The 57,671-nt window shown below is 50.7% G+C and carries 52 protein-coding genes and 2 riboswitches (2 of these 54 running past the window's edge); of the genes, 2 read left to right on the forward strand and 50 right to left on the reverse strand.

All coding sequences use genetic code 11. The annotated features are described in order from the left end of the window. The 37 genes from BBD42_RS08420 to yabN form a co-directional block, all read right to left on the reverse strand. Nucleotides 1–3,157, reverse strand: partial view of a glycosyltransferase family 39 protein gene (locus BBD42_RS08420; RefSeq protein WP_237163420.1) — the 5' portion only. It extends 698 nt beyond the left edge of the window; only the first 3,157 of its 3,855 coding nucleotides appear in the window; it begins with the start codon at nucleotides 3,155–3,157; its stop codon lies off the left edge, out of view. A gap of 268 nt (nucleotides 3,158–3,425) precedes the next feature. Continuing rightward, nucleotides 3,426–4,949, reverse strand: coding sequence for a lysine--tRNA ligase (gene lysS, locus BBD42_RS08425; RefSeq protein ID WP_099517792.1), 1,524 nt, complete (start codon nucleotides 4,947–4,949; stop codon nucleotides 3,426–3,428). Nucleotides 4,950–5,034: 85 nt separating this feature from the next. Next, on the reverse strand, nucleotides 5,035–5,511 hold the full coding sequence (gene greA, locus BBD42_RS08430; RefSeq protein WP_056034744.1) for a transcription elongation factor GreA: 477 nt from the start codon (nucleotides 5,509–5,511) through the stop codon (nucleotides 5,035–5,037). A gap of 784 nt (nucleotides 5,512–6,295) precedes the next feature. After that, on the reverse strand, nucleotides 6,296–7,294 hold the full coding sequence (dusB, locus tag BBD42_RS08440) for a tRNA dihydrouridine synthase DusB (protein WP_099517794.1): 999 nt from the start codon (nucleotides 7,292–7,294) through the stop codon (nucleotides 6,296–6,298). A gap of 130 nt (nucleotides 7,295–7,424) precedes the next feature. Continuing rightward, a complete protein-coding gene (locus BBD42_RS08445; RefSeq protein WP_056034753.1) occupies nucleotides 7,425–7,646 on the reverse strand; it encodes a helix-turn-helix domain-containing protein in 222 nt (73 codons plus the stop codon). Beyond that, on the reverse strand, nucleotides 7,598–8,149 hold the full coding sequence (gene folK, locus BBD42_RS08450) for a 2-amino-4-hydroxy-6-hydroxymethyldihydropteridine diphosphokinase (protein WP_099517795.1): 552 nt from the start codon (nucleotides 8,147–8,149) through the stop codon (nucleotides 7,598–7,600). The genes BBD42_RS08445 and folK overlap by 49 nt, the downstream gene beginning before the upstream one ends. Continuing rightward, nucleotides 8,127–8,513 (reverse strand): dihydroneopterin aldolase, encoded by a 387-nt coding sequence (gene folB / locus BBD42_RS08455; RefSeq protein ID WP_099517796.1) that lies wholly within the window; start codon nucleotides 8,511–8,513, stop codon nucleotides 8,127–8,129. Before folB ends, folK begins: the two co-directional genes overlap by 23 nt. A 31-nt stretch (nucleotides 8,514–8,544) precedes the next feature. Continuing rightward, the gene (folP, locus tag BBD42_RS08460; RefSeq protein ID WP_099517797.1) at nucleotides 8,545–9,417 is read right to left on the reverse strand and encodes a dihydropteroate synthase; all 873 of its coding nucleotides are present in this window, start codon (nucleotides 9,415–9,417) and stop codon (nucleotides 8,545–8,547) included. 61 nt (nucleotides 9,418–9,478) lie between these two features. Further along, entirely contained in the window at nucleotides 9,479–10,450 is a 972-nt protein-coding gene (locus tag BBD42_RS08465) for an aminotransferase class IV (RefSeq protein ID WP_099517798.1), read from the reverse strand. Beyond that, nucleotides 10,447–11,028, reverse strand: a complete 582-nt coding sequence (gene pabA, locus BBD42_RS08470; protein WP_046234446.1) for an aminodeoxychorismate/anthranilate synthase component II — start codon at nucleotides 11,026–11,028, stop codon at nucleotides 10,447–10,449. The genes BBD42_RS08465 and pabA overlap by 4 nt, the downstream gene beginning before the upstream one ends. Nucleotides 11,029–11,042: 14 nt before the next feature. Further along, nucleotides 11,043–12,680, reverse strand: a complete 1,638-nt coding sequence (locus BBD42_RS08475) for an anthranilate synthase component I family protein (protein WP_099517799.1) — start codon at nucleotides 12,678–12,680, stop codon at nucleotides 11,043–11,045. Between the two features lie 195 nt (nucleotides 12,681–12,875). Next, nucleotides 12,876–13,814, reverse strand: a complete 939-nt coding sequence (gene cysK, locus BBD42_RS08480) for a cysteine synthase A (protein WP_046234444.1) — start codon at nucleotides 13,812–13,814, stop codon at nucleotides 12,876–12,878. Nucleotides 13,815–14,121: 307 nt separating this feature from the next. Further along, a complete protein-coding gene (locus BBD42_RS08485; protein ID WP_099517800.1) occupies nucleotides 14,122–15,093 on the reverse strand; it encodes a peptidyl-prolyl cis-trans isomerase in 972 nt (323 codons plus the stop codon). An 18-nt stretch (nucleotides 15,094–15,111) separates the two neighbouring features. Further along, nucleotides 15,112–16,011 carry an Hsp33 family molecular chaperone HslO gene (gene hslO, locus BBD42_RS08490; protein ID WP_056034777.1) on the reverse strand — a complete coding sequence of 300 codons (900 nt, stop codon included), beginning with the start codon at nucleotides 16,009–16,011 and terminating at the stop codon, nucleotides 15,112–15,114. 3 nt (nucleotides 16,012–16,014) lie between these two features. Continuing rightward, complete coding sequence (locus BBD42_RS08495; protein ID WP_056034779.1) at nucleotides 16,015–16,785, reverse strand: type III pantothenate kinase; 771 nt, start codon at nucleotides 16,783–16,785, stop codon at nucleotides 16,015–16,017. Continuing rightward, entirely contained in the window at nucleotides 16,782–17,666 is an 885-nt protein-coding gene (nadC, locus tag BBD42_RS08500; protein ID WP_099517801.1) for a carboxylating nicotinate-nucleotide diphosphorylase, read from the reverse strand. The genes BBD42_RS08495 and nadC overlap by 4 nt, the downstream gene beginning before the upstream one ends. Next, nucleotides 17,659–19,275 (reverse strand): L-aspartate oxidase, encoded by a 1,617-nt coding sequence (gene nadB / locus BBD42_RS08505; protein ID WP_099517802.1) that lies wholly within the window; start codon nucleotides 19,273–19,275, stop codon nucleotides 17,659–17,661. Before nadB ends, nadC begins: the two co-directional genes overlap by 8 nt. A gap of 39 nt (nucleotides 19,276–19,314) precedes the next feature. Beyond that, on the reverse strand, nucleotides 19,315–20,253 hold the full coding sequence (nadA, locus tag BBD42_RS08510) for a quinolinate synthase NadA (RefSeq protein WP_099517803.1): 939 nt from the start codon (nucleotides 20,251–20,253) through the stop codon (nucleotides 19,315–19,317). Between the two features lie 417 nt (nucleotides 20,254–20,670). Continuing rightward, complete coding sequence (locus BBD42_RS08515) at nucleotides 20,671–21,633, reverse strand: ABC transporter permease (RefSeq protein ID WP_056034787.1); 963 nt, start codon at nucleotides 21,631–21,633, stop codon at nucleotides 20,671–20,673. Between the two features lies 1 nt (nucleotide 21,634). Beyond that, on the reverse strand, nucleotides 21,635–22,729 hold the full coding sequence (locus BBD42_RS08520) for an ABC transporter permease (RefSeq protein WP_099517804.1): 1,095 nt from the start codon (nucleotides 22,727–22,729) through the stop codon (nucleotides 21,635–21,637). Between the two features lie 5 nt (nucleotides 22,730–22,734). Further along, a complete protein-coding gene (locus BBD42_RS08525) occupies nucleotides 22,735–24,282 on the reverse strand; it encodes an ABC transporter ATP-binding protein (RefSeq protein ID WP_099517805.1) in 1,548 nt (515 codons plus the stop codon). A gap of 118 nt (nucleotides 24,283–24,400) precedes the next feature. After that, nucleotides 24,401–25,468 (reverse strand): BMP family lipoprotein, encoded by a 1,068-nt coding sequence (locus BBD42_RS08530; protein ID WP_099517806.1) that lies wholly within the window; start codon nucleotides 25,466–25,468, stop codon nucleotides 24,401–24,403. A gap of 516 nt (nucleotides 25,469–25,984) precedes the next feature. After that, nucleotides 25,985–27,985, reverse strand: coding sequence for an ATP-dependent zinc metalloprotease FtsH (ftsH, locus tag BBD42_RS08535; protein ID WP_099517807.1), 2,001 nt, complete (start codon nucleotides 27,983–27,985; stop codon nucleotides 25,985–25,987). 104 nt (nucleotides 27,986–28,089) lie between these two features. Beyond that, nucleotides 28,090–28,629 (reverse strand): hypoxanthine phosphoribosyltransferase, encoded by a 540-nt coding sequence (gene hpt, locus BBD42_RS08540; RefSeq protein ID WP_046234433.1) that lies wholly within the window; start codon nucleotides 28,627–28,629, stop codon nucleotides 28,090–28,092. Nucleotides 28,630–28,678: 49 nt separating this feature from the next. Further along, complete coding sequence (gene tilS / locus BBD42_RS08545) at nucleotides 28,679–30,163, reverse strand: tRNA lysidine(34) synthetase TilS (RefSeq protein WP_237163421.1); 1,485 nt, start codon at nucleotides 30,161–30,163, stop codon at nucleotides 28,679–28,681. A 25-nt stretch (nucleotides 30,164–30,188) separates the two neighbouring features. Beyond that, nucleotides 30,189–31,112, reverse strand: a complete 924-nt coding sequence (locus BBD42_RS08550) for a serine/threonine protein kinase (RefSeq protein WP_099517808.1) — start codon at nucleotides 31,110–31,112, stop codon at nucleotides 30,189–30,191. Further along, nucleotides 31,096–31,821: a vWA domain-containing protein gene (locus BBD42_RS08555; protein ID WP_046234430.1), complete on the reverse strand. Its 726-nt coding sequence runs from the start codon at nucleotides 31,819–31,821 to the stop codon at nucleotides 31,096–31,098. The genes BBD42_RS08550 and BBD42_RS08555 overlap by 17 nt, the downstream gene beginning before the upstream one ends. A 512-nt stretch (nucleotides 31,822–32,333) precedes the next feature. Then, nucleotides 32,334–34,826, reverse strand: a complete 2,493-nt coding sequence (gene spoIIE, locus BBD42_RS08560; protein ID WP_099517809.1) for a stage II sporulation protein E — start codon at nucleotides 34,824–34,826, stop codon at nucleotides 32,334–32,336. 364 nt (nucleotides 34,827–35,190) lie between these two features. Beyond that, the gene (locus BBD42_RS08565) at nucleotides 35,191–35,742 is read right to left on the reverse strand and encodes a S1 domain-containing RNA-binding protein (protein ID WP_099517810.1); all 552 of its coding nucleotides are present in this window, start codon (nucleotides 35,740–35,742) and stop codon (nucleotides 35,191–35,193) included. A 103-nt stretch (nucleotides 35,743–35,845) separates the two neighbouring features. Beyond that, on the reverse strand, nucleotides 35,846–36,157 hold the full coding sequence (locus BBD42_RS08570; RefSeq protein ID WP_056034815.1) for an FtsB family cell division protein: 312 nt from the start codon (nucleotides 36,155–36,157) through the stop codon (nucleotides 35,846–35,848). A 69-nt stretch (nucleotides 36,158–36,226) separates the two neighbouring features. Beyond that, nucleotides 36,227–36,817, reverse strand: coding sequence for a spore cortex biosynthesis protein YabQ (gene yabQ / locus BBD42_RS08575; protein ID WP_099517811.1), 591 nt, complete (start codon nucleotides 36,815–36,817; stop codon nucleotides 36,227–36,229). An 8-nt stretch (nucleotides 36,818–36,825) separates the two neighbouring features. Then, nucleotides 36,826–37,110 (reverse strand): sporulation protein YabP, encoded by a 285-nt coding sequence (gene yabP, locus BBD42_RS08580; RefSeq protein WP_099517812.1) that lies wholly within the window; start codon nucleotides 37,108–37,110, stop codon nucleotides 36,826–36,828. A gap of 210 nt (nucleotides 37,111–37,320) precedes the next feature. After that, complete coding sequence (locus tag BBD42_RS08585) at nucleotides 37,321–38,082, reverse strand: DUF817 domain-containing protein (RefSeq protein ID WP_099521524.1); 762 nt, start codon at nucleotides 38,080–38,082, stop codon at nucleotides 37,321–37,323. Further along, a complete protein-coding gene (locus BBD42_RS08590) occupies nucleotides 38,082–38,690 on the reverse strand; it encodes a histidine phosphatase family protein (RefSeq protein ID WP_099517813.1) in 609 nt (202 codons plus the stop codon). The genes BBD42_RS08585 and BBD42_RS08590 overlap by 1 nt, the downstream gene beginning before the upstream one ends. A gap of 106 nt (nucleotides 38,691–38,796) precedes the next feature. After that, nucleotides 38,797–39,078 (reverse strand): RNA-binding S4 domain-containing protein, encoded by a 282-nt coding sequence (locus tag BBD42_RS08595; RefSeq protein ID WP_046234424.1) that lies wholly within the window; start codon nucleotides 39,076–39,078, stop codon nucleotides 38,797–38,799. Between the two features lie 3 nt (nucleotides 39,079–39,081). Continuing rightward, nucleotides 39,082–39,354: an HU family DNA-binding protein gene (locus tag BBD42_RS08600; protein ID WP_046234423.1), complete on the reverse strand. Its 273-nt coding sequence runs from the start codon at nucleotides 39,352–39,354 to the stop codon at nucleotides 39,082–39,084. 192 nt (nucleotides 39,355–39,546) lie between these two features. Next, the gene (gene yabN / locus BBD42_RS08605; RefSeq protein ID WP_099517814.1) at nucleotides 39,547–41,028 is read right to left on the reverse strand and encodes a bifunctional methyltransferase/pyrophosphohydrolase YabN; all 1,482 of its coding nucleotides are present in this window, start codon (nucleotides 41,026–41,028) and stop codon (nucleotides 39,547–39,549) included. Nucleotides 41,029–41,212: 184 nt separating this feature from the next. On the opposite strand from yabN, the gene BBD42_RS08610 reads away from it, so the two are divergent. Then, nucleotides 41,213–41,956 carry a hypothetical protein gene (locus BBD42_RS08610; protein WP_099517815.1) on the forward strand — a complete coding sequence of 248 codons (744 nt, stop codon included), beginning with the start codon at nucleotides 41,213–41,215 and terminating at the stop codon, nucleotides 41,954–41,956. 4 nt (nucleotides 41,957–41,960) lie between these two features. Beyond that, complete coding sequence (locus BBD42_RS08615; RefSeq protein WP_099517816.1) at nucleotides 41,961–42,347, forward strand: hypothetical protein; 387 nt, start codon at nucleotides 41,961–41,963, stop codon at nucleotides 42,345–42,347. Between the two features lie 132 nt (nucleotides 42,348–42,479). On the opposite strand, the gene spoVT is transcribed toward BBD42_RS08615, so the two are convergent. The 13 genes from spoVT to BBD42_RS08680 all read right to left on the reverse strand — a co-directional run. Beyond that, the gene (gene spoVT, locus BBD42_RS08620; protein WP_046234419.1) at nucleotides 42,480–43,022 is read right to left on the reverse strand and encodes a stage V sporulation protein T; all 543 of its coding nucleotides are present in this window, start codon (nucleotides 43,020–43,022) and stop codon (nucleotides 42,480–42,482) included. A gap of 522 nt (nucleotides 43,023–43,544) precedes the next feature. Then, nucleotides 43,545–43,793, reverse strand: coding sequence for a hypothetical protein (locus tag BBD42_RS08625; protein ID WP_099517817.1), 249 nt, complete (start codon nucleotides 43,791–43,793; stop codon nucleotides 43,545–43,547). A 24-nt stretch (nucleotides 43,794–43,817) separates the two neighbouring features. Then, nucleotides 43,818–44,567 (reverse strand): ABC transporter ATP-binding protein, encoded by a 750-nt coding sequence (locus BBD42_RS08630; protein WP_216364953.1) that lies wholly within the window; start codon nucleotides 44,565–44,567, stop codon nucleotides 43,818–43,820. 270 nt (nucleotides 44,568–44,837) lie between these two features. Further along, nucleotides 44,838–46,664 carry an allophanate hydrolase gene (atzF, locus tag BBD42_RS08635; protein ID WP_099517818.1) on the reverse strand — a complete coding sequence of 609 codons (1,827 nt, stop codon included), beginning with the start codon at nucleotides 46,662–46,664 and terminating at the stop codon, nucleotides 44,838–44,840. Further along, entirely contained in the window at nucleotides 46,661–50,353 is a 3,693-nt protein-coding gene (gene uca, locus BBD42_RS08640; RefSeq protein ID WP_099517819.1) for an urea carboxylase, read from the reverse strand. Before uca ends, atzF begins: the two co-directional genes overlap by 4 nt. A 22-nt stretch (nucleotides 50,354–50,375) precedes the next feature. After that, nucleotides 50,376–51,026 (reverse strand): urea amidolyase associated protein UAAP2, encoded by a 651-nt coding sequence (locus BBD42_RS08645; RefSeq protein ID WP_099517820.1) that lies wholly within the window; start codon nucleotides 51,024–51,026, stop codon nucleotides 50,376–50,378. Between the two features lie 2 nt (nucleotides 51,027–51,028). Next, nucleotides 51,029–51,754, reverse strand: coding sequence for an urea amidolyase associated protein UAAP1 (locus tag BBD42_RS08650; protein ID WP_099517821.1), 726 nt, complete (start codon nucleotides 51,752–51,754; stop codon nucleotides 51,029–51,031). A 49-nt stretch (nucleotides 51,755–51,803) separates the two neighbouring features. Next, nucleotides 51,804–51,952, reverse strand: a riboswitch (guanidine-I (ykkC/yxkD leader). Between the two features lie 148 nt (nucleotides 51,953–52,100). After that, nucleotides 52,101–52,892: a hypothetical protein gene (locus BBD42_RS08655; protein ID WP_099517822.1), complete on the reverse strand. Its 792-nt coding sequence runs from the start codon at nucleotides 52,890–52,892 to the stop codon at nucleotides 52,101–52,103. A 241-nt stretch (nucleotides 52,893–53,133) separates the two neighbouring features. Beyond that, a complete protein-coding gene (locus BBD42_RS08660) occupies nucleotides 53,134–53,334 on the reverse strand; it encodes a type II toxin-antitoxin system antitoxin (protein WP_099517823.1) in 201 nt (66 codons plus the stop codon). A 13-nt stretch (nucleotides 53,335–53,347) separates the two neighbouring features. Next, on the reverse strand, nucleotides 53,348–54,220 hold the full coding sequence (locus tag BBD42_RS08665) for an SPFH domain-containing protein (RefSeq protein ID WP_056034850.1): 873 nt from the start codon (nucleotides 54,218–54,220) through the stop codon (nucleotides 53,348–53,350). 575 nt (nucleotides 54,221–54,795) lie between these two features. Then, nucleotides 54,796–55,602, reverse strand: a complete 807-nt coding sequence (locus BBD42_RS08670) for an ABC transporter permease (protein ID WP_348272596.1) — start codon at nucleotides 55,600–55,602, stop codon at nucleotides 54,796–54,798. Beyond that, nucleotides 55,602–56,618: an ABC transporter substrate-binding protein gene (locus tag BBD42_RS08675; RefSeq protein WP_099517824.1), complete on the reverse strand. Its 1,017-nt coding sequence runs from the start codon at nucleotides 56,616–56,618 to the stop codon at nucleotides 55,602–55,604. Before BBD42_RS08675 ends, BBD42_RS08670 begins: the two co-directional genes overlap by 1 nt. Before the next feature lie 182 nt (nucleotides 56,619–56,800). Continuing rightward, nucleotides 56,801–56,949, reverse strand: a riboswitch (guanidine-I (ykkC/yxkD leader). A 146-nt stretch (nucleotides 56,950–57,095) separates the two neighbouring features. Beyond that, nucleotides 57,096–57,671 carry the final stretch of an asparaginase gene (locus tag BBD42_RS08680; RefSeq protein WP_099517825.1) on the reverse strand. The gene runs 600 nt beyond the window's last position, so the window shows 576 of its 1,176 coding nt (coding positions 601–1,176); its start codon lies off the right edge, out of view; the stop codon is at nucleotides 57,096–57,098.

Here is a 57,671-nt window from a genome sequence, read left to right on the forward strand (position 1 = left end):
TCTCCCTCTGCTCAGCATTCCCTGTGCCAGATACAAGCGCACGCTTGGAAGCTGCATATTGCTTGTAGCGATCGAACAAAGAAAGTCCCAACATAACAGCAAGCCCTGCCCCGCCATAAAGAACGATCCATTTGGACGCGGCACCGATGCCGAATACGCCCCCTGCGAGCGATAGCGGAACGAGCGTCTTCCTTAGTGCTACTAAATAGAAGTTCATTCTATAGTAACGGTACATGAAGTAGAACATCAGCATAATGAAAAATACGGCGTACACATCGATCGTCGCAATGCGCGTCTGTGTGAAATGCATGAAATCGGCCGCCAGCAAAATCGCGCCAGCCGCTGCAAAAACTGTGCGATAGCGGAACAGCCTCAGCACGAATATATACATAAGCGGTATCATCGCAATGCCGAACAGCGTTCCAATGATCCGCCAGCCGAAGGGACTGAGCCCGAACAGCTTGATGCCGATGGCGATGAGTATTTTGCCCAGTGGCGGATGTGTATTTTCATATACGGGCAAATCCTCTAGGAACTCATACGCAGTACGTGCATGATAAATCTCATCGAAGTATGAGCCGTTCCAATACGTCGACTTGTAGGCTGCCGAGCTTTGCTCATCAAATAGATGCTCAACAGGGCCAAAACGCGGGTCCTCGGTCGCTGCCGCATTAGAGCCGATATAAACAATGTCTCCAATAGGCAGCGGCTGATCGCTTCCGCTCGGATAAAAGGCCATTTCCTGCAGCGAGAATCCAGTTGAAGCGACCGTAACCTTGGCATATCTCGCGCTCACATTAAGCGGCTGGACGACCCATTTTAGATCATCGCCGATTTTCAGCTCGACTTCTACCCCGCCGCTCCACGCATCCGGTGAATTTCCAAACTCCAGCTTGAGCTTGCCGGCTCCAACGCCTCCGAACATATTGACCCGCTCCAGCTGCTGCGTCTGTCCAAGATCAACATAAAAGCTCTGGCCATTCTGCTGCGGCTTCCAGCCTGTATTCAGGCTGTTAAACGAGCCCAAATTAAGCAGCGCCACAATCGCATAGACAACCGTAATGCCGCCCATCCACCACCAGTCCTTGCGGGTGAGCTTATTGCCGCTCTTATCTGAGGTGGAAGCTTGCAGTTCCTTGCCTTTAGGAGTGCTTTGCGGCTCCAGCTCCTTGAGTGCCTGCCGGTCTGCTTCCCGAAGTTCTTCCTGCGTCAGCGGTGGAACTGGTTTGGGATCATTTTTCACATAGAGAGAATAACCGACATAAAGCAAATAGGCGAACAAGCACAAATTCGTAATGGAGCACAAAATGACAATGCCGTCGGTCACCGTATGCTGACCTGCCTCGCTAAATGCAAGCACGTAGCCGACATTAATGAAATGCGTGACACTGAAACCCATCATGAGATGCAGCAGCCGCCGATCCTGCGACTCGATATAGGCGAATACATACAGCAAGATGACAGGGAACAGATAACGCTCATGCATTTTCGTCGCAAACAGGAAAACGATTGTGATAAGAACGATCGCAATAAAATAAGAGATGCCCAGATTGCGCTTTGGCTTGCCCTTGAAGGAGAACCATACTGCCGCCACCACAGCTAGCACTATGGCAATATTGCCCCATGTTTTATAAGACAACAGCAGCCAATTGCTGTCCAGTGACGCCCAGTTCCCTCCCGTAAGCGCATATAAGTTGAACGCATTCAGCGTTGCGTACGGATAGGAGGATAACGTTGCTTTGTAAAGCTCAATAACACCCATCAGACCGCCATTATTCAAGAAAAATGGAGCTGCAAGCACTAGAAAAGCGATCACGCCATAAGCGACGCTCGTCAAGGCGCGCTTCCAATCGCGTTTATGCCAATAAGCAAGCAGGACAACCGGGGCGAAAATTAAAGCCTGCGGTTTAATGAGCACAGCTAGCGCGAACCAGATACCGCCCCGTTCCAGACGCTCCCCCGCCATGCTGCTAATCGCCATAATGAGAAACAGGGTGAAGAAGGAATCCACCTGCCCCCAGCCTGCTGAATTGATCCAGATCGCCGGGTTAAACACATAGAGCATGGCAAGGCCTGCCGCTGCTGCCGGATTGAGCTTTGTTTTGGCAAAGCGGTAAATGAGCCAGCTGGACACTAGATCGGCCACGATGGCCGGGAGCTTGAAGAGCAGCGTTGCTCCGCTTGTATCCGGATTTATGCTGAACCATGACTTGATGGCAGCAAGAACATACAAAATGTAGACGTAGCCTGGCGGGTAGTCTGCAAAGACCCCTTCTTCATAAAACTGCTGTACGCCATTCTGATAGGCGCGATCCGCCCAGTACATAAAGGTTTTAATATCGTTGACGTAGCCCGGCACCTTAATCGCAACCCATAGCCTGAAAATAAGAGCTGCTGCCATAGCGGCAATCAGCCAGCTACGATAGGAAGTGCTGGATTTTTCCAGCGGCTGCGTCCGAAGCATTTTTCGATAGAGAAAAACAAACAAGAGGCCGAATAAGGCCGATATCGATAATACGGGAAAAGCGGATATCTTTTTCGGGTCCATCTTTTCAGCCTCTGTCGCTCCGCCCCCACCGCCTGTCAGCTGCGATGGCTCGAAGGACATGATTTGAACGTTTTCAGGCTTTGCTGGAAGCTGCTCCATTTTCAAATCGTCGAACAGCGCTGTTCCCGTGTTCAAGCTTCCGTAGCCGCCCAGGCTAATGCCCATTTGCAGCTCCTTCTGCTCTGGCCCTGTCCGGCCGTAAAATTCGAGCAGCTTCCACTCGCCCGCCGTATCAGTCAACTGTGGAAATGGATCCCCCACTCCTACAATAAACAAATTTGCCCCGATTGCATCGCTTTTTGCCTCTGAAACCTTGACCCAGCCGCTCACATGGTAATAAGCGTCCGGACTTACGGTCAGCTTCTGTATCCATTTGGCATGGTTCGGTTGAAAGTTCTGAATTTTAGCTGCGCCGGTGCCCGAATAAACATCGGATTGCTCCAGCGTAAAGCGCGATACGCTCTCCCCAGCCTCCCATACATCCTGTGTCCATGACAAAGGTACACCAGACTCCGCATCCTCGAAGCCAGCATTATGTATAATATTAAACTCCTCCGCAAACACCTGCTTGCCGCCATAAGGCAAAAAACTGAATAAGAGCATTACCATGCATATGACCAACCGCAAACTTCTCATTGAACCTTTCAGCAACGTCTGTTCACCTCTAATTTCTATAGTCAATACCTCGCTAAGATAGCTTTTTTTGTCTGAAAATACATATTCACTTTAAAGGAAAATACGGCACGGGTCAATGGACGGAGGCGGCATCAGCTTATTGCCTGGCATAAAGCTCGTTTAAACAGCTTTCCTGGCCTATTATAGAAAAAAACCTGCTGAAGCCGCAGGCCTCAACAGGTTAGTAGAAAAATATGATCGGCTATTCGCCTGCCAGATTGCGCATATGCGGGAACAGCAGCACGTCGCGGATGGAAGGCGCATCAGTCAACAGCATGACCAGACGGTCGATGCCGATTCCTAGTCCGCCCGTTGGCGGCAAGCCGTACTCCAGTGCACGGATGAAATCGTCATCCATCTCATGCGCCTCGTCATTGCCCTGCTCCTTCTCCAGCAACTGCGCCTCAAAACGTTCGCGCTGATCGATCGGATCGTTCAGCTCTGTAAACGCATTGGCATGCTCGCGCGCCACGATAAACAATTCAAAACGATCCGTGAAGCGCGGATCAACCGGGCTTTTCTTCGCCAGCGGCGAAATCGCAACCGGATGGCCCGTAACGAAGGTTGGCTGAATGAGCGTATGCTCGCAAAACTCTTCAAAGAACGCATTCACAATATGACCGAACGTCATATGCGGCTCAACTTTGACGTTATGCTCCTTCGCAATGGCGTGCGCTTCTTCATCCGTCATTTGAACGCTGAAATCAACGCCTTTGGTTTCCTTAACCAGATCAACCATTGAAATACGGCGCCATTGCGGCGTCAGGTCGACTTCTTGGCCTTGGTACATGATCTTGGTAGTGCCGAGCACATCCTGCGCGATATGCGCGATCATGTTTTCAGTCAATGCCATAATGTCCTTGTAGTCAGCGTAAGCCTCATACAGCTCCAGCATCGTAAACTCTGGGTTATGGCGCGTCGACATGCCTTCGTTCCGATAAACGCGGCCAATTTCGTAAACCTTCTCCATGCCGCCGACAATCAAGCGTTTCAAATGCAGCTCAATCGCGATACGCATATAAAGCTGCATATCAAGCGCATTATGATGCGTGATGAAAGGGCGTGCGGATGCTCCGCCCGGAATCGTATGCAGCGTCGGCGTTTCTACTTCCAGATAGTTCTGGCCATCCAGGTAGCGTCTCATCGATTGGATAATGCGGGAGCGGGAGATGAACGTCTGTTGAACATCAGGATTCACAATTAGATCAACATAACGCTGGCGGTAGCGCAGCTCGACATCCTTCAGTCCATGGAACTTGTCCGGCAAAGGCAGAAGCGATTTTGTAAGTACGATCACTTCCAGCGCTTTGACCGATACTTCGCCGGTATTCGTCTTGAATACCGTTCCCTTCACGCCGATGATATCGCCGATATCTAGCAGGGTGAATGCTGCGAATTGGTTTTCCTCAACCGTATCCTTGCGCGCATAAATTTGAATTTTGCCGCTTAGATCCTGAATGTGGGCAAAGCTCGCTTTACCCATGCCGCGCTTCTGCATAATCCGGCCCGCAATGGTGACCTGAACGGCTTTCTCCTCCAGCTCTTCCTTCGTAAACGACTCATAAGCGGACACGATGTCCTTTGCATTATGCGAACGCTCGAATTTGCTGCCAAATGGATCGATGCCGAGCCCTCTCAGCTCGTCCAGTTTATCACGGCGGATTTGCAGCAGCTCGCTTAGCTCTTGTTCTTGTTCATGACCTGTCTCGGTGTTCTGATGTTCCAACTTGATTTCATCTCCTAAGGCACCGCTTTAACGTTCAAAAAGCTTCCGCTTAAGGAAGCTTTCTGAATCAGACACAGTGCAAACCTTATTTTTTAATATCGACGATTCTATATTGTATAACACCGGCTGGTACGCTGACATCAACGACCGTGCCTTCCTTTTTACCCAAAATCGCTCTGCCTACAGGGCTCTCATTGGAAATCTTATTGTTAAGCGGATCCGATTCTGCGGAACCGACAATGGCATATTCCATTTTATCGCCAAATTCCAAATCTTCTACAGTTACCGTGGAGCCGATGCTGACCACATCTGTATCGATCTCATCGCTGTTGATGATCCGAGCGTTGCGGAGCATCTTCTCCAACGTAATGATACGACCTTCGATGAAGGCCTGCTCATTCTTAGCATCTTCATACTCGGAGTTTTCGCTAATATCGCCGTAGCCAATCGCGATCTTGATCCGCTCAGCTACTTCGCGACGCTTGACCGATTTCAGCATCTCCAGTTCGTCCTCAAGCTTTCTCAAACCTTCCTGAGTCAGAATGATCTCTTTATCGCTCATCTTTCCGATTCTCCCGTCGTGTGACCAATTTTCATACCAGGTATGAATTCACTGTTAATTAATATATTACGCTCCTCTTGCCTCAGACCAGCTGAGGGAGCAGATAAGCCGCGTTGACTATAGTCATTAAGGTTATATTGCACGATTATATGCAATGTTCTCCTGAATGTCAATCAAAGCCAAACGACTGGAACGACTTTCGCATAAGGCCTCTTGAAAGCGTTGCCCACCATATATGTACACCTGGCTGCAAGGAACACGCCGCTTGTAAAAGCGCCTGTGCTTGAACCCTTTATTTCAGTTGGCGGGATAGCCAAACGGCCCTTCTTTTTTATTCGTTGCAAAACCGCACAATCCTTCCTAACTCGTCTACAAAAAACACAAAGTTCCAAATATATAAGGTTTTTTACATAACCTTTCCATTTTCTCATAAGCCGCCATGGGTCTCCTCATCTATTATCCAAGGCGAAACGGCTGTCGCCGTTCTATGAAAAAATAACAAATGTTTTGTCGTTAGGCGTCACACGAGCATAAGCAGGAGACTCGCCTTTACAATCTTATATTTTAAAAAAAGGCAGGCCTCTGAACGTTCTCAGATAACCTGCCCGTTTATTTCATTTGCAAATCAAGTATAGGGATTGCCGAATTTCCGCTCAGCCGTTTCCTGAACAGCCTGCTCGTGCAAGGTGAAACGGCTTGCGCCTTCCTTTGGCGGCGCAACGCGTTTCATTCCGAGAAATATAGAGAAAGGATCGCGTTAGGAAATCCTTTCCTATATTTCAAGCTAGAAGCTTGCAGCAACCAGACCTTGCTCCTCGAGCGACACCAGATACTGATCCAAAATGTCCACCATCCGATCCCGGCCGGTTTCTTCCATAATAACATCCTTGACGCGGGCACCGCCCGGCAAGCCCTTCAAATACCAAGCCAGATGCTTGCGCATATCCCGTACGGCAGCGGCCTCGCCCTTCAGGTCAATGAGACGATCCAAATGAAGAATAGCAACCTGCATCTTCTCGCGCGGCATTGGATCAGGCAGCAGCTCGCCATTCGTCAAATATTGAATGGTCCGATACAGCATCCATGGGTTTCCAAGCGCACCACGGCCGATCATGACGCCGTCGCAGCCTGTATGCTCCAGCAAGCGCTTGGCATCTTCAGGTGAAAAAACATCCCCGTTGCCGATTACCGGAATCGACACCGCCTGCTTCACATCGCGAATGATGTCCCAATTCGCTACACCTGTGTACTGCTGCTCGCGCGTACGACCGTGAACGCTGACCGCTTTGCCGCCAGCACGCTCAACGGCGCGCGCATTTTCCACCGCATAAATATGCTCGTCATCCCAGCCGATGCGCATTTTCACCGTTACCGGCTTATCAACAGCTTCTACTACGGCAGAAACCATCTCGTAAATTTTGTTCGGGTCAAGGAGCCAGCGCGCACCAGCATCGCATTTCGTTACTTTAGGTACTGGGCAGCCCATATTGATATCAATAATATCAGCATTGGTTTGCTTATCCACGACCTTCGCCGCCTCGACCAGCGATTCACGGTCACCGCCGAAAATCTGCAAGCTAAGCGGCTTCTCACGTTCGTCCACGAACAGCATTTCCCTCGTCCGCTTATTGCCGTGCAAAATCGCCTTGTCGCTCACCATCTCCGCGCACACAAGACCTGTTCCAAACTCTTTCGCAATTAGACGGAAGGCTGGATTGCACACGCCGGCCATCGGCGCGAGCACAACTCTGTTCTTCATCTCGATGTCGCCGATTTTCAGCATGCTTCTCCACGATCCTTCTGGTTTGATCAAATATAAGCATTTAAAAGCTATACCCTTATATTGGGCTTATATTTCACCTGCGAAACAGCAGCTTTACCCCCAGAGGATGGCGGCAGCCATTTCCGCTTGCTTACGCGTTTCCATTTGATTCCGAATCCGTCAATTCTTCATAGCTAACGCCAAGGGTGTTTGATATATGAATCAATAACTTCGCGTCTGCCTTGCGGGTGCCGCGCTCAAGGGAGCCTAACACCGCTACCGACACGCCAAGTACTTTTGCTAATTCCTGCTGTGTATAGCCCTTTAGCTTACGAAATGCCCGGACTCGCTGTGCCAATTGATGATTTTCCATAACATGATGCCTTCCTTTCCATCCTGAAGCGCTGAAGCCGCGGCCGCAGCCACCTGTTCCTTAAGCGGATGGGACTGCTCAATTACATCACCAAGCGGAACGAGCACGAAGGAACGTTCCATCATTCGCGGATGCGGAAGTGTCAGTTCCTCGCCATCCATCACGACATCAGCATACAACAGCAAATCGAGATCTATAGTGCGCGGCCCCCAGCGTATATCTCTAACACGCCCAAGCTGCTGCTCGGTATCCAGCAGAACGTGCAATAAAGCAAGCGGGGACAGCGTAGTTCGTACGGCGATAACCATATTCAGAAAAGGGGGCTGATCCGTATAGCCGACCGGATCGGTCTCATATATGCCCGAAACGCGAAGCACTTCGATGTCTGGGCGGCCGCTTAACTGCTGGATCGCTTGCAGCAAAAGCTGCTGCCGATCCCCTACATTTGAACCGAGAGCCACATACGCATCTGCGGGCGAATTAAACGGAGACAATGCGTCCATCAGCATCCCGCTTTCTGCGCAGCTCTACCGTCACGCCATCAAAATGAATGTCGAACGGCGGGTTTGGCTTCGTCACACGAACCGTTACTTCATTTATCATAGTATAAGCCGCCAGCAACTGCGTTGCAATGCTACCCGCTAAAGCCTCAATCAATTTAAACGGCGCTCCTTCGACGATTTTCTTCGTTAGCGCATGCAATTCGGCATAATTCACCGTTGCTTCCAAATCATCCATCGTTGCCGCTTTCTCCAAATCCAGCAGCAGTTCCAGATCGACACCGAATTTTTGCCCCAGCCTGTTCTCTTCCGCAAAAACACCGTGATAACCGTAAAACTGCATGCCTTTCACAAGCATTCTATCCATAAGCTTACGCCCCTTATACTTATATCTGAATCTATGAATAACGCCGATAGGTAATCGCATCCGACATGATAGCAGTTCTTTTATTCGCGCGCACATCATGCACCCTGACGATTTGACAGCCTTGAGCAATGCCCAGCGCCGTCGTTGCTGCCGTGCCCTCTACCAGCTCTTCCCTTGGCAACTCTAGCGTCTGCCTAATGAAGCTTTTGCGTGAAGTGCCCAGCAGGACAGGATAGCCAAGGGCGTGCAGCTCGGCAAGCCGTCCTAGAAGCTCCATATTTTGCTCATGGGTTTTGGCAAAGCCAAGGCCAGGATCAAGCCAGATCTGCTCCTCTTTCACGCCCGCATGTCTTGCGATTTCGATGCTTTCTTCCAAATCGGCAATAACATCCTCCACAAAATCGGCTGCCAGGTAGACAGGATTCGTCCGATTATGCGTTAAAATAACCGGGCAGCCGTATTCCGCTGCGGCTGCCGCCATATCCGCATCAAATTTGAGTCCCCAAATATCATTAATAATCGTAGCCCCTGCGGCGAGCGCGTGACGTGCTGTCTTTGCCTTATACGTATCGATCGATATCGCAATATGCGGCAGCGCAGCACGGACAGCTTGTATGACCGGAATAACGCGGCGCAGCTCCTCCTCGGCATCGACCGGCACAAAGCCCGGGCGCGTGGATTCGCCGCCGATATCGATAATATCAGCGCCTTCTGCCGCCATCTCCACCGCACGGCTGGCAGCCGCCTCCGCTTCATTAAACTTCCCGCCATCGGAGAAGGAATCGGGTGTAGCATTCAAAATGCCCATAATCAGCGTGCGCTTGCCCAGCTCCAGCTGCTTCCCTCCAGGCAGCTCATAGCTCCTGCTGTAATATTCAAGCTTGCTTTCTCTTGTTATATTCATAAGTTCCGCTCACACCTTTAGCTATTCTAGTCTTCATGCGCAGCTGATTGACGCCTCCACCTTACTTGCTTCTCATCGTATCGGAGCGGTAAGCCTTTAGCAGCTGGCGCGTGATCGGGCCGGCGACAGTCCCTGCTTTCCCGGCTTCCGCTTCCGCTTCCGCCTCAAGCATGGCTGCATTTCTGGCCTTTCCATAGCCCGCGCCGCTTCCTGCACCCGCCTCTTTGCCAACCTGCACCAGAGTGCCGTCGGGACCTGATAACCGCGTCACTGGCACCAGCTCCTGAACGGAGCCCGTCAGCCAAATTTCATCTGCCCCAAGCAGCTGGTTCCAACTATAATGGCCTTCCTCCACCTGAAAGCCCGCCGCACGGGCCAGTTCCATAACGCGCTCTCGCGTAATGCCCGGCAAAATGCCTGTATCAACTGCGGGCGTCCGAATGACACCATCCTGGGCGAAAAAAAGATTGCTGACGATGCCCTCCGTCAGCAGGCCAGCACCGCTCAGCATCAATCCTTCTGCTCCAGGCGAGGCATTGCTCGCGGCCAGCTCGCGCTTCGCTATAATATTATTCATATAATGCAGCGATTTAAGCCGAATCTCGCCTTCGGGCGTATTGCGCTTCGTATGCAGCAGCCTAAGCTCGCGGCCATGCTCATAAAGCGTAGCCTGATAGGGCGGCAGCGGCTTCATCAAGATCAGCTCCTGCGGCTGCTCATAATCGCCTGCCGGCAAGCCTAGCCCGCCATCTCCTGCTGTAACGGTCAGCCGGACATAACCATCCTTCAGCTCATTGGCATGAAGCAGCTCGGCGATCCTCGCCTCAAGAGCGCTTTGATCCGGTTTGTAGCGAATGCCCAGCGACAAACAGCCCGCCTCCAGCCGCCGCAAATGCCGTTCCAGCAAATAAGCGCGGCCGCCATAGGTCCGAAACGTCTCGAACAAACCCAAACCGTACAAAAAGCCGTGATCATATATTGAGATCACAGCTTGACCGGCATCCATGACAACGCCGCCAAACGCGACCTTCATCGCGGCGCGCCTGTACGAATTTTCAAAAAGTTGCGCAGCAGCGTCAGCCCATGCTCGGAAATAATCGATTCCGGATGGAATTGCACCCCTTCAATCGGGTATTCTTTATGGCGAAGGGCCATAATTTCGCCTTCCGCTGTTTCTGCGCTGATTTCAAGACAGTCTGGCAGGGTCTCTTTTTTCACGATAAGGGAATGGTAACGGGTTGCGGTGAACGGCGAAGGGATGCCTTCAAAAATTGTTTTGCCGTCATGCACCATTTGTGATGTTTTTCCATGCATCAAACGTTCAGCGCGAATGACATCGCCGCCAAAAGCTTGTCCAATCGCCTGATGGCCAAGACACACGCCGAAAATCGGAATTTTTCCTTTAAAATGCTCAATGAGCGACAGGCTGATGCCCGCCTCGTTCGGAGAGCAAGGTCCCGGAGAAATCAAAATATGATCAGGTGCCAGCTGCTCAATGTCCGCCAGCCCCAGTTCATCATTTCTTTTCACAACAATGTCCTCGCCAAGCTCGCCTAAATATTGCACCAGGTTGTAGGTAAACGAATCATAGTTATCTATTACGAGAATCATCGCATGCGCCCCCTCTAATGTTTGCGCCCGCTTGGCGCAGCCTGCCTGAACCGTTCACTATACTCAATCGCCTTCCACAGCGCCTTCGCCTTGCTTAATGATTCCTTATATTCGCGCTCCGGCTTGGAATCAATGACGATGCCTGCTCCGGCCTGAATATGCACCATGCCATCTTTGACGACCATAGTCCGTATGATAATATTAAATTCCATATCGCCATTATAGTCAATCCATCCGAGCGAGCCGGTATAAGGACCACGCCTTACAGGCTCCAGCTCCTCAATGATTTCCATCGTGCGGATTTTGGGAGCGCCTGTTATAGTGCCGCCTGGGAAAGTGGCCGCAATCACATCATATGCATCCTTGCCCTCGGCAAGCCGTCCCTCCACTTGGGATACCAAATGCATCACATGCGAATATTGCTCTATGACCATCAGCTCTTCCACCTTCACCGTGCCGTAAGCCGAAATCCGCCCCAAATCGTTGCGCTCCAAATCGACCAGCATAATATGCTCGGCGCGCTCCTTCTCGCTCGTCCGCAGCTCCTCCGCCATGAGCTCGTTTTCCGCCTCTGTTCGGCCGCGTCTGCGCGTTCCGGCAATTGGACGGGCTGCAAGCAAGTCGCCGCGGCGCTCAACGAGCAGCTCCGGCGAAGCCGAAACGAGCTGAAAGTCAGGACAGCGCAGAAAGCCCATATATGGCGATGGATTAATGAGACGAAGCCATTCGTACAGCTCCTCTGGCTGCACACCAAGCGCCCGGCTCTGCCTCACCGATAAATTAACCTGAAATACGTCGCCTTGCCCGATGTAACGCTGAATTTGCCGAACAGCCTCCTCAAAGGCTTCCTTCGAAAAACGCGTGCTGATCCCGCCCATCTCATCCAGATTGCTCTGGAGGGAATCGTCCGTGGCAAGCTGCAGACGCTCTTGACGCAGCTGGCGGCTCTCGCTTGTGCTTGAGCTAGCAGCATGATTCACGCCTCGCTGTCCATTCGCTTCGCTTCCGAACCGCTGCTCCCAATAAACGGCCATCTCATCGGCCCGCGAGCAAGCCTGCGCATAAAGCAGCCGCAGCTCCTCTTCCCTCGCATCGCTTGGCACAAGCGTATGCACCGCGCAATATAGCTTCTTGTCGCTATGATCGACAATCCATAGTTCATTTAAACGCAGAAACAAATAATCCGGCAAATTCAAGTCGTCTTCCGTCAGCTCCGGCAGCCGCTCAATCGAACGAATGACGTCATAGCTCCAAAATCCGACACAGCCGCCCGTCCATTTCGGCGTTCCAGCTGCTTCAAGCTTCGGCGCGCGATAAGGCTCCATCCAGCTCCGCACCACTTCGAGCGGTTTGCCCTGATAGCGCACGACTGAATCAGCTGACTGTGAAGCATCGGCGAGATCTGGGCTCAACGCCCGGGCTTCCGCCTCCAGGCCTTTGCCGCGAATGACGCTTTCCGGCTGCAGGCCGAGATACGTATAGCGCCCGCCCTTGCCGCTCTCCAGCACAAAAGCATACGGCGATGCATCCCGCCATGCCTCCTCCCATGAAGCGACGCCTTCTTCTCCAAGCGGCAGCTCCCGCAGCAGTGGAAAAGTCGTATATTTCTGCTCGGCGTGCCACCCTAACCAATAGTCCAAGGCGGTGAACATCACCTTCCAACCCCCGATCGACAAGCATGTTTATTTTGCCTAGTATACAGAATACCTGCCCAAAAGGAAAGAGCGCTGATAGGGTGAAACTTATACCTTCTTATAATTGAAAAAAGCCCTCCACTCAAATGAATGGAAGGCCAGTCAAACGGTACACCGCTCCAATTAAGGCACGGCCCCGCTTGGTCATAAGTGTTAGTTCTCGAAGTTGAACAGCGGCGTACTGAGGTAACGCTCACCGTTACTTGGAACAACCGCGATAACGCGCTTGCCTTTGCCGAGTTCCTTCGCTACTTTCAAAGCAGCATAGATTGCAGCACCGGAGGAAATTCCGCACAAAATGCCTTCTTCTTTCGCAGCACGGCGTGCGTAGTCGAATGCATCATCATTTTCAACAGTAATCACTTCGTCATAGATCTCACGGTCCAAAATCGTCGGCACGAAGTTAGCGCCAATCCCTTGGATTTTGTGAGGGCCAGGCTGTCCGCCCGAAAGCAGTGGGGAAGCCGCTGGCTCAACCGCGTAAATTTTAATATCTTTGAAGTTCTTCTTCAGCACTTCGCCAGTACCCGTAATTGTACCGCCAGTACCAATGCCCGCTACGAATGCATCCAGCTTGCCGTCCAGGGAGTTGATCGCCTCAACGATTTCTGGGCCTGTCGTCTCGCGGTGGATTTTCACATTCGCTTGGTTATTGAACTGCTGCGGGATAAAATAGGACGGGTTTTCTTTCGCCAATTCCTCGGCTTTGCGAACAGCTCCGTTCATGCCTTCCGAACCTGGCGTCAGAACCACTTCTGCGCCATAGGCACGAAGCAGGTTGCGGCGCTCAATACTCATCGTCTCAGGCATAACAAGAATAGCTTTATAGCCTTTAGCCGCTGCTACCAAGGCAAGACCGATACCTGTGTTGCCGCTCGTAGGCTCAACAATTGTATCGCCCGGCTTAATGATGCCTTCCTGTTCAGCTACTTCAATCATGCTGATTGCGATACGGTCTTTTACGCTCGCACCTGGATTTTGATATTCAAGCTTCACATAAATTTCAGCGCTGTCCTCAGGAACAAGACGATTCAAGCGAACTAGCGGTGTATCACCAATTAGATCAGTAATGCTTTGCACGATTTTTGCCATGTGTCATACTTCCTCCTTATTCCGACTAATTCAGTTGGTTTTTTAACTAATTCCATCTTATCAATGAGTTGTATTCGTTGTCAATACCTTCATTTCCTTCAAGCGACAACGGCAGGCTAACGCCATCCCCGACCGAAAAAGTACCGTTTTGCATTGAAATATAAGCCTGATAGAAGTGGAAGCCTTATAAATGCTTATATTTTGAAAAAGACGGATTGTTCGCCCATTTTCCAATCGTCTGGCGAATACGGCTATATGATGCTCCAATATAATGGAAGCTTATAAACAAACCTAAAATTTCTTATATTTACGGAAAGGTGACAGCATCATATTTCTCCAATAGCTGCTCCTCAATTTGGCTTAGCGAAGGAGCCTGTGATAAAGCCAGCTCTTTGCGAACCAGTTCATGCAATTGCTGCCCCTGTGGCTTATCCGTTGTATGACGCTCCATCAAACGAATAATGGCATAACCTTCGGCAATGGCTATCGGGCCGGCAATCTCTCCCGTACCCAGCTTGCTTGCCGCTGAAAGAATCGCCAGCTCATGAAACGGGTCATTCGCATCAATAAGGCCTAAATCACCGCCAGCCTCTGACGTAAAAGCATCTATCGAGTTTTCAGCCGCGGTTTGCGCGAAATCCGCTCCTTGGGACAGTTTGTCCAGCACGCGGTTCGCCTCTTCCTTATTCGCCGTCACAATCCAGGATAAGCGATATTGCAGCTTGTCTCCGTACTGTTCCTCATGATCCGCAATGTAGCGTTCAACCTCATCGTCCGGCACGTCCACTTTTTGGATCGCTATTTTTTCAGTCAACAGCCTGTACTTCACATCCTTCAAAACTTCCTCTTTGGACATGCCAAGCTGCTGATTCATGACCCGGTAAAAATCCTCTTCGCTATCGTACCCTTCTGCCTGCTCCTCCACAGCTCTCTGCTGTTCCTGAGCGGTAACCTCAAGCTGCTGCGAGGCAGCTTCTTGGTCAATGGCGCTGTGAATCATCATCAGCTTGAGGGTAGCTTCGCCATATTGCTCGCTGAGCCTGTTCATCAGCTCGCTTACCCTAATGCTGTGATTGCCAATGATGGCAATAATTTTATCGTTTTCCGAGCTGCCGGGTACTATCTCATTGCCCGTCTCCGTACGTGTTCCCGAATCCGGCTCATGCTCTGGCAGCCCTTCAGAAAAAGGCGACAATCTCACTACAACAACTACACTGAGCACGATCATGCACAACGCCTGAATGACGACGATCGTCCTGACGACACCGATTTTATTCATTGCCCGGTAGCCTCCATCTTAATGGATCGGCTTCGGTTTGGCTTGGTCGAGCAATTGCTCCAGCTCAGTACGGTTAAACTGGTAAGCTTCATTACAGAAGTGGCATACGACCTCTGCTTTTCCTTCTTCTTCAATCGTTTGCTGCAATTCCGATTCGCCCATGCTGATCAGAGTCTGCTCTACGCGCTCGCGCGAGCATTTGCATTGAAAACGCAAATCCAGCGACTCATGGATGACAGCATCGTCGCCGACGACCCATTTGAGCAGCCCTTCTGGCGTCTCGCCCTGATCGAGCAGCGCAGTGACAGGAGGCATCGCACTGAGCGCTTTCTCCAGCTTTGTGATTTCCGCATCCGTAAGCCCCGGCATCAGCTGTACGATAAAGCCGCCAGCGTGGATGACGCGGCCGTCTTCATCGACCAGCACGCCGAGCCCAACTGCGGAAGGCGTCTGCTCCGATACGGCAAAATAATAGGTGAAGTCTTCGCCCAGCTCGCCGGAAACAATCGGAACACTGCCGCGGTAAGGCTCTTTCAGGCCTAGATCCTTTGTAATATGAATATAACCGCTATGGCCTACTGCACCTGCAACATCAAGCTTGCCCTGCGCATTGCTTGGAAGCAGAACGAGCGGATTGTCCGTGTAGCCTCGCACTTCTCCATGAGCATTTGCATCAACAACAATTTGTCCCATTGGGCCATCGCCCTTCACTTGAATCGTCAGCTTTTCTTCGCCCTTCAGCATAGCGCCCATAATAGCTCCGGCTGTTGCCGTTCTGCCGATCGCCGCCGTTGCTGTCGGCAGTGTACCGTGCCGGCGCTGCAGCTCATCGACCAACTGCGTTGTACGGGCAGCGAAAACACGAATTTTGCCTTCCCATGCCGTGCCGCGCACCAAAAAATCTTTCCTTTGCTCCATCGTCTATCCCTCCTGATTCCGTTCATATATAATACGCAAGCCTTCTAATGTCAGAAGCGGATCAACTTCATCTATCGTTTCCGATTCTGAGCTAATTAACTCAGCCAAGCCGCCCGTCGCGATGACACGCGGCGAAACTTTAAACTCCTTGCGAATTCTCCGCACGATACCGTCCACTTGTCCAGCATAGCCGTATATAATGCCCGCCTGCATAGATGTGACCGGATTGCGGCCGATTACGCTTGGCGGCTTCACCAGCTCAATGCGCGGCAGCTTCGCCGCCCGCTGATAAAGCGCCTCTGTCGAGATAGCAATGCCCGGCACAATGGCGCCGCCCAAATAGCTGCCAGCGGCATCAATGTAATCAAATGTCGTTGCGGTGCCAAAGTCGACGACAATAAGCGGGCTGCCATATTTGACGATGCCCGCCACCGAATTCACGATGCGGTCAGCACCGACCTCGCGAGGGTTTTCATACCGGATATTGAGTCCTGTCTTCACGCCTGGGCCGACGATATACGGTTTCTTGCGCAAATACTTCATGCACAGCTGCTCCAGCGTCCGCATGAGCGGCGGAACGACGGATGAAATAATGACGCCTTCCATCTGCTCCAAACGCATGCCGGCAAAATGAAACAAATGATGAAAGTTGATGCCATATTCATCAACTGTAGCGGAACGATTCGTGCTGAGCCTCCAGTGATGGAGCAGTTCCTTGCCTTGATAAATGCCCAGCACTATATTCGTATTGCCGACGTCAATGACGAGAATCAAGACATTGCCCCTCCCTTCTTCGCATGAAGGTCGAGACTAATATCAAGCGATTGGAAGGAGTAGGTAAGGCCTCCTACCGAAATGACATCTACACCGCAAGCGGCTATGCCGTGAATCGTATCAAGCCGCACATTGCCCGAAGCTTCTACAATAACATGTGGCGCGCGCTGCTTGATTTGCTTGACAGCTGCCTTCATCATGTCTTGCGGCATATTGTCGAGCATAATAATATCAGCGCCGCATGCAATCGCCTCATCGACTTGCTCCAAAGATTCCGTCTCCACTTCGATCTTCATCGTATGGGGAATGCCGGCTCGCGCTGCTTCCACCGCTTCCCGAATACCGCCTGCGCCCTTAATATGATTATCCTTGATCATAACGGCATCATACAAGCCAAACCGGTGGTTCGAGCCGCCGCCAACGCGAACGGCATACTTTTCAAGCAGGCGATGGCCTGGCGTCGTTTTGCGCGTGTCGACCAGCCTAACCGGCAAGCCCTGCAAAGCCGCTACAAATTCGCTTGTCTTCGTCGCAACGCCGGACATCCGCTGCATTAAATTAAGCGCAAGGCGCTCCCCTGTCAGCAGGCTATGGATGCTGCCCTCTACTTCCGCGAGCACGGTGCCTTTTTCCACATACTGGCCATCCTCAACCTTCGCCGTGAAGACCAGCGAGCGGTCAACGGTTTCAAACACAAGGCGAGCAATCGGAATGCCGGCAATCCGTCCATTTTCCTTTACATGAATTACAGCCTTCGCCTGCGCTCCGAGCGGAATCGTCATAGCGGTCGTTACATCGCCGCTTCCGATATCTTCCGCAAGCCAGCTGCGTATTTGCGCACGCAGTGCTTCATTATAGCCGTCCAGCGTCGTCTCAAACATTGGTTAACCGCTCCTCTGTCCTCCCGTATACACGGTGCATTACAGTATGCTTGCGCCAAGCCTGATCATTGCGCTCCGGGAAGTCCTCACGGTAATGCGCGCCGCGGCTCTCCTCCCGCTGCAAAGCGGAATCCGCCGTCAACAGGGCACATGTCAGCATATTGGCAAATTCAAACTCTTCCCGCTTGGTCAGCATCGCTTGAAAAATCGGAAGCTGGCGCCGCAGCTCCTCAAGCCCCCTCTCCAAACCCTTGGCATCACGCTGCAGGCCTGCGTACCTGACCATAATCTTTTGCAGCTTCAATCTCCGCTCCACAACGGCCTGAATCGGCACGCTGCTGCGCGGTACGCTGCTCTCTATTATAGGCTGAATCTCTGCATGCTCTGCAAGTTTATCAATCGCCTCGACGATTCGCTTGCCGAAAACGACCGCTTCCGACAGCGAATTGCTCGCCAAGCGATTCGCTCCGTGAACGCCTGTCGAGGAAACCTCGCCGCAGGCGAACAGCCTTTTAATGTTTGTTTCTCCATCGAGATCGGTTTTTACGCCACCCATCATATAATGTGCAGCAGGGGCAACCGGAATCCAATCCGTCGTCAGGTCCAAGCCATAACGCAAGCAGAATTCATAAATATTCGGAAAACGATGCTTCACCATATCCGGCGACTCATGCGTCACATCCAAATAAACGAAGGTTGATTTCGTTGCCTCCATCTCGCTAATAATGGCGCGGGCCACCACGTCACGCGGCGCCAGCTCCAGCTGAGGATGGTAACGCTCCATAAAACGCTCGCCCCGCGTATTGCGAAGCACAGCTCCCTCGCCGCGCACCGCTTCTGAAATCAGAAACCGCGGCGCCCCTGGGTAGCATAGGGAGGTCGGATGGAATTGAACAAACTCTACATCCTGTATATAAGCTCCTGCCCGGTAAGCCATTGCAATCCCATCGCCTGTGGCTACCTCAGGATTCGTCGTGTAACGATAGAGCTGTCCAGCACCGCCGGAGCATAGAATGGTCGCCTTGCCGCGCACAAGCAGACGCGTGCCGTCAGGCTTTTGCACAACAGCGCCAACGCATTCTCCATCATTAGTTACCAAATCGATGACAAAATGGTCGTCCCATACTTCAATACCAGGCTTAGACAATGCTTTCTCCGATAAGGCTCGTACAATTTCGTAGCCCGTCGCATCCCCATTGGCATGCAAAATACGGCGCTGGCTGTGAGCGCCTTCCTTTGTCAGCGCAAACTCGCCATTTTCCAAATCGAACTGCGTGCCCATTTCAATGAGCTGATTTACACCCTCCGGTCCCTCATGCACCAGCACATTGACCGCATCCTCCGAGCACAAGCCCGCTCCCGCAATCAACGTGTCCTCGCTGTGATAAGCGGGTGAATCATCTTCCGATATGACCGCGGCAATGCCGCCCTGCGCATAGCGGGTGTTGCTGTCCAGCAGCGACTTCTTCGTAATCATCAGCACGGAATGCCGATCACTTGCCCGAAGTGCGGTAAAAAGACCGGCAATGCCGGCACCAATCACAATAACATCCTTCTCGATTACCGGCAGTTCGTCTAATTTGATGTCTACAAGGTATCTGGGAATCATTTCTCGCGCCTCCAGGCATAGGAGTAGCGCATGCTGCTCCTATTTCACGAGTAACATGCGCTCCAGGGACAAGCGTGCTTGATCCGCCACATGCGGCGGTACATAGATTTGCGGCTGCATCGTTTCGAGGCATTTAACCAGCTTCTTGAGGTTATTAACCTTCATGTTCGGGCAGACCAAATATTTAGATGCAAAAAGGAATGTTTTTTCCGGGCTGTCCAGCCGCAGCTGATAGCCCGTGCCATCCTCCGTGCCGACGATAAACTCCTTGCAATCCGATTCCTTGCAATATTTAATAATCGCTGTCGTACTGCCGACAAAATCACCCAGCTCCACCACTTCAGGGCGGCACTCAGGATGCACAACAAACTGCGCATTCGGGTGTTTCGCCTTCATTTCCTCTACATCCTTCACCGTCAACATGTCGTGCGTGTTGCAGTAACCTTCCCAGATAATCATGTTCTTATCGGTTTTCTGCTGCACGTAATGCCCCAGGTTTTTGTCCGGTACCCAAATGACGTCTTGGCCTTCCACGGAATTTACAACGTTAACCGCATTGGCCGATGTACAACAGATGTCAGTCTCTGCCTTAATTTCGGCAGATGAGTTAATATACGTAACGACGGTCGCATTCGGATGCTGGGCTTTCAGCTTGCGAAGACCATCGACATTGACCATATCCGCCATCGGGCAGCCTGCACGCTCGTCCGGAATAATAACCGTTTTGTTCGGTGCCAAAATTTTTGCGCTCTCGCCCATAAAATGCACGCCGCAAAATACGATAACATCCGCGTCCGTCTGCGCCGCTTTTTGTGCTAGCAAAAACGAATCTCCACGGAAATCTGCAACCTCTTGAATTTCATCACGCTGATAATAATGAGCAAGAATGATGGCGTTGCGCTCTTTCTTCAATTGCATTAGCCGTTCCCGCAGTTCGCGGTTCTGCTCCGCCTTGCGTTCCAGTGCCAGTGCTTCCACAGTTAATCCTCTCCTCTTATGAGGGAAGGGCAAGCTGATTGCCCATTCCAGATATGGCTACTTCCGACTTTGTGAATTGATGCACAAACCTAAAAAGTCGTTCGCCTTTCATTTGACCTTTACGGTAAATTCATTTGATAAGGTTTAATTTACTCCAGGCAGATCATGCTGTCAATGCGTTTATGACAAAAGTGTGAATTCCCTTTGAAAATAGCGCCTGCCGCAGCTGAACTTTCCATCATTGGCGACTATTGTGTATAAATGCAGCATTTACGCACATGGTTATCAACAAGTTATCCACAATCGTGGATTTTCTGTGACTAACCTTGCGCAAATAATCAGAATATAAAAAAACTTCCCATGGATTAATCACGGCATACGTGATATCCATGGGAAGTTTGGAGCTCTTTGATCCTGTTAGCGTTTTGCCGGATCGTATGGTTCGCCAAGCGAGCCTGGAGCAGAAGAACGTCCTACTGCACCTACGAGTACAACCAGCGTCAATACGTATGGCAGCATATAGAAAAACTCGGTCGGAATTTGCTGCGACCAATCGAACAGCTGGGCAAAGTTGCGAATCGCTTGCGCGAAGCCGAAGAAAATAGCAGCTCCCGCAACGCCGAGCGGATTCCATTTTCCGAAAATTACAGCCGCGATAGCGATAAAGCCTTGGCCCGAAATCGTATTATGGGCAAAGTTGCTCGTCGTTGTTAACGTAATGGTCGCACCGCCAAGACCTGCAAGTGCGCCGCTGAGCAGCACGCCGATATAACGATATTTTGTTACGCTGATCCCCACTGTGTCGGCCGAGCTCGGGTATTCGCCGACTGCGCGAAGGCGCAAGCCGAAGTGCGTTTTGTACAGTACAATATAGCTGATAATGACAAGCAAAATAACAACATATGTCGTCGGATAAGCTTTAAAGAACGCCTCGCCAAAAAACGGAATATCCGATAAATAAGGGATTTCCCATTTGTTGAATACATGAGTCAGCGTCGTTGTCTGTCCCGAACCTTCATACAAGCTTTTCGTTAAATAAATGGCGATGCCCGCTGCCAAAATATTAATAACGACACCGACTATCGTCTGATCCGCCTTAAATGTAATGGTAGATACCGCATGTAGAAGGGCAAATATCACCCCATATATAGCCGCCCCCACTAAGCCTATCCACGGAGCAGATTCCTCATAACCAGCTTGTATCGCATAGTCGGTAATGACTGCTGCCGCGAACGCGCCTGACACCATCAAGCCCTCGAGACCGATATTAATAACGCCAGATCGCTCGGAAAAGAGACCGCCGAGACCGGTAAAAATAAGCGCCGTAGAAAATACAAGCGTAACGTTAATAAGCTGACCCAATATTTCCAGTGCATTCATATTAGATCGCCTCCTTACGCTTGTCTGCACGTCGTCCAAGGAATGGTTTTATGAAAAACTTTACTATGCCATGCGAAGCAATAAAGAAGATGATCGAGCCGATAACGATTCGAACGAGCTCGGGCGGTACGCCCGCTCCAAAGCTCATGCCCGCAGAGCCATAGCTGAGACCACCGAACAGTATAGCACCGAACAATACGCCAATTGGCGTATTGCCGCCAAGCAAAGCAACCGCGATACCATCAAAGCCATAGCCCCATGGCGCTGCCAGAATTGTCTGATAGCCAAATACGCCCAGCGACTCAAACACGCCTGCCAGCCCCGCAAACAAGCCGCTAATAAACATCGACTTTACAATGGTGCGATTGACATTAATCCCTGCATACAGCGCTGCGTCAGGGCTTTGTCCCACTGCTCTGAGCTCATAGCCCTGCTTCGTTCTCCACAAAATAATATAAAATACACCAATACCAAGCAAGGCAATGACAGTACCCCAATGCATACGGGCATGATCCATCGCATCAGACAACCAGCCAATCGATACCAGTGCAGATTCTTGGATTGGATCTGATTTTTGCTGCCCTTTTGCCACAAAAAATGCGCGAATAATGTAATTGGACAAATAAAGCGCAACCCAGTTCAACATAATTGAGGAAATAACTTCGTTAACGCCGCGAACAGCCTTCAAATAGCCGGTCAATGCCGCCCATAAGCCTCCGCACAGCGCTCCGACAATAATAGCAAGCGGAGCATGCAGAAACCACGGTAGGTCAAGCGTAATCCCGATGACGGTTGCACCAGTCATACCCATCATGAACTGGCCTTCTACCCCGATATTGAACAGGCCTGTACGGAAAGCGAAAGCAACCGCTGTGCCTGTGAATATCAGCGGGGTAATCGCACGAATAGCCTCGCCCATATCGTAAGGACTGCCAAATAGCTTTTTAATCAGCGATTGGTAAGCCAGTATAGGATCGAACCCGCCTGCCAGCATGGCTATCGCCCCGCATAACAGACCCAAAATGATAGCCACCAAGGGGACGAGGAAAGATGTTTTATTGAATGTTTTGCCAGCAATTCCTTTGACTTTATCCATGGTTGCTATCTCCCACCTTTGCTCGGCTCATTTGCCGCCGAATTGCCTGCCATCATTAGACCCAGCTGCTGATCATCACGCTGATCAGCATCGGCATAGCCCATTATTTTACCTTCATACATAACCGCAATGCGGTCAGACAACGCGTACAGCTCATCCAGCTCGAACGATACAAGCAAAATCGCTTTACCTGCATCCCGCGCTTCAATCAGCCGCTTATGCACATATTCGATTGCGCCTATATCCAAGCCACGAGTCGGCTGCACTGCTATGAGCAATGATGGGTTTTTCCAGAGCTCACGGGCAATAATAGCTTTCTGCTGGTTGCCGCCCGACAAGGAACGTGCCTTCGCTCCGATACCCGATGAACGTACATCAAATTCCGTTACTAACTGATTCGCAAGCAAGTCTATCGCTTTATAATCGATAAAGCCGTTTTTGCCGAACTGCGGATCAAAATACGTATCCAGCACCATGTTTTCGCTGAGCGTGAAATCCAGTACCATTCCATGCTTGTGACGGTCCTCTGGAATGTGGCTTACACCTGCAACGGATAACTGGCGCGGCGTTTTATTGATCATTTCCTTACCCTGAAGCTTTACAGATCCGCCTGATGCTTTACGCATTCCTGTGATGGCCTGTACCAGCTCACTTTGTCCATTGCCATCAACACCAGCAATACCCAAAATTTCGCCCGCACGGATATCAAAAGCTACCCCGTTCAGAACGAGTTTTTTCTCTTCGCCCTTCATTGTAAGGTTGTCAACGGATACGATAAGCTCTCCGGGCTCTTTCTTAGTCTTTATAGCCTGGAAATTAACATCGCGCCCTACCATAAGTTCAGCAAGCTGCTGCTCATTCGTTTCTTTGGTCGTGACGGTACGCACAACCTTGCCGCGACGAATAACCGTAACGGAATCTGCAAGTGCCATAACCTCTTTGAGCTTATGCGTAATCAAAATAATGGACTTGCCTTCGGCAGCCAAATTGCGCAAAATGCCAATCAGCTCTTCGATTTCCTGTACGGTCAGCACCGCTGTCGGCTCATCGAAGATCAAAATTTCGGCCCCGCGGTACAAAGTTTTCAAAATTTCCACACGCTGCTGCATGCCCACCGTAATATCTTTAATCCGCACCTGCGGATCTACTTTCAATGCATAACGCTCCGAGATGGAACGGACTTTGTCATTTGCTTGCTTATAATTGACGAATGTGCCAAACTTGCGCGGCTCATTGCCAAGCACAATATTTTCAGCCACCGTAAATGGCTGTACGAGCTTAAAGTGCTGATGCACCATGCCAATTCCGAGTTCAATCGCCTTACCTGCACCTTCAATAACTGTTTTATTGCCGTTAACCCAAATTTCTCCTTCATCCGGCTGATACAGCCCGAACAAAATGTTCATCAATGTGGACTTGCCTGCACCATTCTCGCCCAGCAAAGCATGGATCTCGCCTTTCTTGAGCTCAAAATCGATCGAATCATTGGCTACAAGACCGGGAAAGCGTTTCGTAATCCCCTTAAGTGTGACAGCCGCTGCACTTTGTTTCATCCAGTTATCCTCCCCGGTTTGTTAGCTCCCAATCTCAAAAAAGGACAAGACCAGCTCATAGCAGGTCTTGTCGGCTGTACATAATAAACAAACGACATCTAGATAAATTGATTGAAAATTATTTAATATCAGCTGGAACTACAAGCGATCCGCTAATAATTTGTTGTTTGTAATCTTCAACTTTTTTCATAATTTCTTCAGAAACGTTAGGGTTGTTTTCTGGCAGACCTACTGCACCGTCTTTCAGACCAAGAACAAGCGATTTGCCGCCTTCCCATTTGCCGCTAATCAGGTCATTAGAAACTTGGTAAATCGCAGCTTCAACGCCCTTAAGCATGGAAGTAAGCGTGACTTCGTTGCCGAATTCGATCGATTGGTCTTTATCAACACCGATTACCCAAACATCTTGGCCTGCTTTTTTACGAGCCGTTGCTTCGTTAAATACGCCGTTACCAGTACCACCAGCAACTTGGAAAATAACATCTACGCCATCATTATACATAACAGCTGCTGCTGCTTTACCTAGATCTGGTTTACCGAACTCGCCTGTGTAGTTGCGAATGATTTTCGCATCAGGGTTTACTGCTGCCACGCCTGCGTTGAAGCCTGCTTCAAACACAGTTACGCTTGGAATTTCCATGCCGCCCACAAAACCAATTTTATTCGATTTTGTTGTCAAGCCAGCAACTACGCCTACAAGGAACGAACCTTCGTTAGCTGCGAAGTTAACGGAAACCACGTTCGGTGCGTCAACAGCGGAGTCGATGATGCCGAACTTGGAGTCCGGGTTGTCTTTCGCCACTTTACCCATTGCATCTTGGAACAGGAAGCCTACGCCCCAAATCATATCGTATTTTTCAGAAATGAATGCGCGCAGATTCGGTTCCATATCAGCGTCGCCTTTACTTTCCAAATATTTCGTTTCGGAGCCTGTATCTTTCGTTACACGTTGCAAGCCATCCCAAGCGCTTTGGTTGAAGGATTTATCATTTACGCCGCCCGTATCTGTAACCATACCGATTTTAAGCTTAGCACCCGCTGCTGCCGATTCTTCAGGTGCAGTAGACGCTTCAGGCGACGCTGCTCCGTTTGTGCCAGAAGTACCCTTGTTGCCGCCGCCACAAGCAGACAATACTAATGCGAACATAAGAACAATAGACAACATAAAACCTAAACGTTTTTTCATCTTCGATTTCTCCCCTTAATATAGATGTGTTGTAACTGCAACCTGCTTGCTTATATTATTGTTGTTGTGCTTGGCTGCTATTCTCTTTATTATAATTGCTTATCTACATACGTCAACATTTTTACGTCATGTAACATGACATAGAAATTTTGTTCACGCCTATATCTCACAATTATTTAACATTTGTGCCAAACACGCCATTTAAACCTTACACACACCCGACAAAACCAAATAATGGGTACGTTTTACCTCTATTATTATAGGCTAAACCCGAACATTAATAAAGTAAAATTAATCAAGCGTAAACGCTGAAGCCGTCCTCTGGCGGTAATGCTCCCGTTTCGAGGCTGAAATATAAGCTCATTATAAGTGTGTACCTGATAAATGCTTTTATTTCAAAAAAAGACAGCTATTTTCTCGGTCACTGCTGAGAAAATAGCTGTCTCCATAAACAACGGGAAAGGACGATTGTTCGACGACCGACAATACCGGGTTTAAAACACGTCCTTATCCTGTTTATTTCGGTTCTTCCTCATCGTTCGGTTTATCATCAGGCTTATCCAATGAAGGCGGAGTAATTTCTCCCGCTTCTCTTGATTGAATACGAACCTTTACATCGCCAATCGTATCGACGATTGGTTCAGTCGTTGGTTCAACAGCAACACTCTCTGCTTCGCCTTCCGCCAATTCAAGCGTGCCTGTTTCGATCAAACGTTTGATTTGATCCATTTCAAGCGTCTCTACAGACAGAAGCGTCTCCGCAATGGTGTGAACTTCTTTCGATTTCTCGGTGAGCAATTTTTTGGCACGCTCATAACAAGCTCCAATAATTGCTTGCATTTCTTGGTCAATTTCGTAAGCGATCGCATCGGAGTAATTTTGTTCATGGCCGATATCACGTCCAAGGAACACCTGTCCTTGCGAGCTTCCGAATTGCAATGGACCAAGCTTGTCGCTCATTCCGTATTCCATAATCATCGCACGAACGATGCTTGTTGCTTGTTTAAAGTCACTGTATGCGCCTGTGCCGATTTCGCCGATAAACAATTCCTCAGCTACGCGTCCGCCAAGCAAGCCTGTTACTTTATCCAGCAGCTCCTGCTTCGTTACAAGCATCCGATCTTCCTTCGGCAGCATGATGACGTAACCGCCAGCTTTACCACGAGGAATAATGGTCACTTTATGAACGAGATCCGCATGCTCCAGGAAGAACCCAATGATCGTATGTCCAGCTTCATGGAAAGCAACAATACGCTTCTCACGGTCGCTGATTACGCGGCTTTTCTTCTCTGTACCTACAATTACGCGGTCAATCGCTTCATCAACCTCAACCATTGCAATATCTTTCTTGTTGCGACGGGCAGCAAGCAATGCTGCTTCGTTCAGCAGGTTTTCAAGATCTGCTCCGGAGAAGCCTGTTGTACGTCTTGCGATAATATCCAATTTGACGTCCTTGTTAAGCGGCTTATTGCGGGAATGCACTTTAAGCACCGCTTCACGGCCTTTCACATCTGGACGATCCACCGTAATTTGACGGTCAAAACGTCCCGGACGCAGCAAGGCAGGGTCCAAAATATCAGGGCGGTTCGTTGCTGCAACGATAATGATGCCTTCGTTCGCTCCAAATCCATCCATCTCGACGAGCAATTGGTTGAGCGTTTGCTCGCGCTCATCGTGACCGCCGCCAAGACCAGCGCCACGTTGACGGCCAACGGCGTCAATCTCATCAATAAAGATAATACATGGTGCATTTTTCTTCGCATTTTCGAACAAATCACGGACACGGGATGCGCCGACACCGACGAACATTTCCACGAAGTCCGAACCCGAAATACTGAAGAATGGCACGCCTGCTTCACCGGCTACTGCACGGGCAAGCAACGTTTTACCTGTTCCCGGAGGACCATTGAGCAGAACACCCTTAGGAATACGGGCACCTACAAGATTAAACTTACGCGGATCTTTGAGGAAGTCAACAACTTCAACAAGCTCTTGCTTCTCCTCATCCGCCCCTGCCACATCCTCGAAAGTGATGCGCTTCTTCTCTTCATTGTAAAGCTTAGCGCGGCTTTTGCCGAAGTTCATGACTTTACCGCCGCCGCCTTGCGCTTGATTCATTAAGAAGAAGAACAGAATGAATATAATCACAAACGGAATGATGGAAGTAAGGAGCGTAAGCCAGACACTTGGCGTATCCATTGGTTTATACTGTAACTCAAAACCGTTTTTCACTGCGGCTTCACGCAATACCTCGCCTGAATCAATCCCTGCACGCGATGTGAACTGTATGCTCTTCGCGTTTTCGGGCTGTTTAATGTATTTACCAGAAATATAATAAGACTGACCATCGTACTTTATCATCATTTCCGCGACGTTGTTCTCATTAATAGCAGCGCGAAGCTGATCATATCGTATTTCGACGGTAGTATCATTCTGATTGCTGATAAACTGAATAATCCCGACGGTTACCAAAAAGATGATCAAATAAAATCCAGTGTTACGGATGATCCGATTCATCTCCTACCTCCTCTCAAGACGCTTTTCATATTTTAACATAGCATGACTTTCCATCACAATAGAACCACTTGGAGGACAGCCACACTGGCTAAGCCCATTTACGATTACTTCTCGTATACTTCCGGTTTCAAAACGCCAATGAACGGCAGGTTGCGGTAACGCTCGGCAAAATCAAGGCCATAACCAACAACAAATTCGTCCGGCAGCGTAAAGCCCGTATAGTCTGCTTCGAGATCTACTGTACGGCGTGCTGGCTTATCAAACAGCGTAGCCACCGTAACCGACTTGGAATTGCGGCGCTCCAAAACATCAATCAAGTAGCTCAGCGTCAAGCCGCTGTCAATAATGTCCTCAACGATGAGCACATCACGGCCTTCAACCGATACATCAAGATCCTTGATAATCTTGACCACACCTGAGGACTTGGTCGATTGACCGTAGCTCGACACCGCCATAAAATCAATTTCCAGCGGAATTGTCATTTCCTTAATCAGGTCGGACATGAAAATGATGGCCCCTTTAAGGATACAAATAACGAGAGGGTCGCGCCCTTCAAAATCCTGACTGAGCTTCTCGCCCATCTCACGCACCTTGGCCTGAATCTGTTCTGCATCGTACAGCACTTCTTGAATGTCGTTTAACAACGGATTAATCCCCCTACAGTACTTATGTTTATGAGTGTAACAGTGCTTCTTATTCTTTCGTCAGACGAATGAATAACAGTTCCTTCGTGCTTGGGCTGATAAGCGCATGGCCTGACCGCCTGATGCCTGGAATCCACAGCAGCCGCCCGTCTGCATCAAATAGCAGAGGATAGCTTTCACGCTGTGAAGGAGGCAGCTTTTCGTCAACGAACATATCTTGCACTTTTTTAGACCCATTTAATCCTAAAACTTGAATTCGGTCACCACGGCGCCGATTTCGTACAGTCAGCGGAAACGCAAGCTGCTCCATATCGAAGCATGCTTCATGGCGGCCTGCCAGTTTTCCAGCAGCCTGATCATCAGCTGTCCGCCGCTCAAATGCGAGCTTCCAGCCGCCCGCCTCTACCTCTATGTATTGCTGGGTCAAAGGTGCAACTGCAAGCGCATAGTCCGTATTCACGTCCTCCAGTTTCGGCAATCTGACAAAACGCATATGGTCGTATTCACGCAAACAGCGCAAGCCGTTGCCAATATCCATACGCCAGGTGCTTGAACTTTCGGGCGCTGCGGCAAGCCGCATAGACTCGATATGCTCGAAGGAGACCACATCAGCATCCCTCGAAAGATAATCTAATATTAGTTTAATCAATCTCCTTTGTAAAGCGACATGAAGGCCTGCCAAACGACTGCAGCTTACAGAACATTCCTCCGGCTCCGTATAGGCTAATTCCTCGAATAAAGCTTTAGTCTGGCTATCCAGCCATTCATCCTCGGCCCCCGCCACTTCAGCAAGGCGGCCAAGCGATTCGGACAGCTGCGGATTGAAGCTAGATAACTGCGGAATAACATCCAGACGGACAACATTGCGAAAGTAGTGGCGCTTCTCGTTGCTGCTGTCCTCGCAATACGGAATGCCATAATGATGGCAGTATCGTAAAAGGTCTGTTTTGTTCTTACGCATGAGGGGGCGAATGAGTTCCACGTTTTTTTCTCGCCTGCGCAGCGCCATCCCAGAAAGCCCCGAAATGCCGCTCCCGCGAATGAAATGCATGAGCACCGTTTCCGCTTGATCATCCGCATGATGGGCAAGGGCTATCGCCTGGGCTCCCCGCCTCTCAGCAACCTCATGCAAATAGGCGTAGCGTTTTGCGCGCGCCGCCGATTGTGCGTTCATTTTTGTTTCTTCTATATAAGCAGGCAAATCGAGTTCTGCCAGCTCAAAGGGTAGCCCAAGCTCGCCTGCATAGCGCCGAACGACCTCCGCCTCCAGCGCCGACTCCTCCGGCCGGAAGCCGTGATTCACATGAGCCGCCACAACGCTTATTGCCCCGCTTGACTTCAGGCGGCTCATGAGATGCAGCAGCGCCATGGAGTCCGGTCCCCCGGACACGGCAACAACTATGCAGTCTCCTTCGCTCCACAGCCGTTCAGCCGCTGCCAGCTTCTGGACTTCGGGAAGCATATCGATTCCTGTCGTCATTTCCTCTTCCCTCATTCCCTTCTGGCCGCCGCCTTCAACAAAAAAAGCTGGCAAAGCCCTCCTATAACATCTTATGTCATTACATACCCACGCGAAGCAGCCAATAAACCGACACAGCCAGCATAATTGCCGAGCCTGCAACTAGTCCTTTAAGCCAAAAAGGAGTCGGAACAGTCTGCTTTCCGTTCGTTCGATGCATAAGCAAGCGCCACGCCTCTGCGCCTTCAGCAGCATCCGCGTATCGTCCCGCAAGCGCTTCTGCCAGCCAGCCCGCAATCGGCTTCAGTGAAGCATTGGTTGCGATGAGCTGCTCCAAATCCTCGGTCGAACGGTTTTGCGGGAGCAGCGTCAAGGTAAGCTGGTGCAGCCGCTTCGGGTCGTGCATCTGGATGCATAGCACCGCGAAAGAAAATAAGTCGTATTTCAAATCGGCTGCCCGGGACCCTGCATTCCAGTAGCCGCGGTCATAAATTTCAGTAAACTGGCGAATGCTCTTTCCTACCGCCGTCACCCCGCCGTAATCCACCAGCTCGACATGCCCATAATCGGCTACCATCACATTTTCCATCTTCAAATCGCAAAATACCCAGCCCTTGCTGTGAAGCTCCGCCAATTTATTCAATAAATTGAGGCTGACCAGCGGGAACCATTCCTTGCCGTTTTGCAGCAAATACGCAGACAAGTTCACTCCGCGCACATACTTCATAATATAAAAAGGGTAATCTCGTCCATCGGAGCCTTGCAGATCATCCACATCATACAAGAATGCAGGCGCCTGGCGCCTTCCCTGCTTCGCAAGCGTCTGAAGCACATTAATTTCCGACTGCAGGTCGACCGCGTCAGCGCCTACCTTAAGCGCGACCCAGCCCTGGTCCGAGTGGACCAAGTACACTTTGCCATTGGCGCCTTCCCCAAGCAGACGCTCGACCCGATACTTACGGCGCTTCCATTTTCCAGTCACCACAGTGCCACGGCGGAGACTGATTCTAAACGACGTAGTCACTCATCATCCCATCCGTTTCTTCTCTGCTCCTCCTACCATAATCCCCCTGACGATAAAAATCAATGACCTGCATCAGCGCAGGACCCGTTGGCGTCGTTCCGCTCATTTGCAATTTTGGAAAAATGGACTGCGCTCCCGTCAAATTATCCGTCCAGCCCAAATCCATTTTGCACTCTTCTCCGTGCCTCCCGCCTGGAAAATGAAAGACAGCGATTTCGCTTTTCCCCTGCCTTGCTTGCAGGCTCAGCATTAGGTCGCGGATTGCTTCTTCTACCGCAATCAGCTTGGGCTTCATGCTGGCGCTGGCGTCGATAAGCAGCGCCACCTGCAGACTTGAGCTTTCCCCAAGCTCATCCATCACCCTCACGACCTCGCTGCGTGTCTCCGGCGGCAAATCCTCAATCGCCCCGCTGCCCAGCACATGCTTAAGCTCCTTCTGCACAGCCAGCTGAATCGTCTGTACGACCGTCTTGCGCGTCATCATCTGAACAGTCTGCGCCAGCTGCCGCGTATGAACCATTCGGCTGATGCCGCCGCCAGCCCTTGCGATTTCCTCAATCTCCATGCTGCCGGATTCGCCTGCATCGCCATGATCAAGCACCCCGACGACATTGACCGCAATACCTTCCGCCTTCGCATGCGCCGCTGCTACAATCGGACTAAGCCCTACATTCGAACAACCATCGGTAATAAGCAAAATTTGTTTCATCCCTATCAATCTCCCTTCACAAGCGTAAACGGCTTCGCCATCCTCTGGCGGCAAAGCTTTCGTTTCGCGATGAAATATAGAGAAAGCATGGCGAAATCATATACTTTCTCTATATATTAAAAAACGAATAAAATGCACAAACATCCACGGATCAGCTTTCCGCCCTGCCAAGGAGACAAGGAGCTGATTCTATCAGTTTTGCCCATTTTAAGAGAGATAAACGGCTAAGCGCAGAAAAAAACCAGCGTTTATTCATAGCCGCTTCCCTTTGAAGCCCGCTATGAATGAACGCCGGTTCGGCTGATCACCTCCAAGAAAACACTTTGTTTAAGCTTCCTAGCTGCCGTCCAGCTGCTTCACCTCCGTTTAGTATGTGAGCCAAGATGAAACGGCTGTCGCCTTACTTGGCGGCGCGGCGCGTTTCATTCCGAGGAATATCCTTTCCTATATTTCTAGCAAATCATCCCGGCCTTCACTCCTTTCTTCTTTTTATTATCCCATTGTTTCAAAAGCTAACTTACCGTCCGCGGCCGCTCCATCCGCGACAGCCCCGGCCAGCGGAATGCCGCCCACTCCGGCAAATGCTTGTCCACGCGTGCCACCAGCACGGTCATATCATCGACAATCTCCCCCTTATGATGGCGCACAACCGTATCGAGCAGCACATCCGCCATCTCCTGCGGGTCCTCTGTTTTCAGCTCATGAATAATTCGTTTCATCCACATCTCCTTATTGACCGCATGGCCCGGCGCATCATAAATGCCATCGCTCATCATAATGAGCGCATCCCCCGGCTGCAGCTGCATCGAAATCATATCCACATCAATATCCTGTAAAATGCCGATTGGCAAATTGTTAGCCGTAACTGGAATCACTTCCTTGCCGCGCTTAATAAAGCTCGGCGTTGAGCCGATTTTCATAAACATCGTTGAGGCGGTATAAAGATCGATAATGGCGAGGTCCACGGTTGCGAATACTTCATCTGAGGAACGCAGGAGCAGGATTGAGTTGACCGATTTGACCGCGAGCTTCTCGTCCATACCCGACTTGAGCAGCTGCTGCAAAATCGACAGCGCTGCGCTGCTTTCCTGGCGCGCCCTCTCTCCATTTCCCATGCCATCGCTAATCGCCACGGCAAATTTGCCGTTGCCAAGCTCCACCATGCTAAAGCTGTCGCCTGACAGCAGATCGCCCCCTTTGGCCGCACCAGCAACGCCCGTTTCAATTTCAAATACTTTGGCGGAGCCAAATACGACTCTTGTTGCTTCTCCATTTTTCTCCGGTTCCTCCTCAAGTTTAACTGCAATATGCTCACCTAAAATATCCGTAAGCAGCGGCGCAATAATTTTGCGACACTCGTCATATCCCTTGCTAAATGTATGGTACAGCTCAATATCAACATTGCCCTCCTCCAAATTAATCACTTCAATTTCTCGAATCGACAGGCCCAGCCCCTCCAGCGCCTCCCTAATTTGCTCCTCCTGCAAATGCAGCGTTTGTCCCTCGCGGCGAATTTCCTTCGCCAAGTCCTCCATAACCTGGGACACGCCGGTTAATTGCTCGGCCACCAGCTGACGGGAGTCGAATATTTGCTTCTTCCAGTGCATATTATTTTGATATAGCTCGTACTGCTGCTTCATGACAGACATCACCTGCGTCGACTTCGAGCAATGGGCAGTCCACGTCCGCGGCATATCCTTGGCTCCAGGAGCCCGCTCCTGCTCGACCGTCGTCATCATCTCGGTCATCACTTTATAGGTTTGATAAAATTTATCCCCCCAGCATGCGTTTTGCCGATGGCAGCTTGCACAGCTTCGAGCCGCCACCTCATTCATAAAATGGGTAATCTCGTCTTCGCGGTTCACCGTCACGACACTGCCATTTAATTGTCCGAAGCTTCGCGAGAGCTGCCGGAACATCTCGGAATATTGCGTGACCCGCTCCGCCGTCACTTCCCGCACCCGCTTGGCATATTCATGCTGCGACTTGGCATGCTCATTCGTTCCCGGCACATAGCGGGATATCGTCCGGATCATGACCCGCGGCGTCAAAATCAGCATGATAGCTGCTGTAACGGATTCCCAAGTGGACGCCATCACATCGCCTTGGCCGCCTACATATACAGCTAGAATGGACGTCCCGAGCAGCATGCCGAAGGCTACGGCCATCTTCCCTCCATCCCGCAGCAGCCCCGCTAATAGGCCCGCAAATGCGAGCAGGCTCATCTGCACAATGGCGTTAAAGTCCGCAAGGCTGAGTATAAGCCCCGCGATGACTCCAACCGATGCTCCAAGCGGCGCTCCTCCAGCAAGCGCGAACAGCACCAGCATATACCGCGACATAATATGCTCCACCGACATGCCGTAAATCACCCAGCCAACTGCCCCCGTCATGACGGAAGCGAGCAAAATCATTAGACATATAATCTCCTCGCTCCGCAGTGCCGCCGTTTTCTTAGACATGGTCAGCACCGGTATGGCCTGAATGAACACGAGTGTGAGTACGAAGCCAAGCGCCGCTTCCACGACAACCAGCATGATGCTGTACCAGGTCAGCGTGTCCAAGGTGAAGGCATGAAACAATTGGACGAGCAAGGTGGCGGTAAATACGAGCAGCGGAGCCGAAGCAAGCTCAGCTTTCTCATAGGCTTCGAGCCCCTTGAACAAAAGAAATAATGCTGCAATTTCCATCGCAATCCAGACCGGGGAGGGTGTAACCGCAAAGAAGCTCCCCACCACCACTGACAGCCCGACCCAAGCAACCGCATCCTTTCGAAGAAAATATATGACGGCGAAATAAGCGGCGGCAAACGGCATAAGCGACTCCAAAATGACGGCTCGTCCAAGCAAAAAACCAACAGCAACAAGCAGGAAGGTCCATTTTTTCGCCAGCACCAGCTGAATAAATCGCTGCGAGGCAACGCGCTCCTTGATTTTACCGATTCGAGGCTGCAGCCATCCTTCTTTCTTTCCTCTGGGAAATACGAGTACACTTTCCTTGTTCATCCGCAGACACCACCATTTCCGAATGTATTGTGTTTCCCATTATAGGAGGTCGTCCACAGGAAGTTTGTCAGTTTAACGTAGGCGGCCCAAAAGTTTTTTCCGACAAAATCAACTGCCCTCGCAGTCCTTGTCAAAAGCAAATTTTCGCTTGCCCTGACTGGGCTCATGCCGTCCTCTTTGCAGCCATTGCCTTGAACAGCTTCAACAAAAACCGTCTATGGGCACTTCCATTTGTTGGCGAATATACAGGTGAATGTGTCGGTATTGAAAGAGTAGGGGAGGAAAAAACTTTGAGGCGGCACATAAACGCAAAAAAAGCAGAACCATAAAGGCTCTGCTCTTGTCATTAAAATATGGCTCTTACTTAAACCCGCTTGGCTCCGCGTCCACCGCGTTTGCCTTCGGTATTCTTCTTCAGGGAGGAAATGCGTTCTTCACTGTCTTTCAGGAAGCGCGACACTTTATCCTCAAAAGTTGGTTTTCCGTAAGCTGGTCTCCCGGCCTGCTGCTTGAATGGACGTCCACCACCGCCGCCACCGTGTCCTCCACGGTCGCCACGATCCTGACCGCCACCACTGCCGCCACGATTAAAGCGTTCTCCGCCGCCACCACCACCAGGCCCGCCACTTGGACGAGTGCTTGGACGTGATTCGCGTGCAGGAGGCAGTTGGCCTTCTGGTCGATCAATTGCCTGTTTAATGGAAAGTCCAATTTTTCCGTCTTTGTCAACGTTAATCACTTTGACCTTGACCACGTCTTCGATCTTCAGGTGATCTTTCACGTCTTTGACGTAATTATCAGCAATTTCCGAGATGTGAACGAGACCTGTGACACCTCCAGACAAATCAACAAATGCCCCGAAATGCGTAATGCCTGTCACTTTGCCCTCTAACTTCGCGCCTACTTCAATTGCCATAAAATAAAATGTTCCTCCCTAAAAGTTTCGCTTAATGTACTATTAACGTGATTATAACCGAACGGAAGAAGGAAGGTCAACAGACGTTCACCCGTTTGTGCGTCTATTTAACTACCTGTATCTGTTGTTCGCCCTCTTTAACCATGCCTTGACCTTTGGTTGCCAGTTGGGCAATATATTCCGGATCGTTAAGCCGCTCAATTTCCTGTTGCAGCTGCTGCGCCTGATTTGTAGCTTCTTCCTTCTGTTTCATTACAGCTGCAAGCCGCAGTTCGGTAGCGTTTTGCTGCTGGATTTGTCCAAAGAAGGTATAAGCCGCCCAGCCCATGAAGAGGACAATAAACATCATCCACATCTTGATCCGACGCTTGGAGCCTGGATTAACGGTTAACTTGTTTGCTGCTGCTGTCGCCAATTGCTTGTACCCCCTTAAGAAATTGAACCAGATGCATCCATCACCCGATCTGCTTCATGCCATGAAAACTTAGAATAACTTCCGCCAAAGCGCAACTACGCGTGCAACCGCTGCCTTAAAGCGCTCTGTAAGCTTAAGCTTATCGGCGTATTTGATAAACAGGCGGTTTAACGGTCGTATGATAGGACCTAATACCCACCATAGCAATAGCCATAATGGACGAGTCAATTTTAACACAATTTTTAGAACAAAAATAGTGAAAGCAGTCCCAAATCCCAGTGCTACAATACCTAACTTGTATATCAGTAGGATCGGCTTAATAATGACAAATTCCACTGTTTTGACAATTCCTCTGATGAGTGCGCGGATGGCGCGAATGATGCCCTGTACCAGTTTGATGACTGGCTTGCTAAACAGAAAGTAATAGCTGGTCACACCTATCGCCAGCCCTAGGAAAACGTACGCCCGCACCTCGCCATTGTTGCTTGCGTACAGCACACGAAACACGATAATCGACGCCACCAGCCAGTAAATAATGTCCAGAACCGGCAGCCACCACCGTGGAAACCGCAGCTCATTCGACACCACACGATAGCCGTCAAAAGCGACTCCCATGCCGATTCCTGACAGAAGCATCATCGCGAGCGTGTACCACTGCATCGTCAGTGTCACTTAAATAATTTACCAAATAAGCTTTTGGATTTGCTTGGGGCATTGCCGTCCAGATAGGCGAGCGAATGAACGAGCCCCTCTATAGCGACAAAGCCTTGCTCCAGGCTGAGATGCTTAATATGCAGGTTCTGCCCTTTAATCGTCAGGAAGCCCAGATCCGTTTCCAGCAAAAACTCCTCGCTGTCAAAGCTCTCCACGTTTAATACGCCGGTAATCTCCAGAAGCTTTCGATTGAGCATTTTCACTTCCTGACGCTTCTGTCCTTTATTCTGTTCCACCATTGACCCGTCCCTCCACTTCAAAAGCGTAGCTTATGCTAAAGCTTATGGGAGTGGGACGAACTTTAGAACCTGTCCAGAGGGACAAACCTATGGAATCTATGAAAGGGCTCATGAAAATAGAGCAGCTACCGATATATACCCTATTCTATGATTTTGAAACAGCAGAATGCCTTGCCTTTCTATCTATTAAAAAGAAAGCTTCTATTGCGCTCAGCGGGCGCTTTTTACCCGTTTCAGCTGGGCTACAATAATGATGCTGATCACGACGAGCAGCAGCCATGAGCTGATTTTGCTCACATGAACGAGCGTCCATTGCTTTTCCTGGTCCGGATAGGCCCACGCCCCGAAAAAAGTCATAATATTTTCCGCAATCCAAATAAAAAATCCGATTAGAACAAAAGCCAGCGTAAGCGGCATCTTATATACAGCTTCCCCAAGCTTGAAGTGGACACTGGTACGCCAGAATACGATAATCAGCCCTGCCATCAGCACCCATCTGAAATCCCACACATAATGATGGGTAAAAAAGTTCAAATATATCGCTGCGCTGATCGCTACCGCATACGCCATTTTTGGCCAGCCCACCATCTCCAGATGGAGCCTGCGCCAAGACTGGCAAATATAGCTTGCTACGCTCGCATACATGAAGCCGCTGTAAAGCGGAACATCGAATACTCTTGACCAGCCTTCGCCCGGATACGTCCAAGAGCCCATTTTCACCTTATACACCTCAAGCGCCAGCCCGATAATGTGAAACAGGCAAATGACCTTCAGCTCATCCCACGTCTCCAGCTTCGTAGCTACCATAACAGCCTGCATGGCCAAGCAGATGAGCAGAATAAGATCATAGCGGGCGATGCCCGGCACATGGACGTAATGCGTAAGAGCCATAGCCCCGAAGATCGTAACCGGAAACAGGCAGTTCAGTGCCTGCAAGTACCCGAACAACAGCAGCTTTTTCAGAAAAAATATCATTTCGCCGCTGCTTCATTAACCACGCCGCTCAAATGCAGCGCACAATTAAACTTCTCGCATGTCCACCCGCCTGCGGCATTCGCATGAATCGTCGAAATAGACGTATTTTGAAGCGGCTCGTTCTTATAAGCATCCGGCACAAGCTCCTTCAAGCAGCGGCCGATGAGCGCACCATGGCTGACGATGAGTACATTTTCGCCCGGATGGTTAAGGGCAATCTCCCTCAGCACCTCGCTGCCGCGACCAACAACGGATTCATGGCTTTCACCCTGCCAGTCCATTTCCCGCCAATCGGCTCCCCACTTCTCGATACGCTCCGCCTCCGTGGTGCCCTCCAGCAGGCCGCCTCCCATTTCCCGCAGCCGTTCATCCTGCTTGACCGCCATGCCGCCGCCCAGACGCTTTGCCACCGCCTCAGCCGTCACAAGCGCCCGCTGCAGATCACTGGAGTAAATATGATGCCATTCCTCCTTGCTGAGCCGCTCCGCCAATACCTCCGCTTGCCGCAAGCCTTCCTCATTTAACGGAATATCCGTAGAGCCCTGCGCTCTCCCCTCGACGTTCCATTGCGTAACCCCATGTCTAATCCAACCAATTTTCGTCATGCTCCACTTTCCCTCCTTGATTTGCTCCATCCATGGTTATATACGTAAATTAATAAAAAAAGGGCCGCTCTGCACATAATTACCATGCGCGAGCAACCCTTTATCTTTATTGCCATTCAAGATCATTGTCACGCGGACGCTGTTCTTCCTTCAGCACCGTGTAGAGCTCACCGGCTTCATCCTTGCGGGTCGTTTCGGCAATTCGCTCAATTCGAACGGTTACTGTCTTCTGCCCGTATTGGATAGCAAGCTCATCCCCAACCTTTACGGCGCTGCTCGCTTTCGCTTCGCGGCCGTTGATCCAGACGCGTCCCTGCTCGGACACATCTTTAGCGACTGTACGCCGCTTGATCAGGCGGGATACCTTGAGAAACTTATCCAGACGCATGAATTACTGGATAGCTTCTTTCAGCTTGTTGCCTGCTTTGAATGCAGGAACTTTCGATTCTGGAATGTTAATCTCTTTGCCTGTTTGTGGGTTGCGGCCAACACGGCTGGAGCGTGTGCGCGTTTCGAAAGTACCGAAGCCGATCAATTGTACTTTGTCTCCACCAGCAAGAGCATCTGTTACTTCACCAAGAAAGCCGTTAAGAACAGCCTCTACATCACGTTTAGTCAAACCGCTTTTTGTTGCAATGTTGTTAATCAAATCTGTTTTGTTCATTCTAAAATCCTCCTAATAATAAGCTTAGCTAATGGTATAGCCGCACAGTGCGGCCTACGTTCGTGAAAGTTTGAAACTGTTACACTTACGAAGTTAACTTATTCTGCTTGCCGACATGAATTCCTGCCGCTGACCGCAAATTTTTTTCACGAAAAGTGCGGAATCTTTGCTGCTCTTAGCGAACCGCGTCCCTTACTGTCGCTTTGCTTCTTCCCACCAGCGGTCCATTTCTGTTAAATCAGTCTGGTCAAATGTTTTGTTGTTTATACGAAGCTGTTCTTCAATATAGGCAAAACGAGACTTGAATTTCCGGTTAGTCATCGTCAAAGCTTCCTCTGGATCCGCATGGATGAATCTCGCAGCATTGACGACGGCGAACAGCAAATCGCCTAGCTCGCCCGCCTGCTCCAGCTCGTCCTTCGAGGCAATCGCTTCACGAAGCTCGGAGAGCTCCTCCTGGATTTTATCGAGTACCGGCCCAAGATCATCCCAGTCAAAGCCGACCTTCGCCGCTTTCTTCTGCAGCTTGTACGCCTTCATCAGCGCCGGAAGGTCCTGCGGAATGCCATCCAGCTGCGACGGACGGCTGGCAGCTGTGCCATTGCGCTCCTTCTCCTCGGCCTTCATCTGCTCCCAATTGCCAAGCGCCTCATTGGCATCCGATGCGCTGCTGGCGCCAAATACATGCGGATGACGGAACAGCAGCTTCTCGTTCAGCGTCTCAATGACATCATAGACGGTAAACGCGCCCGTCTCCTCCTCCATCTGGCTATGCAGCATCACCTGCAAAATCACATCGCCGAACTCCTCGCGCATTCCGTCCGGATCATCATTATCTATCGCTTCAAGCGCCTCGTAAAGCTCTTCGATGAAGTTTTTGCGGATAGACGAGTGCGTCTGCTCCCGATCCCATGGGCAGCCTTCAGGGCTGCGCAAAATGGCCACAATCTCATGAAGCCGATCAAAAGAGCGGTTCAGCACCGCGTCCTCCGTCGTACGCGGCACATACAGCAGCGATAGATTGCCAAAGCCTTGTGTACGATCAAGCTCATAGAGCGGCACGCGAATAATCTGCTCCTCGCCGGCAACGCCGAGTGCATGCCCGATGACAACCTCGAAGTCGTCGGGATAACGCTCCATTAAAGCCAGCTTCACATCGGATGCGGTAAACGCATCGTAAATTTGCCCAATAATCGTATGTACGCGCGGTTGAAGCATGGCGGGCTGAAGCTCTGCGGCATCCAGCAGCGCAAAACCTTCAATTGGATCAATGCCGAGCCGGATAAAGGCTTGATCCAAGAAGCTCTCGCCGCCGATAATGTCGAGCTGCACGCCCGCAGCTGCACAGCGCTCGCGAAGCAGCTGCACCGTGCGCTCTGCGACCATCGGGTGCCCCGGTACGGCGTATACGAGCGCCCCTTGCAGCGATTGAGCCTCCAGCAGCAGCGTGGCCGCTATCGCCTCATATACCTCCGGAAACGTATCATGCTGCTCGTACACGGAATCAAACGAGGTATACGCCAGCTCATGCTCCTTGAGCAGCGATATCGCCGGATGCTGCTCCGTCCTGACATAGACGCGCGCCGCCTGCTGAAGTCTGCGCCATACGCCAAGCGTCATTTGATCGGCATCGCCAGAACCGAGTCCAACAACCGTAATATGCGGTTTACTCATTATTCTCTCACTCTCCTACAATTGGCTTGTCCCATTAGTATACTAAAGATGACGCCGCTACTACAAAAAAGCGGACAAGCACATTTTAATCAATTCCCTTTTATGGAAAATTGAGGTATTATTTAATCGAAGGGTTCGATGCCGTTCGATACACCCTCTATAACCAGAAAGGTGGAGAATTAATTTGAAGAAATCCTTAATCTTAATAACGACATCGGCAATGATTTTAGCCGCTATTCCTAATGCAGCATCAGCAGCGGAAACCACAAAATCAGCCGATACGACTATGAATTCCGAAAAATCATTAAGCACGGCCCTAATCAAGAACGGAAATTATTTTTTAACTTTGGATCAGAAAACCAAAGGTTTTCTTCAAACGATGACAGGCAGCGGTGTATTACATGAGATATCATCAGGCCCGGATGGTCAAATGATTTTGCTAAATGAAGACGAAAGCTACTTAAAGCTAAAATATGATTTAAATGATGAATTTGTTTTGCTTCTTAAGAATATAATCGCAGATGCGAATAACAAAGGTGTTCTGCAGGGCGGGCAAGCGCAGCAAAATGTACGAGTTTCCTTACCCCAAGGACCATCAATTAATAATCAAGCTCCAAATGTAGTTTCACCGCAAATTTTCCTTCAAGACTCTAAAATATACTTTACACAAGAAGATATTGATTTATATCTTTTTGTGGCAGCAGGGATCGGGCCAGAAGCCTTAGCAGCGGCATTGTCAGCTGTTGCCTTTTTATTTGGGGGACCAGTAGGGTCTGTCATCACTTTAGCTTTAACACTCATCGGAATCGGGACATTGACTAATCTTTGTTATTTAATTATCCAAGCCAAAGTTAATAATAAAAATGGTGTTTATATCGGCTTAAATTGGGACGGATTTTTCCCAAATTACTCGCAAGGCACCTGGTAACTATATGAAAAGGAGCTACTACAATTTAAATGCCAACGAACAAAAACTGCATAAATTTTCCAGTATTGCCTCATCACTGCTTTATGGCGCCTTATTCGGCTACTCGCTCAATAAAGACATTTTTTTTATTTGGCTCATATTGATGCTGTGCGGCGGAATCGTTCTTTTACAAGTGAAAAAATGGATCAGGACCGAGCTGCGAACAAAAATGATGACCCAAATCATCGTGTTCACCGTCCTGTTGGATGTTTGGATCGTTTCTGACTTCATTCCTGTGCCTATGCTGATTAAACAACTCGTTTTTTTAATTGCTTTTTGTATATTGGGCTACAAATATTTCAAGCTGCTTTATGCAGGAAAGCTCGCCGTTCAAGATGATGCCGCTTTTTAAATAACAAAATAAAATGAGCTCATCTATGCTCAGACATCCAGTTCCCGGCAACATAAACACGCAAAGGCCCGGTGCTTAAACAGCTAACCTGCTGTGTGCACCGGGCCTGTTCGTTTGTAGGGACAGCCTGTCCTACTGCTCCATTTGCTTCGCTAAAAAACCAGCGGCGGTCTCAGCCATTTTTTGCTCCATAATCGACATTTTCACAGCTTCATCCTTGCTCAGCAGCACCACAGTACCGATCGGATCTCCGCCTGCAATAATAGGTGCTATAACGAAGGCTGAAAAAGTGTCACTTATATCTTTAATCATCTCATAAGCGCCAGGAGTCGTTTCGGCTACAGCCTTGCGGTTCTCCATGCAGCTCTCCAGTATCGGCCCAACCTGCTTGTCCAACAGATCTTTCTTAGAGGCTCCGGCTACCGCAATAATCGTATCCCGGTCAGAGATGAGCGCCACGTGATTCGTGCTCTCGAACAGCGATTCTGCGTATTCTTTGGCAAAATCCCCGAGTTCGCCAATAGGAGAGTACTTCTTGAGAATAACCTCCCCATCGCGATCCACAAATATTTCAAGCGGGTCACCTTCCCGAATGCGTAGTGTCCGGCGAATTTCCTTCGGAATAACTACACGCCCAAGATCATCAATGCGGCGTACAATTCCAGTTGCTTTCATTTCATGTTGCCCCACTTTCCTAGAGGATTTTAAGTCTACTGGGTACGAACTACCTGTCTAATAGCGTAAACGGCTATCGCCGAAATGCAGCGGCAAAGGCTCGTTTCGCGCTGAAATATAAGCGGGTTATAAGCAAGGAACTTATAAAGTCTTATATTTTAAAAAACACGGCTAACAGGCGGGAAGCCTCGAATGCTGAAGCAGTCGTTTTTCGATGCATGACGAAGGCCGCCACACGAATGACCGTTCTTTACTTGATCAAGCCAGGCAACTCGTTTGCTGTGAATCTGACCATAGTATTCATCCGCTCCCAATTTCTTATGCACGCACCTTGAACAGCAACCCTTCAAATCATTTTACCCTTTACATCCCCTTCATTAACACCGCCTTTCAGCACTCCTGAAAGGCGGCAGGCAGCTCGTTCCCGGACTAATTTCCTAGTTCCAGCGGGTGAATATCCACGAAATTTTTAAATATTTGTCGCTTCATCCAGCTCTTGGTCAGCAGCTCCATCATTTTGATCTAAACCTGATCCGGTGAAGCCTTTCGTTCTTGCCCTCCGCAGCCCTCCTCTTTTTGCCCTTCCTCTCCCCGAAAAGAAAAACATCCCGCTGCTCCATTAAGAGCGGCAGGATGCCTGAATAACATGACGGTAGCAAGCAATGCCATAGCCGCAAGCAGTTTGGGACGAGCCTTGAGAACCTCGGCAGTAGGGAAATTCCGCTGATCTTTCTGTTCCTCTTCCAGCACAGCCCCAGTCAGTTTCTCCATTATTAACTCCTCCTTTAAAATCACTCAATCATGCTTCAGCAGCTCGGCAAGCTCGCGCTTTAAAGCTAAAAATGATTGGTGCTCACGCACTTCTGGCGAACGCTCCGCAGGCAAATTCACTTTAAATTGCTTTAAAATCCGCCCAGGGCCAGCCCCCATTACGACAATGCGCTGCGACAGAAAGATGGCTTCATCAATATCGTGCGTAATGAAAAGCACGGTCGTTTTCTCCTTTTGCCACACATCCAGCAGCATTTCCTGCATCTCCAGCTTCGTCTGGGCATCCAGCGCGCCAAATGGCTCATCCATCAGCAGCACCTTCGGGCGATTGGCTAGCGCTCTGGCAATGGCTACCCGCTGCTTCATCCCTCCTGAAAGCTGCTTCGGATAAGACTTGTCGAACCGCTCAAGCCGGATAATTTTGAGCCAGTAGTTGGAGATGGAACGGCGGGCAAGCGTTGGTATCCCTTGCAGCTTGAGGCCATATTCGATGTTCTCACGCACCGTCAGCCACGGAAACAGCGTGTAGCCTTGAAAGACCATGCCCCGCTCGGCACCGGGTCCAACGATTTCTTCTCCATCCAAGGCAAGCATGCCGCTCGAAGGCTCATCAAGTCCGGCGACCATGCGAAGCAGCGTAGATTTGCCGCAGCCAGACGGGCCCAGTATCGTTAAAAACTCATTGGAGCCAATAGTGAGCTGAATATCGCGCAGCGCTTCAAAGCTGCTTTTTTTCGTTTGGTATACCTTATGGAGATCGCGGATTTCGATCATTCCGCTGCCAGCTGCCGCTATGGCAGCTGGCTCGTTTTGCGCCAATACATTCTCCTCCGGCTGCTCTTTCTCTTTCGCTGTTAACGTCGCCATATTCAAACGTGATCGCCTCCAAAAGCGTTCAATTTGCGCTGCCTAGTCTGCTTGCGAACCAGCAAGCAGATCGGCATCGGATTTGACTAACTGCCGCCCAATTTGTCAGGTATCCTAACAATTTTAATAAGAATACCGCAAATTTTTACTGTTTGTCAATTTATATGTTAGGTTTATTTACATTATACTTGTAGCCTGCTCATATTTTCGCCAGCCGCCATAAGCCGAAATTCGCTCCGCCCCTTCAAGAGCATAGCCTTCACAAATAAAGCCCGGCACCTCTTCTCCATGCTCCAGCTCCACTTTTCCTATGCCCAGTGGCGCCGGTATTAGAGCAGCAAACTCGCCGAAACGCGCTAGCGGCATTCGCCAAATCTCCAGCGCGACCGATACGCCACCTCGATCCAGCTTAATCATGCCAGGCTTTGCCGGCGTCGTAGGAAGCTTGATCAGCTCATATTTAGCCGCCGTGCTCGCTTCCCTGACAAAACTCGCTCCGAAAGCGTGCATTTGCCGCTCTAATGCGAATCCGCGCATATGGAGACCGCATACAGCGACTAACGTCGTCTGATCGGCGTCATTGGTTTCGGATAACACTTCTGCAACTGCTCCATTTTGGCTGCACTCCGCCCAGCCCGATTGCCCAGACTCCATTGTCTGGTTGGCATACAGCCTTCCCAAGCCTTCAAGCAGATGCTCTTGATCCGCTAATGCGAACAGCGTTATGCCAAAAGGCAATCGCTCCGCTGCATCGCCCGAAGGAAGCGCCACTGCACTTAGATCAAGCAAATTGCAGTGGTTCGTATAAGCGCCCATTGCCGTATTCGTCTGTATAGGCTGCTCGCGCACCTGCTCACGCGTCCACGTTCCGCCTGAGGTAGGCATAACCAGCACCGCATCATCGAGCAGACTCTTTGCCGCCAGCTTGAAGGCTTGCAAGCGATGCATGGAAGCAAATACGGAAGCTGCCGTATGACGCTCGGCAGCTCCCGAACGAAGCACCTGCTCCGTTGCTGGCACCGTAGCCCCCGGGCGGCTTTCGATAAACTCGCCCAGATCAGCCCAGCGTTCTGCCACCCAAGGACCTTCATATAGCTCAGCTGCCGCTTCCGCGAACAAGCTGCAATCCACATTTTCAATGGCAATCCCCAGCAATTGCAGCTGTTGCACGGAGGCATCCCACGCCTGAGCGTAATCTTCCGCAAACGGTCCAAAAAAAGCCGGACGCTCTAGCGGCAAATACAGCTTGGACGGCAGGCCGCGAGCAGAGCGCGCAACCTCCCTTGACCATGGGTCAGCGGGATCAAGGCCGCGAGCGGAGCTGTCGACGGCGAGCGCATCATCTATACTGTGGGCGAACACTGTCACACAGTCCAGGCTGGCGCAGGCGGGCACGACACCCTTGGTCGGCCACGCGCCAAGGGTCGGCTTATAGCCGACAAGCCCATTCAGCGCGGCCGGCACGCGGCCGGAGCCGGCGGTGTCTGTGCCAAGCGAGAACACCGCTTGGCCGCGGGCAACAGCGACAGCCGAGCCGGAGCTGGAGCCGCCGCTGATCAGCTCGGGGCGCAAAGCATTGTGCGCCTCGCCGTAAGGGCTTCTCATGCCGACCAAGCCGGTGGCGAATTGGTCGAGGTTGGTTTTGCCCAGCGGGATGGCTCCCGCCCGAACTAAACGCTCCACTACAGTTGCGTTTTCTTCTGGAGTATAGGCAAATTCCGCACAAGCTGCCGTCGTTGGCAAGCCGGCAACGTCGATATTGTCCTTGATCGCGAAGGGGATACCCCAGAGCGGCGTTTTTGCTGGATCAAGCAGCGCGAGCCGCTCCAAATAAGGGCGCAGCCGCGCAAGCGCAGGCGGTGTAATCCAGATGTTCATTGCGGCATCCCGCTCGGAACGGCGGATGATTTCTTCAATAACCGCCTCAGGCGCCAGCTGCTTGGCGGCATATTTTTCACGCAGCCACTGCATGGTAATCACTTCAGGAAAAGTAACAGCCGTCATACGAGCGACACCTCTTTCTGGATTTGCATAATGCCAGCAACAAGCTGGCCGGTATGAACCTCATCACCAGGCTTGACATAGATCGAAGCAACAACCCCGTCACAGGATGCCTGCTGGGAAAACTCCATTTTCATGCTTTCGACAATGATAAGCGTATCGCCCTTTTTCACCTGATCACCTGGACCTACGAGCACTTTCCAGACGCTTCCCGGCATATTGCAGCGAATGGCCTCCGCTCCCGCAGGAAGCTCCTCTTCTTCGCCTTGAGCCGCACCATCCTGCTCAGACACATATTCCGCAAGCCCAAGCGCCTTCCAGCTCTCGCGCTCTGCCTTGAACGCCGCCTGCTGGGTGTCGCGGAACGACGCCGCATCCTTTTCAATAGAAGCAAGAAACAGCAAATAGTCATTCAGTTTAAAGGCCGTCTCCGTAATTTCGACATCAAAGCGACCACGCGGGAAGTCCTCGCGCATCTTCAGCAGCTCATCCGCAGCAACGGGATAAAACTGAATTTGGTCAAAAAACCGCAGCAGCCACGGCTTGCCCGCCGTGAAGCTCTTCGTCGCCTGCAGCTTATTCCACATTTGAATCGTGCGCCCAACAAATTGATAGCCGCCCGGCCCTTCCATGCCATAGACGCACATGTAGGCTCCGCCAATTCCAACTGCATTTTCAGGCGTCCACGTCCGCGCCGGATTATATTTGGTCGTCACCAGACGATGCCGCGGATCAATGGGCGTAGCAACTGGCGCACCCAAGTACACATCTCCCAAACCTAGCACCAGATAACTGGCATCGAAAACAATTTGCCGCACAGCCTGCCTATCCTCCAAGCCATTGATCCGGCGAATGAACTCTATATTGCTCGGGCACCACGGAGCATCCGGACGCACCGTTTGCTGATAGCGGTCTATCGCCAGCTGTGTGGACGGATCGTCCCATGACAGCGGAAGCCGCACAATTCGCGATGGAACTTCAATGGTCTCAAGCGGCGGCAGCAGGCTATCCAGCTCCAGCAAGCGGCGGCAAGCATCGCGGGCCGTAATGCGAGTGCGATCGATATGCACCTGCAGCGAGCGAATGCCCGGCGTAAGATCAAGCACCGGAAGCGAAGCATCCGCCCGTATGGCCTCCATCAGCACATGCACCTGAAAACGGAGCAAAATGTCCAGCTTCAGCTCGCCATATTCCACGAGCAAATTCTCATCCCCGCTGCACCGAATAGCGATGGGAAAACGCCGCCCCGCCTCCTCGCTGACGAGCAGCGGATAGGACGGCGAAAGCAGCTTCCCCCTAGGCTCAGGGAGCTTCAGCTCTTGAAGTGGCGCCATGTCGCCTTCGCCAAGCGCCAACAGATTAGCTTCCTGTGCTTCGCGCAGCACATCAGCCTCTTCAAGCGTCAATAGCTGAAAATAGACCTTGTCGCCGGGATGCAGCTGCCCCAGCTTCCAAAATTCGGCCGAAGCCGTCGTAACCGGACATACAAAACCGCCGAGGCTCGGGCCATCCGGCCCCAGCAGAATCGGCATATCGCCGGTCAAATCAAGCGTTCCCACAGCATAGGCATTGTCGTGAATATTAGAAGGATGCAGACCAGCCTCCCCGCCATCCTCTCTAGTCCAAAGCGGTGCCGGGCCAATTAAACGCACGCCTGTGCGGGAGCTGTTAAAGTGAACCTCCCACTGCGTTTCGGTTAACTGCTGCAAATATTCCGGCCGCAAAAATTCCTCTGTACAATGCGGTCCCGGTATCACGCCGATTGTCCACTGCCCTGTAATGGCCGGACGGTACGCAGGAGCAAGCTCCTTCGCTAACGGTGCGGATAAAAAGTCTCGCGACAGCTCCGAATGTTGATCAGAGTCATGCGATAGCATGCCGCCAGCGCCGTGAACTCTCAGCACATCCCCAGCCCGCAGTGCCCGGCCGCCATGACCGCCAAAGCCGCCCAACGTAAACGTTGCAGCACTACCCAGAATAAGCGGCATATCCAGTCCGCCTGCAATTTGCAAATACGTCCGAAGCCCCGCCGCCGCCTCGCCGAAGCTGAGTACCTGTCCCGCTTTTGCTAGAATAGGCGCATACAGAGGAACAAGCTCGCCATCCAGCTTCGCTTGCATATCAGCGCCCGTCAGGCAAAACCGCATAGCAGCGCGGAATCGATAAGAACCGCCGCGCAATGTCAGCTCCAGGCCCGCTGCCTGATCCGAATTGCCGAGCAGCTTGTTGCCGAGACGGAAGGAGTAAGGGTCCATCGGTCCGCACGGCGGCACACCGACATCCCAATGCCCGACTCTTCCGGGCCAATCCTGCACCGTCGTCTGCACGCCGCCATCCAATACCTCAATGGCTTGCTCCACTGGCGCAAAGCCCTCCAGCATCCGCGTATAAACAAGCCCCTCCTTGCAAGCTGCATCCTCAAGCAGCGCCTGCACATATTGCAAATTCGTCGTCAGGCCGTACATCCGCGTCTGGGCCAGCGCCTCGCCCAATTTGCGCAAAGCATCGTCGCGATCCGTGCCGTGCACAATAATTTTCGCTAGCATCGGGTCATACAGCGTCGTAATGGTCATGCCGTCTCTCACCCATGTTTCATTGCGCGCCTGCTCTGAAAATCTCGCTTGATCCAGCTGCCCTGCACTTGGACGGAAGCCCTGCAAGCAATCCTCAGCATAGATGCGGGCCTGAATGCTATGCCCCTGCGGCTTCCCCACCAGTGATTGCAGATCACGCAGATCGCCCGCCGCTTCCCGCACCATCCATTCCACCAGATCGAGGCCAAGCACCTCTTCCGTAACACCATGCTCTACCTGCAGCCGCGTGTTCACTTCCAGAAAATAAAAAGCGGCCGTTTCCGGGTCATATAAATATTCCACCGTCCCCGCACTGCGGTAGCCCACTTCGGCAGCGAGCCTCGTTGCCGACTCCATCATGGCCTCGCGGACACTATCTGGCAAATGGGGCGCCGGACTTTCCTCCAGCACCTTCTGATTGCGCCGCTGCACGGAGCAATCCCGCTCACCGAGCGCAACAACCTCGCCATAGCTGTTGCCGAAAATCTGCACCTCGACATGGCGCGCCTTGGCGATGTATTTTTCCAAAAACATGCCGCCGTTCTTGAAATTCGTCTCCGCCAGATGACGAACCCCCTCATAAGCAGCAAGCAACGCCTGCTCATCGCCACATACCCGCATGCCGATACCGCCGCCGCCTGCCGTGCTTTTCAAAATAACCGGATATCCGATTTGCTCCGCACGCAGCGCCGCTTCTTCCACGCTGTCAATCAGTTCGGTTCCCGGCAGCATCGGAACACCCGCCCTTGACGCCAGCTCACGGGCTGAGTGCTTCAGCCCAAACTGCTCCATTTGCTCCGGGGTAGGGCCGATGAATACGATACCGCGCTCGGCGCAAGCACGGGCAAACTCTGCATTTTCACTCAAAAATCCATAGCCCGGATGAATCGCCTCCGCACCTGTTGCGATCGCCGTCTGAAGAATGAGCTCTGCATTCAAGTAGCTCTCTTTGGCGGGACCATCCCCAATCCATATCGCTTCGTCGGCATTATCGACATGTCTGCTGTCTTGATCAGCCTGCGTATAGACAGCCACAGATTGAATGCCCAGCTTGCGCAGCGTGCGCTCGATTCTTACGGCAATTGCGCCGCGATTAGCAATCAGTACCTTTGTAAACATAGCGACCTCTCCCCGCATTTATTTATTCATTCCAGATCAGCACCTGTACAGGTGTTGGGTTATAGGCATTGCAAGGATTGTTCAGCTGCGGACAGTTGCTGATGAGCACCGTTGTCCTGCCGTGCGATTGCATCTCTACGTAATAGCCAGGCGCGGATACGCCGTCCGCAAACTGCAAGCCTCCTTCAGCGGTCACCGGCACATTCATGAAAAAATTCACGTTCGGCGCCAAATCGCGCTTTGTATAATCCGCCTCCCGCTTCGACAGCTGGAGCATGAACGTATCGCGGCAGTTGTGCATATGCAGCTTTTCATGGGCATATCTCACCGTGTTGCTCTGGGCAGAGCAGGAGCCGCCAATCGTATCGTGGCGTCCGCATGTATCGGCAATGATTGTCACAAGCGGCTTGCCTGATTCCGCCCGCAGCACCGACCCCGCCGTTAAATACACATTCGCCTGCCCCGCAATCGTCGCGATGGCACTATAGTGATCTTCCGGCTGATCAGCGTCGTAAAAAAGCGTATCCGCCGCCTGATTGCCTTCCAGATCGACAATTCTGAGCACTTGGCCAGGCAGCAGATCATGCATCCAGCCATCGCCTGCCAAAATCGTTTTACTATAAACAGCCTCCGCTACCTTACGCGGGCTTTCTATTAGATTAAATGCGGCCATTATTATTCGCCTCCTCGCAAAGCGTCGTATTCCCACGTATTTTCAAACGCACGGCGATTTTCCGCACGATAGTTCACACAGTAATCATGCTCCCGATCTACCGCTTCCGCAGCCAATACTTCAATCAGCACAGGAACCGATGGATAATCCCTTCTTGCATCGAGCGGGTTAGGCGTATTCGATAACACTAGCAGCACATCCATTTCCGTCCTAAGCGTTACAGCGCTGCCCGCCTGGCAATGATGCTCCGCATAATGCATATCACCCTGCTCGTCGCAGCTGATTTTGGAAAACCAATTGACGACCGGCATTAAATCTCTGACACCCATGCCGCTTCGCACGAGCTCCACCGCCAAATTTTCCTGCCCGCTTCGCAGCCAAGCGTTTCGAAGCTCCTGATAAGTCGTCGCGCCATAGCGCTCATCCGTCAGCTTGCGGCTTGTGTAGCCGCCAAGCGGATCATGCCAGCCCAGCTCATCTTCTACAATGCTGGCCATTGCGCGTCCATTGTCGCTCATCAACACATTCCCTTTGGTCAGATGTGAGGTATGCTGCGCCTTAAGGGTATCGGGCATATTGTAGCGTTCATTCAGATCTGCGGCACTGAACAGCATGGCAGACACATTAGCCCCACCTTCAAGGGCAGTCAAACGAATGAGCTTCCCCCGTCCAATAACGCCTGACCACTTGCCTCCAGCTTCAATTGTCTTGCTCCACCCTTTACTCATTTCCACTCCGCCTCCCCGTGAATATAAATAAAAAAAGCCTGGGAGATTGATCTCCCAGGCTTTTATCCTTCCGTGTTATACAGCGATTCGCGCCGCAGCGCTTATATTCGACTGTATGCCGTCTCTCGGACCAGGCTTAGCTTTCATCAGATGAGGCACTCCCCATATGCAGCTAACGGAACCCTAGACAGCGGTTTGTTTCCAGTTTATTTAGCAACGGAAACCTATATTCAATTGTCATATAACCTAACATTAAATAGATTATATGACTGTTGAATATCATTTGTCAACGATTATGTTAGATAATATAACATTTAATGCATCGCTATATAATCACATCAGCCCTCTACGGCATTGAGTATGCGTCTAATCGCTCCTCCTGGTTTAGCAAAATAGTCATCTTCTTGATTTTTCGCTCACTTGAAGCGAACCAATTTCGAACTTCTTCAAACCCCGCTTGAGATGATTGCAGATCAGCCGAAGCCATCCAAAATTGATCATTATCTACCCATTCGTAGTCAGGAATCGGCCAAGTTGGCGTGAACATATACACTTTAGCCAGCTCCGCCCTCTCATAAGGAATGACCTTCATCCGCACCAAATCAACAGCAAACAAAACATGCCGAACAACCTGCCCGCCTTCATTGTAGCCAAATCGCAATAACAGCCTATTTTTCTCCGGTGAAAGCTTATAATCTTGAAAAATGCCATCCGCCAAGCCAACGCTCACAAGCCCGGAATTGCTTTCCTTCACCAAAATAGTCGAGCATTGCTTATTGGCACAATTGTACTTCAGCAAAATAAAACGTTCTTGATCCGCGATATCGAGCGTTTCCACTTGAGTTCGTTCGACTTCTTTTTCAATATCAGCAACATCAGCTTGCAAGCCCAAGTATTCCTTATAGAGCGGGATATCGCCAATAGCCAATTCCACCTTCTCGCCGTTAGCCCCTTCGACCACGAGCATCTCAGGCCCAACCTTCTTCACTTCCAAGCGAACCGAATCAGCCGCATCAGCACCAGCAGGAGCCTCCTTATGATTAGCCTTCAAGAAATAAACAGCCGCTGCTCCCGAGACAAATACAAATGCCATCACAATTACAAGCACCAGAGATGACCTCTGCCGCTTTTTGTTCATTTTCATCCCCCCATCCGTCATACCACTAACCCTCACGCCTGCAACATACGTACTACTAGCTTTACAGTTAACGACGCTTCCTTCTATAAAAAAGTTACAAGGCAGCCGCGCTCGTTCAATGACCACTGACCCGTTGAACCACCCACCTCAAACAAAACCAAACAGCAGCTTATCGTCCTTAGACGGCAGCTGCTGCTTGGTTTTGCTCTTTCCTATAATTAGGCTCTCTATCTGCTTCTCTCTATTCCTTAGGCTCACCAGCATTTTCCGGAGGCTCGGCAGGTTTTGGCTTGGGTAGCCTGCCAGAGCGGCTGAGCGCCTCGCGCAGCAGAAACTCAATATGCCCATTAACGCTGCGAAATTCCTCATTAGCCCATTGCTCCAGAGCGCGGTGAATGTCAGGATTCAGTCGGAGCGGAAAAGCTTTCTTTTCTTTTCCCATTATCGACAGCTCCTTACGTGTACAAAGACCCGGTATTAATGACCGGAGTAGCAGAACGATCCGATACGATCGCCACCATCAGATTGTTGACCATCGCCGCACGCCGCTCCACGTCCAGCTCAATTCCACTATCCTCCAATTGCTTCAACGCCGCGTCCACCATGCCAACTGCGCCTTCAACGATTTTCTGGCGAGCCGCCACAATCGCTGTCGCCTGCTGCCTTTGCAGCATAGCGCTAGCAATTTCCGGCGCATAGGCCAGATGCGTCAGCCGCGTCTCAATCACTTCAACTCCCGCAACAGCAAGCCTGCTTTGCAGCTCCTTGAGCAGCTCTTCAGCCACTTCCTCCGAATTGCCTCTGAGCGACATCGCATTCTCATCCGTATGCGTATCATACGGGTGCTGCGCCGCCGTGTGGCGAACAGCCGTCTCGCTTTGGATTTCTACAAAACGCTCATAATTGTCGACATCGAAGCTGGCACGGGATGTATCCGTTACTTTAAATACAACAACCGCCCCAATTTCAATCGGATTTCCATCAGCATCATTGACTTTCAGCGTATGGCTGTTAAAGTTGCGCACTTTAAGCGACACCTTCTGCTTGTTCGTCAGCGGAAGCGTCATCCACAGCCCCGCATTTCTTACCGTACCGATATATTTTCCGAAAAAGGTGATGACCTTCGCTTCATTCGGCTGCACAATCGTCAGCGAGGAAGCCGCGATAATAAAAACAAGAATCAGCAGAGCACCTGCAATTATCAAAAGAAAGTCCGGCTGCGAGTCCGATGCGCCAAACACAATAAGAATGACTCCCCCAACAAGTGACAATATGCCAATGAGCAATGCTAAAAATCCATTCACATGCCAAGCTTTGTACTCCTTCATCTGTCAGAACACCCCTTAGTATTAATTTGATATATTTATGATATCACTTTTTACATTTATATGCAAACCAGCGCACACAGCTAAAGCCGTCCTCTGGCGGCAAAGCAGTCGTTTCGCGAAGAAATATAGAGAAAAGACGGAAAAATCATATACTTTCCTATAATTAAAAAAAGGCCCGCAATCCTAAGGGAACTCTCCCCATTAGACTGCGGGCCTTGCATAGCAGGCACTGCTATTCTTTTTTTCAACCAGAATTTGGACGCAAACGTGAACGTGATCTTGATTGTAAGCGCAAGCACGCCAGATCCCTATAACTTCCGATCCCGATCCCGCTCCAACGCTTCGCGTTCATCATTTCAGAAGTTCATGCCCTTCACCAAGGTAGACTTGGCGGTCACAATAGCAGCTATTTCAACAAAATCAAGGGTTAAGGACAGACAACGGACTCAGGAGCAGCTAATACACTCCCCCAGCCCCATTTTGACAGGATAATATAGGCGATAACGGATTCCCTGTCCGCTTACGGCCCGAAATCAGATCAAAAGCCAAAATAGCGGAACCTCCGTCCTCGAACGCTATACCCAAGGAAATAATCTGCGGTTCAAAAAGGCAAAAATGCGGTCGCTAATCAAGCCCAGCAATCCGATGACGAAAATGCCAACAAAAATTTCCTCCGTATTCAAAAATCGCTGTGCCTTCATAATCGCATACCCCAGCCCGCTGTTGACCGCAACCAACTCCGCCACAACCAGATACGTCCACGCCCAGCCGAGAATAAGCCGCATCGTATGCATAAGCTGCGGTTGGATTGCTGGTATCAGCACCGTTTCAATCGCCTTCCAACGACCTGCTCCAAGCGTAAAGGAGGCTTGCAGCAAATCTTGCGACACCCTGCGCGTATTGTCAGCTACCATCAGCACCAGCTGGAAGAAGCAGCCGATGAAAATAAGCAGCACCTTGGCCCATTCCCCAATCCCTGCCCATACCATAATAAGCGGAATGAAAGCGACCGCCGGCATATAGCGAATAAATTCCATCGGCGGCTCCACCAGCGCTTCGCCGAACTTGAACGTTCCAGCCAATATCCCAATGGGAATGCCTAATACACACGCCAACAGGAAACCCGACATCACGCGGAATAAGCTAACGCCAATATGGTTCCAATAATCAGAGCTGCCGAGCAGCTCTATAAAGGCAGCGAGAACGACATGCGGCTTCGGCAAAAATACAGGATTCACAGCCTCCGTATAGCTGAGCAGCGACCACAGCAGCAGAAGGAGCAGAAAAGAGCAGCTAGCGGTAATCGCAAACGCCCGGGACCCAATATCTTTAAAAATCTGTATCCGATGCGGCTTCCGCCGCCGAACTGCTTTCATCGCCATCACTTCCCTGCTGTTGTATTTTTGATGAATTGCGCGTCGAACAACCCGCTCACGTCATCAATGTCACCGACCATATCAAGTCCGCGCAAGAAATCCGCCGTCTGCCCCGCCGTATATTCAAGCGAGGTATATTCATCACGCTTCTCGAAGGCATGGAGATTATCCGCTTGCGAGAACAGCTTGATGCCGTCAAATCCAAGCTTGAGATCCTCCGGGGTCGTCTCCGCCTTAGCCGCGAGCAGCTTCAGCACCTCTTCCTGATTGGCTTCATAATACGCAAGCGCATCGAACCAAGCATCCACCACCTTCTGCACTTCAGCGGAACGCTTCTGCACGACCTCTTCACGGAACACAAGCAGATCCGGAATAAGCCCCGGCGTATCCTTAGAGGAGAACAACACCTTGCCCTTGCCTTCTTTCACCGCAATTGTCTGGAACGGCTCCCATAGAACAGAAGCATCAGACTTTCCGGAAATAAAAGCAGGGCCCGCATCATTCACCGTCATATTGACGTAGTTCACATCTTCTTCCTTCATGCCATTTTGCGCCAAGGCAGTCAGCAGCAGCAAATGATCGACAGTTCCAAGCTCCGTCGCAACCGTTTTTCCCTTTAAATCCTCAATCGACTGAATTTCCGGTTTGCTGACAATAGCATCGCCGCCAAAAGAATTGTCATTTACCAAAACCGCTTTAAGCGGAATTCCTTTTGAAAAAGGAGCAAGCGTATCGCTCAGCGTCTGGCTGTTCGCATCGACTCTCCCCGTTGCCAAAGCTTGAAGCGAGTCGCTGTATACCGGGAAAAACTCCAGCTTGACGTTAACGCCATGCTTTTCAAAAAAACCTTTTTCCTCTGCTACATACCACATATACCAGCCCGGCCACGGGCTTAGGGCAATCGTGATCGGCTCCCCCGCCCCTCCTTCCTCCGCTTTGCCACCTGAATTGCTGCAACCCGACACAACAAACACCGACACGACAAGCAACCCTAAGAGCCAAACCTTCCACGACTGTCTCATTGTCCCACCCCTTGTTTTTATAGCTCCAGCCCTTGAATAACGGGAGATTGAGCCAAGTGTAAACAGCTGTCGCTGTCCTCTGGCAGCAAAGCTGCCGTTTCGAGGGCGAAATATAAAAATGTATAAGTATGTAACTCATACTTTTTTATATTTCTAAAAAAACAAAAGCCCGGGAGATTGTGATCTCCCAGGCTTTTATCCTTCCGTGTTATACAGCGGTTGCCGTCATCTCTCAATGGATGCACACTCGCCGTACGCCGTCTCTTGGACCAGGCTTGATAAGGCGCAAGCGCGCTTGCGACCTGTCAACGGAACCCTAGACAGCTTGTCGTTCCCGATGTGTACAGCCAGCATAGGAACCATATTTTCTTTTTGTTAGAATACCTTACATTTATCTGTATTATAGTAGGCCATCCAACATTCTGTCAATACTCATGTCATGTTAATTTACGTTGTTTTCATCTAAAATGCTTTGTATTATGCAGCAGCTTTCACCGTAGTATTTTCCGGCACTTCCAGCGCTCCGTAAGTAGTGAACCATTTTTGCATAGTTGGGAAATCGCTTGTGTAAGTCAGAGTCAGCATAAGCAGAATACGAGCGTGAGACGCATTCAAATTATCCCCTGCCAAAATCCCATCGCTGCCGCCGTAAATGTTGCCCGATCCGGTTCTTGTCGTTGTTACAAAAACAACGCCCTTCTCAATCGCCTTCGTACGCTCTTCTCTCATTGCAGCGGAAATGCCGCCAGCTCCTGTACCCGCTGTTACAATCCCTTTTGCCCCGCCGTCTACGAAGCCTTTAATCGCCTCGCCGCCAGCTCCTTGATACGAATAAGCAATTTCAACCTTCGAGAAGCCGGCCTTCGGCAGCTTGGACAGATCAAACGGCGTCACCCACTCTGCATCGGTTTTCAGCGCTCTTGTCGGCACGCGGTAAATTTGAATAATTGATTCATCAATGTAGCCCAGCGGGCCAAATCCTGGCGACTCGAATGTATCAAGACGCAGCGCGTTTGTTTTCGTCACTTCGCGCACAGCATGAATCTCATCATT

Origin of the sequence: Paenibacillus sp. BIHB 4019 (assembly GCF_002741035.1) — a bacterium.
Taxonomy (GTDB): domain Bacteria; phylum Bacillota; class Bacilli; order Paenibacillales; family Paenibacillaceae; genus Pristimantibacillus.

What these genes read in the sequence shown, in the direction of transcription:
- yabN (WP_099517814.1), bottom strand. Translation starts at nt 41,028, where the DNA reads ATGAGTAAACCGCATATTACGGTTGTTGGACTCGGTTCTGGCGATGCC.
- nadC (WP_099517801.1), bottom strand. Translation starts at nt 17,666, where the DNA reads ATGTTTGAGACGACGCTGGACGGCTATAATGAAGCACTGCGTGCGCAA.
- hslO (WP_056034777.1), bottom strand. Translation starts at nt 16,011, where the DNA reads ATGGAGCAAAGGAAAGATTTTTTGGTGCGCGGCACGGCATGGGAAGGC.
- greA (WP_056034744.1), bottom strand. Translation starts at nt 5,511, where the DNA reads ATGAGCGATAAAGAGATCATTCTGACTCAGGAAGGTTTGAGAAAGCTT.
- BBD42_RS08445 (WP_056034753.1), bottom strand. Translation starts at nt 7,646, where the DNA reads ATGGAAAATCATCAATTGGCACAGCGAGTCCGGGCATTTCGTAAGCTA.
- BBD42_RS08675 (WP_099517824.1), bottom strand. Translation starts at nt 56,618, where the DNA reads ATGAGACAGTCGTGGAAGGTTTGGCTCTTAGGGTTGCTTGTCGTGTCG.
- BBD42_RS08515 (WP_056034787.1), bottom strand. Translation starts at nt 21,633, where the DNA reads ATGAATGCACTGGAAATATTGGGTCAGCTTATTAACGTTACGCTTGTA.
- nadB (WP_099517802.1), bottom strand. Translation starts at nt 19,275, where the DNA reads ATGATTCCCAGATACCTTGTAGACATCAAATTAGACGAACTGCCGGTA.
- BBD42_RS08650 (WP_099517821.1), bottom strand. Translation starts at nt 51,754, where the DNA reads ATGAGTAAAGGGTGGAGCAAGACAATTGAAGCTGGAGGCAAGTGGTCA.
- atzF (WP_099517818.1), bottom strand. Translation starts at nt 46,664, where the DNA reads ATGACGGCTGTTACTTTTCCTGAAGTGATTACCATGCAGTGGCTGCGT.
- cysK (WP_046234444.1), bottom strand. Translation starts at nt 13,814, where the DNA reads ATGGCAAAAATCGTGCAAAGCATTACTGATCTAATTGGTGATACACCG.
- pabA (WP_046234446.1), bottom strand. Translation starts at nt 11,028, where the DNA reads ATGATTCTCGTAATAGATAACTATGATTCGTTTACCTACAACCTGGTG.
- yabP (WP_099517812.1), bottom strand. Translation starts at nt 37,110, where the DNA reads ATGGTGGAACAGAATAAAGGACAGAAGCGTCAGGAAGTGAAAATGCTC.
- BBD42_RS08530 (WP_099517806.1), bottom strand. Translation starts at nt 25,468, where the DNA reads ATGAAAAAACGTTTAGGTTTTATGTTGTCTATTGTTCTTATGTTCGCA.
- BBD42_RS08555 (WP_046234430.1), bottom strand. Translation starts at nt 31,821, where the DNA reads ATGAAACAAATTTTGCTTATTACCGATGGTTGTTCGAATGTAGGGCTT.
- uca (WP_099517819.1), bottom strand. Translation starts at nt 50,353, where the DNA reads ATGTTTACAAAGGTACTGATTGCTAATCGCGGCGCAATTGCCGTAAGA.
- BBD42_RS08600 (WP_046234423.1), bottom strand. Translation starts at nt 39,354, where the DNA reads ATGAACAAAACAGATTTGATTAACAACATTGCAACAAAAAGCGGTTTG.
- BBD42_RS08465 (WP_099517798.1), bottom strand. Translation starts at nt 10,450, where the DNA reads ATGAAGGTCGCGTTTGGCGGCGTTGTCATGGATGCCGGTCAAGCTGTG.
- folK (WP_099517795.1), bottom strand. Translation starts at nt 8,149, where the DNA reads ATGGACGCATTGTCTCCGTTTAATTCGCCCGCAGATGCGTATGTGGCT.
- BBD42_RS08660 (WP_099517823.1), bottom strand. Translation starts at nt 53,334, where the DNA reads ATGGGAAAAGAAAAGAAAGCTTTTCCGCTCCGACTGAATCCTGACATT.
- BBD42_RS08595 (WP_046234424.1), bottom strand. Translation starts at nt 39,078, where the DNA reads ATGCGTCTGGATAAGTTTCTCAAGGTATCCCGCCTGATCAAGCGGCGT.
- BBD42_RS08525 (WP_099517805.1), bottom strand. Translation starts at nt 24,282, where the DNA reads ATGAAACAAAGTGCAGCGGCTGTCACACTTAAGGGGATTACGAAACGC.
- BBD42_RS08485 (WP_099517800.1), bottom strand. Translation starts at nt 15,093, where the DNA reads ATGAATAAAATCGGTGTCGTCAGGACGATCGTCGTCATTCAGGCGTTG.
- BBD42_RS08475 (WP_099517799.1), bottom strand. Translation starts at nt 12,680, where the DNA reads ATGTTCACCGCCTTGGACTATTGGTTAGGGTGGCACGCCGAGCAGAAA.
- BBD42_RS08630 (WP_216364953.1), bottom strand. Translation starts at nt 44,567, where the DNA reads ATGATCGAAATCCGCGATCTCCATAAGGTATACCAAACGAAAAAAAGC.
- folB (WP_099517796.1), bottom strand. Translation starts at nt 8,513, where the DNA reads ATGGATAGAATGCTTGTGAAAGGCATGCAGTTTTACGGTTATCACGGT.
- BBD42_RS08520 (WP_099517804.1), bottom strand. Translation starts at nt 22,729, where the DNA reads ATGGATAAAGTCAAAGGAATTGCTGGCAAAACATTCAATAAAACATCT.
- BBD42_RS08645 (WP_099517820.1), bottom strand. Translation starts at nt 51,026, where the DNA reads ATGGCCGCATTTAATCTAATAGAAAGCCCGCGTAAGGTAGCGGAGGCT.
- BBD42_RS08655 (WP_099517822.1), bottom strand. Translation starts at nt 52,892, where the DNA reads ATGAACAAAAAGCGGCAGAGGTCATCTCTGGTGCTTGTAATTGTGATG.
- folP (WP_099517797.1), bottom strand. Translation starts at nt 9,417, where the DNA reads ATGAATATAACAAGAGAAAGCAAGCTTGAATATTACAGCAGGAGCTAT.
- ftsH (WP_099517807.1), bottom strand. Translation starts at nt 27,985, where the DNA reads ATGAATCGGATCATCCGTAACACTGGATTTTATTTGATCATCTTTTTG.
- BBD42_RS08670 (WP_348272596.1), bottom strand. Translation starts at nt 55,602, where the DNA reads ATGGCGATGAAAGCAGTTCGGCGGCGGAAGCCGCATCGGATACAGATT.
- spoIIE (WP_099517809.1), bottom strand. Translation starts at nt 34,826, where the DNA reads ATGAACAAGGAAAGTGTACTCGTATTTCCCAGAGGAAAGAAAGAAGGA.
- yabQ (WP_099517811.1), bottom strand. Translation starts at nt 36,817, where the DNA reads ATGCAGTGGTACACGCTCGCGATGATGCTTCTGTCAGGAATCGGCATG.
- BBD42_RS08565 (WP_099517810.1), bottom strand. Translation starts at nt 35,742, where the DNA reads ATGGCAATTGAAGTAGGCGCGAAGTTAGAGGGCAAAGTGACAGGCATT.
- BBD42_RS08615 (WP_099517816.1), top strand. Translation starts at nt 41,961, where the DNA reads ATGAAAAGGAGCTACTACAATTTAAATGCCAACGAACAAAAACTGCAT.
- BBD42_RS08625 (WP_099517817.1), bottom strand. Translation starts at nt 43,793, where the DNA reads ATGGAGAAACTGACTGGGGCTGTGCTGGAAGAGGAACAGAAAGATCAG.
- spoVT (WP_046234419.1), bottom strand. Translation starts at nt 43,022, where the DNA reads ATGAAAGCAACTGGAATTGTACGCCGCATTGATGATCTTGGGCGTGTA.
- BBD42_RS08665 (WP_056034850.1), bottom strand. Translation starts at nt 54,220, where the DNA reads ATGAAGGAGTACAAAGCTTGGCATGTGAATGGATTTTTAGCATTGCTC.
- dusB (WP_099517794.1), bottom strand. Translation starts at nt 7,294, where the DNA reads ATGCTGAAAATCGGCGACATCGAGATGAAGAACAGAGTTGTGCTCGCG.
- BBD42_RS08590 (WP_099517813.1), bottom strand. Translation starts at nt 38,690, where the DNA reads ATGACGAAAATTGGTTGGATTAGACATGGGGTTACGCAATGGAACGTC.